At 45.4% G+C, this 56,242-nt stretch carries 59 protein-coding genes (1 of these 59 cut by a window edge); 24 read left to right on the plus strand and 35 right to left on the minus strand.

Translation table 11 applies throughout. The features are described from left to right. Positions 1–62 precede the first annotated feature (62 nt). Positions 63–1,220: a D-alanyl-D-alanine carboxypeptidase family protein gene (locus tag R7Q41_RS01280; RefSeq protein ID WP_005374901.1), complete on the plus strand. Its 1,158-nt coding sequence runs from the start codon at positions 63–65 to the stop codon at positions 1,218–1,220. 85 nt (positions 1,221–1,305) lie between these two features. Here R7Q41_RS01280 and R7Q41_RS01285 read toward each other — a convergent pair whose 3' ends face one another. Both R7Q41_RS01285 and R7Q41_RS01290 read right to left on the minus strand, forming a co-directional pair. Beyond that, complete coding sequence (locus R7Q41_RS01285) at positions 1,306–3,963, minus strand: alpha-amylase family glycosyl hydrolase (protein WP_162497036.1); 2,658 nt, start codon at positions 3,961–3,963, stop codon at positions 1,306–1,308. Positions 3,964–4,092: 129 nt separating this feature from the next. Continuing rightward, a complete protein-coding gene (locus tag R7Q41_RS01290; RefSeq protein ID WP_262659760.1) occupies positions 4,093–5,556 on the minus strand; it encodes a helix-turn-helix transcriptional regulator in 1,464 nt (487 codons plus the stop codon). Positions 5,557–5,723: 167 nt separating this feature from the next. Between R7Q41_RS01290 and R7Q41_RS01295 the strand changes: the two genes are divergently transcribed. Together R7Q41_RS01295 and R7Q41_RS01300 are read left to right on the plus strand one after the other, a co-directional pair. After that, positions 5,724–6,377 (plus strand): oxygen-insensitive NAD(P)H-dependent nitroreductase NfsB, encoded by a 654-nt coding sequence (locus R7Q41_RS01295; RefSeq protein ID WP_005480118.1) that lies wholly within the window; start codon positions 5,724–5,726, stop codon positions 6,375–6,377. Positions 6,378–6,446: 69 nt separating this feature from the next. Further along, positions 6,447–6,737, plus strand: a complete 291-nt coding sequence (locus R7Q41_RS01300) for a putative quinol monooxygenase (RefSeq protein WP_005374925.1) — start codon at positions 6,447–6,449, stop codon at positions 6,735–6,737. On the opposite strand, the gene R7Q41_RS01305 is transcribed toward R7Q41_RS01300, so the two are convergent. Next, positions 6,734–7,657, minus strand: coding sequence for a LysR family transcriptional regulator (locus R7Q41_RS01305; RefSeq protein WP_053303892.1), 924 nt, complete (start codon positions 7,655–7,657; stop codon positions 6,734–6,736). The two genes, R7Q41_RS01300 and R7Q41_RS01305, sit on opposite strands and share 4 nt — an antisense overlap. 132 nt (positions 7,658–7,789) lie before the next feature. Here R7Q41_RS01305 and R7Q41_RS01310 point away from each other — a divergent pair, with 132 nt between their 5' ends. Then, positions 7,790–8,008 (plus strand): VF530 family DNA-binding protein, encoded by a 219-nt coding sequence (locus R7Q41_RS01310; protein ID WP_005374929.1) that lies wholly within the window; start codon positions 7,790–7,792, stop codon positions 8,006–8,008. Between the two features lie 1,327 nt (positions 8,009–9,335). On the opposite strand, the gene R7Q41_RS01315 is transcribed toward R7Q41_RS01310, so the two are convergent. Beyond that, positions 9,336–9,788 (minus strand): acyl-CoA thioesterase, encoded by a 453-nt coding sequence (locus R7Q41_RS01315; RefSeq protein ID WP_005374933.1) that lies wholly within the window; start codon positions 9,786–9,788, stop codon positions 9,336–9,338. Positions 9,789–9,998: 210 nt separating this feature from the next. Here R7Q41_RS01315 and R7Q41_RS01320 point away from each other — a divergent pair, with 210 nt between their 5' ends. Both R7Q41_RS01320 and R7Q41_RS01325 read left to right on the plus strand, forming a co-directional pair. Continuing rightward, positions 9,999–10,763 carry a ferredoxin--NADP reductase gene (locus R7Q41_RS01320; protein WP_005374935.1) on the plus strand — a complete coding sequence of 255 codons (765 nt, stop codon included), beginning with the start codon at positions 9,999–10,001 and terminating at the stop codon, positions 10,761–10,763. 180 nt (positions 10,764–10,943) lie between these two features. Continuing rightward, positions 10,944–11,390 carry an RDD family protein gene (locus R7Q41_RS01325; protein ID WP_005374936.1) on the plus strand — a complete coding sequence of 149 codons (447 nt, stop codon included), beginning with the start codon at positions 10,944–10,946 and terminating at the stop codon, positions 11,388–11,390. Between the two features lie 59 nt (positions 11,391–11,449). Here the strand turns inward: R7Q41_RS01325 and R7Q41_RS01330 are convergent, their stop codons facing one another. The 10 genes from R7Q41_RS01330 to R7Q41_RS01375 form a co-directional block, all read right to left on the minus strand. Then, a complete protein-coding gene (locus tag R7Q41_RS01330; RefSeq protein WP_017634411.1) occupies positions 11,450–12,121 on the minus strand; it encodes a DUF2057 domain-containing protein in 672 nt (223 codons plus the stop codon). Positions 12,122–12,337: 216 nt separating this feature from the next. Then, on the minus strand, positions 12,338–13,486 hold the full coding sequence (locus R7Q41_RS01335) for an AI-2E family transporter (protein ID WP_017820553.1): 1,149 nt from the start codon (positions 13,484–13,486) through the stop codon (positions 12,338–12,340). Continuing rightward, the gene (locus tag R7Q41_RS01340; RefSeq protein ID WP_017634413.1) at positions 13,479–14,165 is read right to left on the minus strand and encodes a potassium channel family protein; all 687 of its coding nucleotides are present in this window, start codon (positions 14,163–14,165) and stop codon (positions 13,479–13,481) included. Before R7Q41_RS01340 ends, R7Q41_RS01335 begins: the two co-directional genes overlap by 8 nt. 16 nt (positions 14,166–14,181) lie before the next feature. Next, on the minus strand, positions 14,182–15,072 hold the full coding sequence (locus R7Q41_RS01345; protein WP_047102391.1) for an HlyD family secretion protein: 891 nt from the start codon (positions 15,070–15,072) through the stop codon (positions 14,182–14,184). A 12-nt stretch (positions 15,073–15,084) separates the two neighbouring features. Then, positions 15,085–15,288: a DUF1656 domain-containing protein gene (locus R7Q41_RS01350; protein WP_005374946.1), complete on the minus strand. Its 204-nt coding sequence runs from the start codon at positions 15,286–15,288 to the stop codon at positions 15,085–15,087. Beyond that, entirely contained in the window at positions 15,288–16,934 is a 1,647-nt protein-coding gene (locus R7Q41_RS01355; protein WP_191116022.1) for a TolC family protein, read from the minus strand. The genes R7Q41_RS01350 and R7Q41_RS01355 overlap by 1 nt, the downstream gene beginning before the upstream one ends. A gap of 10 nt (positions 16,935–16,944) precedes the next feature. Next, positions 16,945–19,119 carry an FUSC family protein gene (locus R7Q41_RS01360; protein ID WP_186585081.1) on the minus strand — a complete coding sequence of 725 codons (2,175 nt, stop codon included), beginning with the start codon at positions 19,117–19,119 and terminating at the stop codon, positions 16,945–16,947. 388 nt (positions 19,120–19,507) lie between these two features. After that, entirely contained in the window at positions 19,508–20,377 is an 870-nt protein-coding gene (locus R7Q41_RS01365) for a DMT family transporter (RefSeq protein WP_161440752.1), read from the minus strand. Positions 20,378–20,518: 141 nt separating this feature from the next. Then, the gene (gene yidZ, locus R7Q41_RS01370; RefSeq protein ID WP_042521700.1) at positions 20,519–21,487 is read right to left on the minus strand and encodes an HTH-type transcriptional regulator YidZ; all 969 of its coding nucleotides are present in this window, start codon (positions 21,485–21,487) and stop codon (positions 20,519–20,521) included. Next, positions 21,462–22,652 (minus strand): MFS transporter, encoded by a 1,191-nt coding sequence (locus R7Q41_RS01375; protein WP_138939454.1) that lies wholly within the window; start codon positions 22,650–22,652, stop codon positions 21,462–21,464. The genes yidZ and R7Q41_RS01375 overlap by 26 nt, the downstream gene beginning before the upstream one ends. 132 nt (positions 22,653–22,784) lie before the next feature. Between R7Q41_RS01375 and R7Q41_RS01380 the strand changes: the two genes are divergently transcribed. After that, entirely contained in the window at positions 22,785–23,255 is a 471-nt protein-coding gene (locus R7Q41_RS01380) for a GNAT family N-acetyltransferase (protein ID WP_017820545.1), read from the plus strand. A gap of 24 nt (positions 23,256–23,279) precedes the next feature. Beyond that, positions 23,280–23,738, plus strand: a complete 459-nt coding sequence (locus tag R7Q41_RS01385) for a GNAT family N-acetyltransferase (protein WP_005386911.1) — start codon at positions 23,280–23,282, stop codon at positions 23,736–23,738. 34 nt (positions 23,739–23,772) lie between these two features. On the opposite strand, the gene R7Q41_RS01390 is transcribed toward R7Q41_RS01385, so the two are convergent. Beyond that, on the minus strand, positions 23,773–24,285 hold the full coding sequence (locus tag R7Q41_RS01390) for a DUF2799 domain-containing protein (RefSeq protein ID WP_005374970.1): 513 nt from the start codon (positions 24,283–24,285) through the stop codon (positions 23,773–23,775). Positions 24,286–24,544: 259 nt separating this feature from the next. Between R7Q41_RS01390 and R7Q41_RS01395 the strand changes: the two genes are divergently transcribed. The 4 genes from R7Q41_RS01395 (at position 24,545) to R7Q41_RS01410 (ending at position 28,528) form a co-directional block, all read left to right on the plus strand. Then, positions 24,545–25,255 (plus strand): response regulator, encoded by a 711-nt coding sequence (locus tag R7Q41_RS01395; protein WP_191116026.1) that lies wholly within the window; start codon positions 24,545–24,547, stop codon positions 25,253–25,255. After that, the gene (gene creC, locus R7Q41_RS01400) at positions 25,255–26,697 is read left to right on the plus strand and encodes a two-component system sensor histidine kinase CreC (protein ID WP_104980176.1); all 1,443 of its coding nucleotides are present in this window, start codon (positions 25,255–25,257) and stop codon (positions 26,695–26,697) included. Before R7Q41_RS01395 ends, creC begins: the two co-directional genes overlap by 1 nt. A 75-nt stretch (positions 26,698–26,772) precedes the next feature. Next, positions 26,773–28,113, plus strand: coding sequence for a cell envelope integrity protein CreD (gene creD / locus R7Q41_RS01405; protein ID WP_025768605.1), 1,341 nt, complete (start codon positions 26,773–26,775; stop codon positions 28,111–28,113). Continuing rightward, positions 28,100–28,528, plus strand: a complete 429-nt coding sequence (locus R7Q41_RS01410; protein WP_025768604.1) for a DUF2809 domain-containing protein — start codon at positions 28,100–28,102, stop codon at positions 28,526–28,528. Before creD ends, R7Q41_RS01410 begins: the two co-directional genes overlap by 14 nt. A gap of 237 nt (positions 28,529–28,765) precedes the next feature. Here the strand turns inward: R7Q41_RS01410 and R7Q41_RS01415 are convergent, their stop codons facing one another. After that, on the minus strand, positions 28,766–29,440 hold the full coding sequence (locus R7Q41_RS01415; protein WP_068336989.1) for a fructose-6-phosphate aldolase: 675 nt from the start codon (positions 29,438–29,440) through the stop codon (positions 28,766–28,768). A gap of 256 nt (positions 29,441–29,696) precedes the next feature. On the opposite strand from R7Q41_RS01415, the gene R7Q41_RS01420 reads away from it, so the two are divergent. After that, positions 29,697–30,638 (plus strand): glycyl-radical enzyme activating protein, encoded by a 942-nt coding sequence (locus R7Q41_RS01420; RefSeq protein ID WP_318144317.1) that lies wholly within the window; start codon positions 29,697–29,699, stop codon positions 30,636–30,638. A gap of 2 nt (positions 30,639–30,640) precedes the next feature. Then, entirely contained in the window at positions 30,641–33,079 is a 2,439-nt protein-coding gene (locus R7Q41_RS01425; protein WP_318108660.1) for a formate C-acetyltransferase/glycerol dehydratase family glycyl radical enzyme, read from the plus strand. 84 nt (positions 33,080–33,163) lie between these two features. On the opposite strand, the gene R7Q41_RS01430 is transcribed toward R7Q41_RS01425, so the two are convergent. Further along, positions 33,164–33,709: a TetR/AcrR family transcriptional regulator gene (locus R7Q41_RS01430; protein ID WP_318108663.1), complete on the minus strand. Its 546-nt coding sequence runs from the start codon at positions 33,707–33,709 to the stop codon at positions 33,164–33,166. 98 nt (positions 33,710–33,807) lie between these two features. On the opposite strand from R7Q41_RS01430, the gene R7Q41_RS01435 reads away from it, so the two are divergent. From R7Q41_RS01435 to R7Q41_RS01450, 4 genes are all read left to right on the plus strand, one after another. Beyond that, positions 33,808–34,281 (plus strand): HPP family protein, encoded by a 474-nt coding sequence (locus R7Q41_RS01435; RefSeq protein ID WP_064369614.1) that lies wholly within the window; start codon positions 33,808–33,810, stop codon positions 34,279–34,281. Positions 34,282–34,419: 138 nt separating this feature from the next. Further along, positions 34,420–34,635 (plus strand): TIGR02450 family Trp-rich protein, encoded by a 216-nt coding sequence (locus R7Q41_RS01440; protein WP_005374999.1) that lies wholly within the window; start codon positions 34,420–34,422, stop codon positions 34,633–34,635. Between the two features lie 112 nt (positions 34,636–34,747). Beyond that, the gene (locus R7Q41_RS01445; protein ID WP_005386881.1) at positions 34,748–35,125 is read left to right on the plus strand and encodes a PH domain-containing protein; all 378 of its coding nucleotides are present in this window, start codon (positions 34,748–34,750) and stop codon (positions 35,123–35,125) included. Between the two features lie 10 nt (positions 35,126–35,135). Beyond that, complete coding sequence (locus R7Q41_RS01450) at positions 35,136–35,354, plus strand: DUF6500 family protein (RefSeq protein ID WP_005375001.1); 219 nt, start codon at positions 35,136–35,138, stop codon at positions 35,352–35,354. Here the strand turns inward: R7Q41_RS01450 and R7Q41_RS01455 are convergent. From R7Q41_RS01455 to fliD, 9 genes are all read right to left on the minus strand, one after another. Beyond that, a complete protein-coding gene (locus tag R7Q41_RS01455; protein WP_005375002.1) occupies positions 35,351–35,638 on the minus strand; it encodes a hypothetical protein in 288 nt (95 codons plus the stop codon). The two genes, R7Q41_RS01450 and R7Q41_RS01455, sit on opposite strands and share 4 nt — an antisense overlap. Positions 35,639–35,715: 77 nt before the next feature. After that, positions 35,716–36,711 carry a flagellar motor protein MotB gene (locus tag R7Q41_RS01460; protein WP_262674443.1) on the minus strand — a complete coding sequence of 332 codons (996 nt, stop codon included), beginning with the start codon at positions 36,709–36,711 and terminating at the stop codon, positions 35,716–35,718. Next, the gene (gene motA, locus R7Q41_RS01465; protein ID WP_005375006.1) at positions 36,711–37,568 is read right to left on the minus strand and encodes a flagellar motor stator protein MotA; all 858 of its coding nucleotides are present in this window, start codon (positions 37,566–37,568) and stop codon (positions 36,711–36,713) included. The genes R7Q41_RS01460 and motA overlap by 1 nt, the downstream gene beginning before the upstream one ends. 10 nt (positions 37,569–37,578) lie before the next feature. Next, positions 37,579–38,307 (minus strand): FliA/WhiG family RNA polymerase sigma factor, encoded by a 729-nt coding sequence (locus tag R7Q41_RS01470; RefSeq protein ID WP_005375008.1) that lies wholly within the window; start codon positions 38,305–38,307, stop codon positions 37,579–37,581. Between the two features lie 12 nt (positions 38,308–38,319). Continuing rightward, on the minus strand, positions 38,320–38,820 hold the full coding sequence (gene fliL, locus R7Q41_RS01475; RefSeq protein ID WP_005375011.1) for a flagellar basal body-associated protein FliL: 501 nt from the start codon (positions 38,818–38,820) through the stop codon (positions 38,320–38,322). A 22-nt stretch (positions 38,821–38,842) separates the two neighbouring features. Then, positions 38,843–39,916 carry a flagellar hook-length control protein FliK gene (locus tag R7Q41_RS01480; protein ID WP_213895268.1) on the minus strand — a complete coding sequence of 358 codons (1,074 nt, stop codon included), beginning with the start codon at positions 39,914–39,916 and terminating at the stop codon, positions 38,843–38,845. Next, positions 39,913–40,233, minus strand: a complete 321-nt coding sequence (locus R7Q41_RS01485) for a hypothetical protein (protein ID WP_005375013.1) — start codon at positions 40,231–40,233, stop codon at positions 39,913–39,915. Before R7Q41_RS01485 ends, R7Q41_RS01480 begins: the two co-directional genes overlap by 4 nt. After that, positions 40,217–40,603: a flagellar export chaperone FliS gene (gene fliS, locus R7Q41_RS01490; RefSeq protein WP_005375014.1), complete on the minus strand. Its 387-nt coding sequence runs from the start codon at positions 40,601–40,603 to the stop codon at positions 40,217–40,219. The genes R7Q41_RS01485 and fliS overlap by 17 nt, the downstream gene beginning before the upstream one ends. Positions 40,604–40,635: 32 nt before the next feature. Next, the gene (gene fliD, locus R7Q41_RS01495) at positions 40,636–41,982 is read right to left on the minus strand and encodes a flagellar filament capping protein FliD (protein WP_318144318.1); all 1,347 of its coding nucleotides are present in this window, start codon (positions 41,980–41,982) and stop codon (positions 40,636–40,638) included. Between the two features lie 416 nt (positions 41,983–42,398). On the opposite strand from fliD, the gene R7Q41_RS01500 reads away from it, so the two are divergent. Then, the gene (locus R7Q41_RS01500) at positions 42,399–42,686 is read left to right on the plus strand and encodes a hypothetical protein (RefSeq protein ID WP_005375016.1); all 288 of its coding nucleotides are present in this window, start codon (positions 42,399–42,401) and stop codon (positions 42,684–42,686) included. 70 nt (positions 42,687–42,756) lie between these two features. Here the strand turns inward: R7Q41_RS01500 and lafA are convergent, their stop codons facing one another. The 9 genes from lafA to R7Q41_RS01545 all read right to left on the minus strand — a co-directional run bounded on the left by lafA (position 42,757) and on the right by R7Q41_RS01545 (position 50,967). After that, positions 42,757–43,608, minus strand: a complete 852-nt coding sequence (lafA, locus tag R7Q41_RS01505; protein ID WP_005375019.1) for a lateral flagellin LafA — start codon at positions 43,606–43,608, stop codon at positions 42,757–42,759. Positions 43,609–43,909: 301 nt separating this feature from the next. Continuing rightward, positions 43,910–44,680, minus strand: coding sequence for an EAL domain-containing protein (locus tag R7Q41_RS01510; protein WP_005375023.1), 771 nt, complete (start codon positions 44,678–44,680; stop codon positions 43,910–43,912). 19 nt (positions 44,681–44,699) lie between these two features. Further along, entirely contained in the window at positions 44,700–46,790 is a 2,091-nt protein-coding gene (flhA, locus tag R7Q41_RS01515) for a flagellar biosynthesis protein FlhA (RefSeq protein WP_005375024.1), read from the minus strand. A 31-nt stretch (positions 46,791–46,821) separates the two neighbouring features. Next, positions 46,822–47,949, minus strand: a complete 1,128-nt coding sequence (gene flhB / locus R7Q41_RS01520) for a flagellar biosynthesis protein FlhB (protein WP_005375025.1) — start codon at positions 47,947–47,949, stop codon at positions 46,822–46,824. Further along, complete coding sequence (gene fliR, locus R7Q41_RS01525) at positions 47,946–48,722, minus strand: flagellar biosynthetic protein FliR (RefSeq protein ID WP_005375027.1); 777 nt, start codon at positions 48,720–48,722, stop codon at positions 47,946–47,948. The genes flhB and fliR overlap by 4 nt, the downstream gene beginning before the upstream one ends. Continuing rightward, on the minus strand, positions 48,722–48,991 hold the full coding sequence (gene fliQ, locus R7Q41_RS01530; protein ID WP_005375036.1) for a flagellar biosynthesis protein FliQ: 270 nt from the start codon (positions 48,989–48,991) through the stop codon (positions 48,722–48,724). The genes fliR and fliQ overlap by 1 nt, the downstream gene beginning before the upstream one ends. A gap of 12 nt (positions 48,992–49,003) precedes the next feature. Then, the gene (gene fliP, locus R7Q41_RS01535) at positions 49,004–49,762 is read right to left on the minus strand and encodes a flagellar type III secretion system pore protein FliP (RefSeq protein WP_005375037.1); all 759 of its coding nucleotides are present in this window, start codon (positions 49,760–49,762) and stop codon (positions 49,004–49,006) included. Positions 49,763–49,780: 18 nt separating this feature from the next. Continuing rightward, positions 49,781–50,152: a flagellar motor switch protein FliN gene (gene fliN, locus R7Q41_RS01540; RefSeq protein WP_005375038.1), complete on the minus strand. Its 372-nt coding sequence runs from the start codon at positions 50,150–50,152 to the stop codon at positions 49,781–49,783. Next, entirely contained in the window at positions 50,149–50,967 is an 819-nt protein-coding gene (locus tag R7Q41_RS01545) for a FliM/FliN family flagellar motor switch protein (protein WP_005375039.1), read from the minus strand. The genes fliN and R7Q41_RS01545 overlap by 4 nt, the downstream gene beginning before the upstream one ends. A gap of 379 nt (positions 50,968–51,346) precedes the next feature. On the opposite strand from R7Q41_RS01545, the gene R7Q41_RS01550 reads away from it, so the two are divergent. The 5 genes in view from R7Q41_RS01550 to R7Q41_RS01570 are tightly spaced (at most 15 nt apart) and all read left to right on the plus strand, a layout consistent with a single transcriptional unit that may run on beyond the window. Beyond that, complete coding sequence (locus tag R7Q41_RS01550; protein WP_021707593.1) at positions 51,347–52,366, plus strand: OmpA family protein; 1,020 nt, start codon at positions 51,347–51,349, stop codon at positions 52,364–52,366. Beyond that, positions 52,366–53,697: a sigma-54 interaction domain-containing protein gene (locus tag R7Q41_RS01555; protein ID WP_031778880.1), complete on the plus strand. Its 1,332-nt coding sequence runs from the start codon at positions 52,366–52,368 to the stop codon at positions 53,695–53,697. Before R7Q41_RS01550 ends, R7Q41_RS01555 begins: the two co-directional genes overlap by 1 nt. A gap of 15 nt (positions 53,698–53,712) precedes the next feature. Then, on the plus strand, positions 53,713–54,069 hold the full coding sequence (gene fliE, locus R7Q41_RS01560; protein WP_005375045.1) for a flagellar hook-basal body complex protein FliE: 357 nt from the start codon (positions 53,713–53,715) through the stop codon (positions 54,067–54,069). A 3-nt stretch (positions 54,070–54,072) separates the two neighbouring features. Beyond that, complete coding sequence (gene fliF / locus R7Q41_RS01565) at positions 54,073–55,824, plus strand: flagellar basal-body MS-ring/collar protein FliF (protein WP_005384024.1); 1,752 nt, start codon at positions 54,073–54,075, stop codon at positions 55,822–55,824. Continuing rightward, positions 55,793–56,242: the 5' portion of a flagellar motor switch protein FliG gene (locus R7Q41_RS01570; RefSeq protein WP_005375048.1), read on the plus strand. The gene runs 564 nt beyond the window's last position; only the first 450 of its 1,014 coding nucleotides appear in the window; it begins with the start codon at positions 55,793–55,795; the stop codon falls past the right edge of the window. Before fliF ends, R7Q41_RS01570 begins: the two co-directional genes overlap by 32 nt.

Raw genomic sequence — 56,242 nt, forward strand, 5'->3', positions numbered from 1 at the left:
AACTGGTTGAGTGAGCTATGCTCAATAGAGTTGCGACAAAGTAAGAGCATGGAGGAAGTCGGATGAAAGTGTCACTGGCTCGATGGACAATTGTGACTTGTTTAATAAGCGTACCTACTTTTGCCGTTGTTACGCCCAACCCACCTCAGTTACAGGCAAAAGGCTACGTATTAATGGACTTTCAATCCGGTGCCATTATTGCCGAGTATAACGGGCGAGCAGGCCTTGCTCCGGCGAGTTTAACCAAGTTGATGACCGCTTATGTAGTTGGACAAGAAATCAAAGCGGGGCGTTTGAAATGGGATGATGTTGTCACCGTGAGCGAAAACGCGTGGTCGGCCAAGTTTCCCGGTTCTTCTAAAATGTTCATCAAACCGAAAGATGAAATTAGTGTTGCGAACTTAATGCGCGGCGTGATCATCCAATCAGGAAATGACGCGTGCGTTGCACTGGCTGAGCATGTTGCAGGCAGTGAACGCGGCTTTGTTGCCTTGATGAATGGTTGGGCGGAGAAATTAGGACTGCAAGACACCTATTTTGTGAACTCCCATGGTCTTGATAGTGATGGCATCCAAACCTCACCAACCGATATGGCAAGACTCATGCAGTCGATCATCAGCGATGTTCCCGATGTGTATGCGCTATACAGCGAGAAAGTCTTCAAGTGGAACGACATTACGCAGTACAACCGCAATAAGTTGTTGTGGGACAATTCCATTGATGTCGACGGGGGAAAAACCGGCTACACCAGCAATGCCGGATACAGCTTGGTGAGCTCGGCCAAAGAAGGAAGAATGCGCCTTATCTCGGTGGTGATGGGCACGCCAAGTAAACAGGCTCGGATCAGCCAATCGAAGAATCTACTCAGCTATGGTTTTCGTTTTTATGACACCAAGCAAGTTGCTAAGCAGGGCCAAGTTGAGTCTAAAGTTCGCGTTTGGAAGGGTAATGCCAATCAAGTTGAGGCGATCTTCGCTAAAGATGCCTATCTCACTCTGCCTCGTTCAATGACGGCTGGGCTTGATAAGAGTGTGGTGTTAAATGAACCGTTGATTGCGCCGATAGCGCAAGGGGATGAGATTGGTAAGGTCGTTTGGAAAAGCGATGACAGTACCGTGGCGAGTTATCCCTTGGTCAGCAGCCAAGCGGTAGAAGAGGGCTCGTGGTTCGGTCAGCTTTGGGACAGTCTGGTGCTGTGGGTGAAATCGTTCTTTAACTAGAATAAAAACGAGCAGAAGTGTCTTTCTGCATTCTTTTGTTGATGACCGCCCTGCTATAACGCTGGGCGGTGTCTTATTTAACGGTTTATTCCGACAAGGTGATGATTGGTAAATCGTCCCAAATCTTACTTTCATCCGATGCGCCACCGGAGAAGTTCCAAGGGCCTTTGTCTTGCTCTAGCGGACGGTAAGTTGCTGAAAGACCGTCTAAGTCCCAAGTCGTGACATAGAAGCGGATACCATCGAGCGAATCTGGGCGGCCTAGTGCATCGCTAGCAAAGTCCATCGAAATGGTGTTGTTGGCTTTGTCTACCGTGACCATTGGTGCTGGTGTCACCGCTTCACCCCATGTTGTCGCGTTTGCGCCTTGAGTGTTGTAAATCGAACTTTGCCAGCCGAAGACCACGGCATTGCGACTCCATGTTCCGCTTGGCATAGAAGCGTTGATCTTAGGCAGTTCCGTTAGGTTGGTTGCCGCTTCTTCCGGTAAATCAATGAAGATGGTGAAACCAACGTGGTCAAAGCCGTTTGGTGGCAACCAAGTATCGGTGATCTTGTCCATAGTGAAGGTCAAGCGCACGTTACTGCCAACGGTAAATACCTCAGCTTTGTTGATTGCGAGTTGGCTGTTATCTTTATCGAACGTTGGATCCGTTGGTAGCGAGTAGTTACCGTTAGGACCGCCCATGCCATCTTGCGCATCGCCTGCGTCATCAATGGTGTCGTCCGGCGTGTTTGACCAGCTTAGGTTGGAGACAAAATTCACGTCCTCGATGCCTGCTTTTTTCTCGGTGGAATAAATCGCGAAGCGGTGCTGTTGCTCGCCAATCGCAAAATGACGAGTCGACAGCGTGACACTAAACTGACCATCAGCACCTACAGTAATGGTTTGCGCTGTTTCCAAGTTACCATCGACGACGAGGTTCAACTTCTCGTTGGCGTTCGCACTACCCGCGATAACAATATCACCAGTGATGGTTTGTCCTTCCCAATCCTGCGCCAGTTGGATGTTGAGGTCTGGGGTATCTACAGATTGATTGCTGCTTGTTTTTGAGTAAATCACTGCTGACTTGGCTGGCAACTCAAGGGTTACGTGACCGTTTTCATCGGCGATTAACTGCTCTGGAGCGTCCGCCCAATTCGACATGATTTGTTGTTGGAAGACGGTGCCGCCCGCTTGCTCTACATCGAGTTGGTTCATCAACATTGGGGAGTTAGATGTGTTCATTACCACTAAGACTTCGTCGTTATCCAAAGTGCGGGTAAAGGCGAACACACCTGCACCAGCTTTATCGCTGCCAATGACTTTCATTTCGCCGCGTGTCATGACTTTGTTTTCGGTACGTAACTTAGCAAGCTCTTGGATGAACAAGTACATCTCGCTGTTTTGGTCGAATGAGTCTACGTAGTTGCCATCTTCACGGTACCCTCCGGCGAACATCGCATCACGCGCCGCTGACATCGCTTGCTCTGTACCTTGGTAAATCACAGGGATGCCCGGTACCGCCATCATTGTGATCAGAGCTTGCTTCATATCGTTGACACTGCCTTGCGATAGAAAACGTGGCATATCGTGGTTATCAATGAAGTTCGGTATGATGTATGGATTCGGGAACATCGCCATCATTTTTTCAAGACGGAAGCGTAGGTAATCGGTCGGTTGTCCTGCTGCAAACACGCGAGTCATGGTTGCTTGCAATGGGAAGTTCAACACCGAGGTTAACTGCTCCGGCGAGCCGCTTTCGCCGATGTAAGTCAGCATCTTCTCTTCGCCTTCGGTGTGGTAAGGCGTAGATGTTTCGAAGACTTCACCAAAAGTGAGGAAGTTGTCACGACCGGTATCAACCGCTTGCGTCATCACACCATCGTCGGCGTGTAGGAAGTCATTCCAGAAATCATGTTCAACAAACTTCACCGTATCGATACGGAATCCGTCGACGCCGACTTCGCGAATCCATTTTCGGTAGCTCTCTTTTAGATAAGCGCGTACTTCAGGATCGGACGTATTAAGGTCATCCAAATCAGAGAGCTGCCAGGTTTTTTCTTGTACTGGATCGTTGTGGTCGGTGATGGTCGGCGTCCAGTGGTAGCTGCCTGTGCCGTCTGTTTTACACTCGTTCATGTTGAGTGGGTACGGCAGTTCTTGCCCGGCGGGTAGCGCATTTTTAATCAAACGGAAGCCTTGGCAAGGTAGGCTTGGATCATAACTGTAAGGATCATCGTAGGTGAAGAAGTTGCCTACATGGTTGGTCACGATGTCCTGAATTAAGAACATGTTACGCGCATGCACTTCGCGTGCTAACGCTTGGTAGCTTTCCATGTCACCAAAGTGTTCATCCACTTTTTGAAAATCGCGCGCCCAGTACCCGTGGTAGCCGCCGTAGTTTTGCTCTGCATCCCACCATTGGTTTGCCACTGGCGGTGTAATCCAGATAGAGGTAGCGCCTAGGTCTTCGATGTAGCCCAGTTTGTCACTGACACCAACCAGGTCTCCACCACTGAATTTCTTGTCTGAGGTAGGATCGTATTCATTCTGACCTTGATCGTTAAGCGTGTTGTCGCCGTCGTTAAAACGGTCGATCATCAAGAAGTAAATGATCTGGTCTTGCCAATCAGGAGATGCCACGTGGCTTCCTGTATCGGTTGGCGTAGTTTCATCGCTACCACAGCCAGAAAGAGCTAGGGCGATCGCTATAGGGAGTATTTTTATTTTATTCATAGGGTTAGGTAAGATTTCAAACACGGTTTTTGTCTCCGTTGTGCAGCAATGCGGAAACGATAAATCAAAGGTTTGAAATTGAGAGTGTCATTTCACGCCAAAAAAGACGTGAAATGATGTCACGAAGTGCTGAATTTGAACTGTGCTACATATTTAACTGAGTGGTTGCATAATTGGGTATTGAATCGGGTAATGGTCTTTGGCTAACTCATTACCAGAATGATCATAGAGTCGAAATCGACACTGTTTAGCCGTTTGGGTGAGGGGAAGTTGTAGCGCCCAGCATGTGTAATCTTCTGCATTCTGAGTTTGGCTCATTGTGTGCGGAGCTGGCGCATCACCCGCGTAGCAATCGATCTTCGCCACGTCTTTTAATCTACATGCGAGTTCCACAAACAAGGTGTACTGTGTACCGAGTTGGATAAGTTGTTTTGTCGGGACAATGTATTCCGTTGCGCCAATTAAAAGCCCCTTGGAGACCACGTAATCACGCTGGTGGTTGTTATCAATGTAGCGCTCACCATCGACTTCATAACACAGTCTAAAGGTCAGTGGATGTGCGACAGGAAGCTCTGTTGTCGCCCATAGTTCGGTGCCATGACTTAAAAAACGCTCGAAGAAGGCGGGGTAGCGCCGCCATGCGCCATCACGGTCACGGCATTCTACCGAGACCACTTTTTCAAACGCAATATTGTCCACTTCCATCCAGATTTTGCCGACAGGTTGGTCGGTGTGGTTATCGTCGAAGGTATTGGCTTTGGCGTAGTACAAGCGGATCGGTTGCTGATTTAGCTGAGTTCGGTTATCCAAACATTGTTGGCGATACTGCATAGGTGAAAACGGATACCAACGACGAAAAGTGCGGTGAAAGTTCGATGGTTCTTCGTAACCGAGTTGATAGGCGATTTGCTGCGTTGTGAGTTGGGTGTCGGCAAGCAAAGTGAGTGCTTGCTTTCTTTTAGCGAAATCAACGCATTGAGAGTAGCTCATTTGCTTTTCTTGCAGTCGACGTTGCAAGGTGCGTTTGGAGACGCCCAGTTGCCTTGCCGCTTGCTCTAACTTGAGCGCGTAATTGCTGTTTTTGATGAACAAGGCGTTCAAAACACTCAGTAATTCTGGTTGCTCAATTGGCTGGTGAGAAAGCAGCAAATAAACATGTTTCACCAAGTCAAACACGTTTGAACTCGTTTTAGAATCTTGCGTTTCCTCTAGAAAAATATCGGCCGCGAGTGGATTGTTGGCGTGAACTTGTACCTGTATTGATTCGCTCAGCTCAAGCATTTCCAATTGCATTTTGAGCAAGCCAAACACCGACTCCGCCCAATTTGGCATATCGGCCGTTCTACATTTGACTTGCAGATGGATTTGGGCATCACCATGTTGAAATGTGACGTACAAACGGCGGTCGAATAATGAAACACTTTTACTCCACCAAAGCAGCCCTTCCTGGAGGTCAGGCGCTTCTTTCAACATCATGCATTGCAAGGCCACCAACTTCTCAATGTGCCAATATTCGCCGGCAATTCTCAGGTGATTGTGACCGAGCTTTTTGCACAGAAAGGATGTAATAACGTTATCTTGAGGCAGCATGAGTTGAGTTTGGTTGCGAGCAAACATGCATTATTGCCGAAAAGATGAAGAAGTTCAGTGAGAACGCTCAAAGCCTTTCTTATCGTTTTATTTTCAAATTTATTTTGAAAATGTTTTTAATCGAAATCGGTTTTTCCCTTTATCTCATGAGTTTATGCTGTTACTCAGCTTAAACTCATTAACTGGAGAGCCTCATGGATATCGTACAAGCTGCAAAATCTCGTTACTCAACGAAAGTGTTTGACCCAACGCGCAAGCTACCTCAAGAAAAAATCGACGCAGTTAAAGAGCTGATTCGTTTTAGTCCATCGAGTGTGAACTCCCAGCCTTGGCATTTCATTCTGGCAAGCACAGAAGAAGGCAAACAGCGCATCGCTAAAGCGGCGCAAGAGAATTACGCGTTTAACGCGGCGAAGATTCTCAACGCATCTCACGTATTGGTGTTTTGTGCAAAAACAGGCATTGATAACGACTACATTGAAGCGCTAATGGCGCAAGAAGAAAAAGATGGCCGATTCCCAACCGAAGAAGCGAAAGCGGCTGTGCGCGGTGGTCGTAGCTACTTTGTGAACATGCACCGTTTTGATCTGAAAGATGCGAACCATTGGATGGAGAAACAAGTTTACCTTAACGTGGGTACGTTGCTGCTGGGTGCTTCGACGTTAGAAATCGATGCAGTGCCAATTGAAGGGTTTGATCCCAAAGTGCTGGATGAAGAATTTGGCTTGCGTGAAAAAGGTTACACCAGCGTTGTAATCGTGCCGCTTGGCTACCACGCGGAAGATGACTTCAACGCGAAAACGCCAAAGTCTCGCTGGGACGCAGAAACCGTATTCACCGAGATCTAATTCGAGCTTACTTGCAGGTGACGTAGAACCTTGTAATCAATATATAAATCGGAAAAGAGTGATAAAACGATGATCCACTTAGTCGCAGAAGTGAAAGCCTATCCAGACAGTAAGGATCAGGTGGTGAATTTGCTTGCTGGTTTACTAGAGCCAACTCGCAAAGAAGAAGGCTGTTGCCAATACGAGTTGTATCTCGACGAAAAAGTTGATGGCCTATTTATGTTCCAAGAAATCTGGGCATCGCAAGAGGCCTTGGATAAGCATTTGCAAAGCCCGCATATGGCGACGTTTCTTGAAACATTGGAAGAGAACGATTGGGTTGAATATACCCAGATTCGTCCTCTTCGATTTATCGCCTAATGACAGAAGGTTGCCAGCACGTTGGCGCGTTGCTGGCAGCATTTTTGTTGGATAAAGTCGCGGAAAGTCCGAATCGTTGGCGTCAATAATCGACGATCGGCACATACCATGTAGAGCGGCACTGGGCCGCAATCCCACTCTGGTAACACTCGCACCAATCTTCCCTCGATTAAGTCTCGGCTGATGTCCATCAATGATTTATTCGCAATGCCTTTGCCTTTGATCGCTAACCGGTGTGGCAAGTCACTATCGTTGCTCAACAAGTTACCGCTGACCACGATTTGTTCATTCTCGCTGCCACGCGTGAGCGTCCATTTGTTGTAGACCGAATCCGCGACCATGTAGCACAAGCAATTGTGTTGCGTTAAATCGGCAGGAGAGGTGAGTTCTGGATGTGTAGCTACGTACTCTGGCGATGCACATAATATCCGTTCGTTTGACCCACACAATGCCAATACGACCAGATTGGAGTCGGCCGGTTCGCCGTAGCGAATCGCAATATCGACAGGCTTGGTATACATATCCGTCAAGCTATCGGACAGCTCTAGTTTAATGGAAACATTTGGGTAGAGTTCGATGAACTCATCCACCCAATCGAGCAACATATTGCGACCAAAATCGGAGGGTGCAGTAATGTGCAGCTGACCAGACAACTCCCCGCGCGCACTTGAGATCTGATCCAACCCCTCTTGCAATGTTGCCAACGCTTGCGTGGTTTTGTCTAAAAACAGTTCGCCCTCTGAGGTTAAACGCAGGCTTCGGGTGGAACGCACAAACAACGGGAAACCGATTTGCCCTTCAAGACGCTTAATCGATGCGCTAATGGCGGCAGGTGTCATGTCCATGCTGTTAGCGGCTTTTGAAAAGCTGCCTTGGCGCGCGGTTTCGACAAAAATATTGAGGTCGTTGAGGGCTTTCATTGTGAAAAGGGCTTTTAAGAAGTTTGGGCTACTATAGGGGAGAGTCGTAGGCCAATTCAAGGTTAAAACATTAGGTTGCACGGCGAGTTTGAGTTAGATTAGCGCGCAACTTCACTTTACCGGATCAATAGCATGAGTCAACAGCAGCCGAATAACCCACTTCACGGGTTGAGTTTAGAGAAAATCGTCACCCGACTAGTTGAACACTTTGGTTGGAATGGCATGTATGAGCGCGTTCGTGTGAACTGTTTCAAGAAAGATCCTTCAATCAAATCGTCGCTGAAGTTCCTGCGTAAAACGCAATGGGCCAGAGATAAGGTGGAAGCGCTGTACATCGAGACATTCTGCTAACCGCTCTATGGTCTGCAGCAAGCGGCAAGCAGATTCTTAGTCTCGCTATGGCTCGCTAGAATGACGCAGCTTTTCTTATCGCGTAGGCTGGAAGAGTCGCGCTGCTGATGCGTCTCAAGCGAGATTTCGGATGGTCACTTAGGCTTATCTGGAATCGCTTTTTTAGATGGTTTTGTAGAGCTCAGAGCCAAACTCGAACCGTCATTCTGAACTGCGAGGAACGAGCGTGATTCAGAATCTACCCTCACGACTGTATTGAGTTTATTCATCGCTCTATGGTCTGCAGCAAGCGGCAAGTAGATTCTTAGTCTCGCTTTGGCTCGCTAGAATGACGCAGCTTTTCTTATCGCGTAGGTTGGAAGAGTCGCTCCACTGATACGTCCAAAGTGATTTTCCGGATGGTCACTTAGGCTTATCTGGAATCGCTTTTTTAGATGGTTTTGTAGAGGTCAGAGCCAAACTCGAACTGTTATTCTGAACCGAGAGGAACGAGCGTGATTCAGAATTTACCCTCAGATTGTATTGAGTTTATTCATGGCTCTATGGTCTGTAGCAAGCGGCAAGTAGATTCTTAGTCTCACTTTGGCTCGCTAGAATGACGCAGCTTTTCTTATCGCGTAGGCTGAAAGAGTCGCTCTGCTGATGCGTCTAAAGCGAGATTCCGGATGGTCACATAGGTTTATCTGGAATCGCTTTTTTAGATGGTTTTGTAGAGGTCAGAGCCAAACTCGAATCGTCATTCTGAACCGCGAGGAACGAGCGTGATTCAGAATCTACTCTCAGATTGTATTGAGTTTATTCATGGCTCTATGGTCTGTAGCAAGCGGCAAGTAGATTCTTAGTCTCGCTATGGCTCGCTAGAATGACGTAGCTTTTCTTATCGCGTAGGCTGGCAGAGTCGCGCTGCTGATGCGTCTCAAGCGAGATTCCGGATGGTCACTTAGGCTTGTCTGGAATCGCTTTTTTAGATGGTTTTGTAGAACTCAGAGCCAAACTCGAACTGTTATTCTGAACAGCGAGGAACGAGCGTGATTCAGAATCTACTCTCAGATTGTATTGAGTTTATTCATGGCTTTATGGTCTGCAGCAAGCGGTAAGTAGATTCTTAGTCTCGCTATGGCTCGCTAGAATGACGTAGCTTTCTTATCGCGTAGGCTGGAAGAGTCGCGCTGCTGTTACGTTTAGCGAGGTTTCGAATGATTCACTTAGGCTCATTAGAATGACGCTAGTTTTCTTATTGCGTAAGTTGGAATGGTACCTCAGCATCATTCCCGATAGCGATGAAGAAGCGCTGTCGGGAACCTCGCCTTTAATCTCTCGTTTCTTGCTACTCCAAATGATGCGTACTACCCACGGTTCCTTCCAAGTCTAAAATCGACTGGCGAACGTGATCTGGAATCGCAGCTTTAACGTTGTTCTTAAAATCAAACATCACACCAGTGGCGGTCGCGATGGTCGCAATTTTCCCCCACTTCTTACTCAGCACTTGGTACTCCATTGTGATGCGATCTTCTTGCATGTCGATTACGCGAGAACCGACTAATAGCGTGTCTGGGTAAGTAACAGGCAATTTGTAGCGGCATTGAGTCTCGCTCAGTACTGGCCCAATTTGCGAGGTCTGCAGGTCGACCAGCAGGTTAATTTTGTTGAAGTAATCTAAACGTGCGGTCTCGAAGTAGCGAAAATAGACCACGTTATTAACGTGTTGCAGAGCATCCATTTCACCCCATGCGACTTTTATCTCTGTGATAACGGGAAAGTCCTTTAACAGTGTGTCCATTTCTATTGCTCCTTTTTCATCTGCTTTGCCACAAATTGCGACGCGACTTATCACTTTGAGCATTTATTCTAGATGTAATCATTTAATATGTAATAAAATTGTTTTTAAAATGTGAAATGAAATAGTGGTTTGATTATGTAAACTAGAAACTTTACATAATCGAGTTGAAGGCGTAAGTTTAACTAAGAGTAACCAGATAGGAGGTGTCTCATGATTGAACTCAAAGGTTTCAACCTCGCAAGAGTTGAGAAACGCATTGATTGGACAGGTGAGCTGTTCAGTTTGAGAATATCTGGCGCGCCTCTTTCATTTAAAGCTGGCCAATTCACCAAGCTTGCTTTGCTTGATGATGAAGGTAAGCCGATCAGCCGTGCTTACTCTGTGGTTAATGCGCCAAGCGAGCAATTCGATTGGTTGGAATTTCTAATAGTAGCCGACCCTCAAGGACAACTTTCTCCACGGCTCCAAAAGCTTAAATCTGGTGATAGCATTTATGTCGGTGCCACCGCACATGGCGATTTAATCCATGACTCTATTCCTAAACAGGCTCATGACCTGTGGCTGCTATCTACAGGTACGGGGATTGGACCGTTTTTGTCGCTGCTGGATGATATAAACCTACCGCCTCACAATGAGCGCATTGTGCTGGTTCATGCCGTTCGTTTCGAAAAAGATCTGGTTTATAAATACCTTATTGAACAGCTTCAGCAACGATATGAAGGCAGATTAAAGTATATACCGATAGTCAGCAGGGAAGTGGTTGACGGTAAATTACAAGGCCGAATTCCTGAACTCATCGAATCGGGTTTACTGTCCAACGCCGCTGATGCGCCATTCTCAGCTCAGCGTAGCTTTGTCATGATGTGTGGGAATCCACAAATGATCAAAGATACCGTGCCCGTTTTACAAGAGCTAGGCTTGGAAAAGTATCGCCATCAAACTGGGGGAAATATCATTTACGAACGTTACTGGTAGCGTTTTGTTAAATTGATACGGTTATGCTCAAGATGTAATGATTACTTTTGAGATACGATCGCGATTTAGTATGTTCTTAGTTGAATATTATGTTGGCAATACCTAAACTGCGCTCACCATTGCGCGTCTGTACACTCAGTCATTCTCGCTTAACCAATTACATTGAGGTGACTGAAGTCCATGTATGCTTTTATCGCGAGCAAGCAACAGAGAATCATTGCTGGTTTTATCGACCTGCTCTTTGCGATGGTGGTCGTGTTAATCATCGCATTGAGTATTAACTCTTTTCTTAACGACTTTCAGCTCTCTTTAGCAGATAACCTCACGCTTGTTCGTGAAACTCAGGCGTTTTACTTGCTTTCTTTACCAACGGTTTTAATGATCAACTGGAATGCATTGAGTCATGGGCAAACCATTGGTATGCGCATGATTGGTATTAAAGTTGTAATGAAAAATGATAGTAAGGCAACGAAAGTTACAGCAGGGTTAAGGCTTGTTATTAGCTACTTGCTGGAGATGCTCATTCCGGGGATCCCGTTGGTAAATTTGGCATTGTTGTTCTTTCATCCGGAGCGACGATTGTTGCATGACTTGATCGCCAATACTAAAGTTGTCCAAGCTTCCTAATTTTTGATCAAAAAAGCCACGTGAAGTGGCTTTTTTAATATCGATAAAGTTAACCAGATTTACTGTTGATTAACATATTTCTTAAAGCGAGCTTTGGTTTCTGCGTCTGCTTTTTGGTACCAGAAGTGCAGCATCTCTTCAGCTGTCGAATCCGCTTTAACCGCAGTTGCTCTCACTTGCTTCATATCCGCAGGAACCTTTGCAGGAAGCGTGACTGGCTGCATGGTTGCTGCGCCAGCAAAAGCCACGGCTGCTGCACCGCCAGCTTGGTTATAATCTTCGATTTCACGCACGTAATCACGACCGATTTGCATACCCGGTTTGAGCAACTTGTCCTGGTCAACCGCGATTGCGTTGCCAGAATCATCAACCAGTTTCCAATCTAAGTCTTTGATCTTCTCTTCCGCATCACGTAGGTTGCGGTATTCTGGCATTTGTAGAGTGAGTTCGGCATTGGTCGCGTCAAATCGTGTAACGATAACATCGCTTTCAACACTTAAACGGTCATTACCTTGGTTGAAGTAAGGGGCGAAACGAAATACGACTTGGTTAAGGCCATCAGGTAACGTCAGTGTTCTTTCAGAGGCGAAAAAACCACCCGAAAGATCTGCTTTTTCACCGTTAGCCGCTAATACTGAAACGTTGTCAGGAACACTCACGGTTACATCTGCGAATGCCATGCCACTCATTGCGAGAGCAAGCGCACAAGTTAAAGGCTTGATCAATTTCATTGTTTTTATCCTAAGCAAATTAGTGGTCATCGAGAGTGCATCGTTCATTGCCCGATTGCAACTCCCAAGTGTAATAAGTATGAAAATTTAACAAGAACGTCATTTTTATCGCATTTATTACGACGAAACTGTGATCCAAATAGAATCAAACCGCTGAAATGCAGCGGTTTGATATCATAAGTTATAGATTAAATTTATTTCTAACTTATTGATTTATTATATGCCTGCACCGTGTCCAGGTTCTGATTGGTCATTAGAAGCGTCTTGTTGTTCTGCCATTTCTTCTTGCTGTTGTGCTTTCTCAATGCTTAACCACCAAACAAATAACTCATACCAAATTGCTAGGATAACGGCACCTAAGAACAGACCAACGATGCCGTAGAAAAGCATACCACCGATGGCACCGAGCAGAATCACAGGCATTGGCACGTCGACGCCACGTCCCATTAACATTGGTTTGAACAGGTTTTCAGAAAGAGCCGCAACTACGACCCAAACAGTAAACATGGTTGCTGTTGAGGTGTCTTGGGTCATGTACATGAAGCCAATCACAGGTAGCACAGCGAGCAACGCCGGGAGCTGAGCGATACATAAAATCATTAGAAGCAGTGTGAGTAAACCTGCTGCCGGAACGCCAAATACGAAGAAACCAGCACCGATCAACAGTGCTTGAATCGCCGCTACACCGACTACGCCAAGCAGTACGCTTTTAATTGTCGCTGCGATAAGCGTGGTCCAGCTTTTTGCGTTTTCACCTGCGGTTCGAATCGCGATGGTTCTTAGGCCTGATGCCGCAGATTCAGAGTACGTCATGAAACCTGCTGCAATCGCAAGTGACAAGATTGAAAGCAGTAAACTTCCCAATACGCCCCCAAGTGTACCCAGTAAAGATGTGAGCCCTGCCTTTATTTGTGGCATAAAGGTTTGAATAGCTTGTTCAAGATTAGTAGCGAATAGGGTCCACACTTCGTAGAGCTTATCACCCACGATAGGCCAATCCGCTACGGAAGCTTTTGGCCCTGGTATTTTCACTTGTCCATTTTGTAGTACTTCAAGCGCGTGCGTTGCACCATCCACAATGGAGCCTGATACCATAACAAGTGGCGTGACAAGGAGGGCAATACCAAGTAAAGCAATGGTTGTGGCTGCCAGGCCTCTGCGACCACCATATACACGCTGCAATTTTTGGGTAAGCGGCATTAAAGCGACGGCTATAATAGCGCCCCAAATAACCGGAAGTATGAAGGGTTTGATGATGTCGTACGTAAACATCAGCAAGACAAAGATCAAGCCAATGCGTATTGCTGATTCCACCATATTACTGATGAAAAGCTTACTGTCGATTTTTACCGATTGTTTATCCATTTTTGTTTACCTGATGATCAATGTTAGAACTGACGAGACTTGAAACAACAATCGCCATATAAAAAACACCTGTGATGGCCTCTAAATACACCACGACTTGAGCCAGTGGTGTTAGAGGACTAATGTCGCCATAACCGAGCGTGGTTAAGGTAACGAAACTGAAATACGCTGCATTGGAGAAGTTCTGCCCCCAAGAAATCGCTTCCATACCGGTAAAGGCTTCAGGCGAAAACTCAAGCAGAATGAGGTAGGCAATCGCCCACATCAGACCAAGCAGCAAGAAAAGCGCTACCGAGCCAATGACTTTGTTGCTGTTGACATGGCCGGTGAAAAGAATCTGTCTTGCGATGGATTTAAAAGTGCCGAAAAAGAACGCAAAGGTGAGGGCAAGCATCACCACATTCATCTCTCTGATGTCGAAAACGGTCTTGATCACAATCACAAGAACCCAAACACCAAACAGGCTGTAGAGGAAACGAGACCAGGTTTTGTCAAAGCGAAGGCTCGCAAAACAGACGATAAACGTCAGAACCGTGAAAGCCTGAAGTATGTGTTCAATCGTCCCTTCACCTACTACTTGTGCCATCGCACTCCCTAGCAACAAAATCACTAGCGCTAAGGTTAGATAGAAGAAGTTGTTTTCTTCATTAATGTTTTTGAGGTTTTTACCAATGACCATGGCTCTTCTCACTTAGTTATTGTTCACTGTCTGCGGATGACTCTTTCATCACCATGATGGACGCAGAAAGCCCGAATCGAAGATCAACATCTTCAGGAAGTTCTTGTAGGGAGATTCGCACCGGAATACGTTGTGCTAAGCGAATCCACTGAAAAACAGGGTTTACGTTTGGCAGAAGGTTGTAGCCGACCGTGCCGTCTTTGGGCGCAATACCCCAACCAATCGAGTCAACCGTCGCGTCAATTGGCGTGTCTGGGTGAGACATCAAAGTGACACGCGCTTGGCTGCCAGGTTCGATTTGCGCAAGTTGGTTTTCACGGAAGAAACCAAATACCCAAAAGCTGTTTTTGTCGATCAGTGCGAGCAGTGGTTGGTTTGCGACCGCTTGCGTACCGTTTCTAATATCGAGGTTAGATACAAAACCATCGACGGTCGCATAAACTTTGGTAAAGCTGAGATTAAGGCGTGCTGATTTTAGTTGCTCTTCTGCAGATTTGATTTGCAGTAGCGACTCTTCGTAAGCGATTTCACGACGAATCAGATCCTTATGAGAAACTGCGCCACGGTCTTTGGCACGAATGTCTTTTAAGCGGTCATATTCGATTTTTTTACCGCGAGAGCTAACAATGGAGCGCTCCAGTGCTACTTCGGCTTGAGATAACGCAACCTGGTAAGTCGCAGGGTCGATTTCAAACAGTAAATCCCCCGTTTTTACTTCTTGGTTGTCTTGCACCGCGACATTTACAATTGGGCCTGATACGCGAGGAGCCACTTTGATGACGTTAGCACGCACTTGCCCATCTCGTGTCCATGGGTTATTAAAGTATTCCTCAAACTTTTGATAGCCGAGCCAAGCTGCGCCACCAAGAATGACAAGATTGAGTGCGATTACGAATAGTTTTTTCATCTTGTTTGGCACCTAAAATTGAATATAAAAGCTGTCGATGGCCACCACATAACCGACCATGATGGCAATAAACGTCAGAGACGGAAAAGCGATGAAGCGAGACAAACGTGTCTTGTTCAATATCATCACCGTTATCCACGTGGCCGTGACGGCGAGAAAGAGCACGAGTAGCGTAGGAGAAAAGTAAACGTCTCCCCAAGAGAGTTCATGAGGCATTACCGATCCTCCGTTTTGTTTTCATCACTGGTCTCAGCCGGAGTTTCGAGGCGCAAAGGCGGCAATACGCGGTTTTCTTCATTTAAATAACCATCCCAGTCAGTTCGTTCTGTCATTTGCTTGGCAATAGATTCACTGAGGAAGGGTTTGCCTGTTTGGGTTTGCCAGCCTCCACCGAGGGCTTTGTAGAGCGCGACAACTTGGTTCGCAACATTACCTTTGATCGTTGCGTAGCTGTCCTCTGCGCGGGTCATTTTCTCTACCGAGTTGAGCAGACGTTCGAATGAAATTTGTCCGTTTTCGTACTGTGTCATGGATATGTTGAACGCACGAATGGAAGAGTTGACCGATTGCAAGCGTAAATCTTTTTGTTGCAAATACAGGTCATACGCTTCGATTGCATTGGTGACTTCATTAACGGCTTGCAGTACCTTTTTGTTGTAGTTCGTCAGCGTTTCTTGGAAGCGAGCATCTTCGAAACGAATGTTATTTTTCACGCGTCCGTATTGGAAAATGTTCCAACTGAACGTTGGGCCAACCACCATGGTGAGCGAATCGCTAAAACTGAAACTGCTGCCATCGGGAACCGTACTGTCGATACCGATGGAACCGAACAACGAAAAGCTTGGGTACAGAGCGGTTTCTGCCACGCCAATCTGCGCACTTTGCGCGCGAGCTTGCATCTCAGAGACTTGCAAATCCGGACGTCGCATCACTAAGTTAGCATCCACTTGCGTATCCAAAAGCGGTGGACGTGGCACAATGGAGCGCTCGTCGGTGCCTGATAGCGCCGATTTTCTGCCCGTCGATTTGAACTGGGCTTCGTACTCAGCGATTTGCTTGTGCATCCCATCCGACTGTAGCAGTCGATCTACTTCTTCTGGTAACAGACCCAGTAGCAAAGCCAACACAGTACGTGACTGCTTCATTGCCACTTCGAGGCTCGGTAACGCTGCTTTGGTGGTGTAGAGTTGGTTTTTAGCTTGTTGAACGTCCAATTCTGTAACGTTGCCAGAGTCGAACTGCACCTGAGTAATACGTACGACACGCTCTTGAATCTCGATATTGCGGCGAGACAGCAAAATACGTTCTTGGAATGTGCGATAGTTGATGTAATTGCGCGCCACTTCGGCGGTTATAGTGACCATGATGTCGTGATACGATGCGATGGATGCGTAGTAACCCGCTTCTGCCGACTCAATACCGCGAGCATACTTGCCCCAAACATCCATTTCCCAAGCAGCATCAAACGACAAAGTGGCGTTATTCACGCCCTGATCATTTACGTAGGCACGCGCTAGGTTTCCTGACACGGTTTGAACTTGTGGGTATTGCAAGCCCGTCGAAATACCAAGCAATGAACGTGCTTGTACAATTCGTAGCCCTGCGGCTTCTAAATCGAGGTTTTGTTTGCTCGCCAACTCAACCAGCTGATTAAGAGTCGAGTCATTAAATTGCTGCCACCATTGTTGTAGCTGTTGCTCTGATTGCTGCGTATCTTTGGCTGCTGCTTTTTGCACCGACCAGTCACTTGGCAGTGGCGCCTGCTTTGGATGAACATAATCTGGTCCTACCGTGGTACACGCACTGAGTCCGAGCAAAGAAAGTATGGCGAGGCTTGGTTTGGTTAGTTTTGGAAGCATCATATCCCCACCTTTAAAAACGCTTCTGTTGTAAGTTCACCCAATCGATATCCTCGTAGGTTTGCTTGCAATGCTTGATTGCTTCGAACACGTTCCGTTTTAAATTCAGCAAGATATAAAAACCGGCTATCTCTGAATAAGCGTAGTCAGATAAATCCAACTCACTAAAAAAATCTTCCAGTTTATCTTCGAATGTTTGGTAATCTTGACTGTATTGGTCGAATACGGAGTCGAGTTCTTGTGTTGCTTGATGGCTGGCTAAAGCGCCCGCCATCAAAGGAATGATGGAATCGCGGTGCTGTTGGCGAAGCTGAGTAATTAGTGGATTGGTCATCAACTTTTTCTCGGCGGCCATTAAGATGTTGATGTGATTACTGAGTACATCACACGCTTTGCTAAACGCGCCGATCGCTTCTGGCGTGGTTTTATCAAAGTGTTTGTGGTTGATTTTCGAACCCCACACTTTGAGCTTTTTCGATGAGACATTGAGCGTCACCAAGTGCAAGGCCCGTTTGAGCGGCGTAACAACCGAGCTGGACTGCTGTTGATAGGTAGTGAAGAGCTCTCGGGTATGTCGGAAGTAGCGTTCTTTTATGGTCAAAAAGAGGTGTTCTGGTCGTGAGCTAAACGGGAAGTAGTGCGCGAAAATAATCATGAACACCACCATGTAAAACAACAGCATGATCGTCATGAGGATCCCGAAGTGATAGAACATGTTGTTATCTAAACCGAGAACAAACAAGCCAATCATATAGAAAATCGTCACTGGCCCGTTAAACAGATAAAAACCGATAAAGGTGTAGATAAAGATAAACAGGCCAAGTTCTAATCCGAGATCCAATTGCGGAAGGATGAAGACGTAAGAAGGTACCGCGAACAAGAAGCCGAAAGTGAACAGCACAAGCAACAAAATTGGGTGCACAGGCACGAACGACAGCAAAGACATAAACATGGTCGAGAAGACCACGAATGAGTAGCCGCCTGGTGGATTGAAGTAAATCCAAATCAGTCCTGCAACCCAATAGGTAACAAAGGTTTTGACCGCAGTTTTAAAGTTTTCTGCGTCCCACCATAGAAACTTGCCTTTCGGTTTCGGCAGTGGCACGTCAAAGGAGACATTATTCGTCACAGAGTCAATACAGCTAATGCTCTCAGCTAAACGTGACAAGTTTTGATGCATCAGTTCCAATAGGTGACCAAGCGTAAGCGCAGAGCCTTTCTCTAGGTGAGCTGCGTCCTCAAGCAACGCTTGGTTGTATTTGACTTTGAATTCCTGAGCACGATAAGCGGGTTCTTTTTCGTCCCAGACTTGTTGGCAGGTATCAAATAGCGCGTCAATTTCCGCCACGGCTTGATCAAAGTTGCTGATGCTTTCACGGTCTTGCTGGTGGCTAAAGTGGCTGTGCGCCGCGACGGTCAATTGTTGCGTTACCTGTTTGTTCAAATGAACTGCCAAGCGCCACTCTTTCATGTAGGCGGACACGTCGCTGCATTCCACACTGACCGTGGCAAAGCGCTGTTCGAGCGCATTTTGAGCGGCAAACATCTGTTCGATGAGAGTGTCCACGCTAGGTTGTGGCTCTTCCGCTTCTGGATTTTCTTCTCCGCCTTCTTGAGGAGAGATTCGCCCTGCCGATTTTTGCTCGAAATTTTGCAAGATAGTGGTGAACAACGCGCGTTGTGCTTGGTTGAGTTGTTCGATGAGCTGTCTTAGGTTTTGTTCTGTTTTGGTCGGGAATAAGAAAGTTCCCACGAGTGTGTAAACCACCACCCCAAACACCGTCATATAGGCGCGGTCAACGCCATAAAGGAACGCACCTTCTGCGTCACCGCCATTGGACATCATCAACGTCATCACACCGGTCAGCATGAGTAGCGTAGGATCTTTTTGATAGGCATTACGGAAGTAAAAAATGAATGAGACCACAACCGACACGCTCAGCATGTACAGCAAGCGGTCTTGAGCAAACAACCCCACCAGTAACAAGCCAACCACGGCACCAACCAATGTACCTAACACGCGTAAGGTACCTTTGGCGAGGGATTCACGACGACTGCCTGTGGATGCAATCAGCATCACTGTGGTTGCGGCCGTCGATGCTTGCGGCCAACCCATGGCAAACGGGATCAGATAAGCCAGAGTTAGGCTAAGCGATACTTTAATAGCGAATTTTATTTTGTCGTTCATAGTGTCAAAGTTTGCTCAGGCTTATCGTTATAAGTTGATGAATTTCTTATATGAATAATCAGAATCTTGTTCTGAATAAATTCGGGGGGCGGAATATAGCGGGTGAAAAAGTGTGCTTTGTAAACCCTTTGTCAAAACAAAAAGTGCGTATTTGGCTTGATCTCGTGCTAGCCCTTGGCGTTATTGGTGAAACGCCTAAAACGAGCAAATTCGCGATCTGTGATGATTCTCACTTTTGAAACAAAATCGCTGCATTGTGTGAGCCAATTCTCACCTTATATTCTTCGCCTGGTACCAAAGCAGACCACTTGTACCATCTGCAATGAGCTTTACTGCTTTAAAAAGCATAGATGATGAATGGGTATTTGAGAGGGAAAGTTATTACTTTTTATCGGCTTGCCGATTGTTCGTTTGTTTTTTTGGATCGAGATAAAAAAACCAAAGCGATCCCACCAAGAATGATGCCGCTGGTTAAAAGAGTATGCAGTGAAAGAGGCTCGTGGAGTACGATGCTGCCGAGTAGTAAAGCAATGGCTGGCACGGAAAGTTGGCTGACGGCGGCTTGAAGTAAAGAGAGCTTACGTACGACTTGGTACCAAAGTGTATAACCAAGGCCAGAGGCAATGGCACCAGATGCGATAGCGAGCAACACTCCGCTCAAAGAAAGGTGGATTGAGGACAAGATTAATGGCGAAAGGAGCACGCCAATTATTGATGCTGCGATGAATCCCCACGTGATTCCACTACTTGGAGAAGGCGCTTGTTTACCGAGCGCAGTAAACGCAGCCCAACAAACGCCAGAAATCAACATGAGAAGTGCAGAGCTAATATCGGGGCGCGTGGCAGATGGCAACATCAACCAAACAAATCCAACAATTGAAAGGCCGATACCGATGATTTCGAGAAACTGAAAGCGCTCACCTTGCCACCAATAGATTGCCAGTAACGTAAGTTGCACGGCACCAAACAAAAGCAAAGCACCTGTTCCTGTCGCCAGTTGTAAGTACGCGAAAGAGAAAAGGGCAGCGTAACCAAATAACGCCACGCCAGCAAAAAAGCGAAAGCGAGACGTTGGCCGATCGGTTTTCCACTGACCTCTCACGACAAGCAATGCGATTAAGATAACAGCGCCAGATATCAATCGAACGAGAGTGAAGCTTCCTGCATCAATTAACCCTTCGGCCAATGCAAGTCGGCACAATAATGAATTGGCAGCGAACGCCAGCATTGCAATGGCAGTGAGTAAAAAGGTCGACATCCTTGATCCTTAGCGTGTAAATGAACAGCTAGTGTAGATCCAAAAGAACATTTTTATTAGTTGATAAAGTGATTAGTTATAGCTATCAGAGCAAGAAAGTCATTAAAAATAACCAGAGAAAACCTGACCTTAGCCTGAGTCTTATTGTGGTTGGGAAGGTTGTTTGTACAATGACTTAATGGTGTTTTTCAACCATAGCAATTTGGGATTGTACGCATTGCGTTTATGCCAAATCATGGTAAATGGAATCAGTAACTTGTCTTGTTGAGCTTGGTCTAATGGAATTGGCAAGCACACCAAATCGAGATGCAGCTTTTCTGTGTAACTTTTGCAATAGTGCGGCGCGGTGGTGATCATGTCATGCGTCGGCTGCGCTGCCATAAAAAGGGATTGCTCAAAGTTGGACATCGTCAGCCCGATAGAGCGCTGTAGCCCTAGTTCCGTTAATACTTCATCCAACGCCCAAGTTTCACTTTTTTCCCAAACAATATTGATGTGTTGGTAGCTCAGAAAGGTCTCGAGATTCCACTCTTGCTGTAATGCCGGATGATCTTTATGTAAATACACCATCGGCAGGTCAAAAAATAGAATCTCAAAATCCAAGAAATACGGCAGAAGATCCAACGACTCTTTCGATCTCGGGTGACTTTCTCGGCCGGTAAAACCGATATCCGCCTCGCCTCGAATGATGGCGTCGAGTGAATCGTAATCCCAGTTACTGGTTTTTACTTTCGCTTCAGGGTATCGCTGGTGGATAGCGACGATGAGTCTGTCCAGCACTGTGAGCACTAATGGCGACTCAATCGTGATATCAAAACGCACTCCTTTAGGCGTAATATCGCTGCGTTTTTCTGCAATCTGGCTGCCAATTTGCAGCCATTCTGCAAGATCTTGCTCCATGCTTTGCGCCAAAGACGTTGGCGCAAGACCTTTAGGTGTTTTGACAAACAAAGGATCATCGAACCAATGACGAAGTTTGTTGAGCGACTTACTTACGGTAGAGGGCGTAACGTTCAGCTTTTTCGAGGTTTTCGAGACGCTTTGCTCTTGCAACAATAATTGCAGAGTGAACAGTAAGTTTAAATCAAGTCGCGCTAGGGATTTCTTCATAATGGGTATCGTGAACAGGCTTTGGAATCAATAGTATTAGAGCAAGGCTGATTACGCTACCTAGCACTAAGATAAACACCAACATATTCAGTGCAGTAACGCCGATGAAACCCATAAACCAAATATAGAACGCGGAACTACAAACTTGAGCAATGCCCAGTAACGAGCTTGCCACGCCAGCTTGTTGAGAGAATGGGCTGAGCGCTTGGCTCATGGCCACGCCAAAGCCACAAGCGAAGCCTGCGCAAATCAGCCCAAGTCCGAACACATAGTAAAAAGGTTGTCCATCATGGAAATGGGCTGCACTGAGCACGATGGCTGAACAAACGAGCAATACTTGAGAGCTCATCATTAAGGTTCGCTGCTTGAAAATCCCCAATGCCAATGGCGCCGAGAACGAAATCAACATACTGATCGTCGCAGTCCCCGCCATGATGGAAGAATAGCCACCGCGATCAAAACCAAGCATACTCATCACAACAATTGGTGAAGCGTTAACAAAGGTCAGGATGGTGGTCACTCCAAGTGCAGTAATGATCAGCCTACTGATAAAAAATCGCTCGAAGAAAGTCTCTTGATGGCTCTCTGGCGTTGTCTGTTCTTCACCTTGTTGGCTGGGTAGTGATTCCTTGAGAACAAAAATGGCCAATACACTGACGAGAATGCCCATTCCTGCCATCGTGGTAAACAAACTCGGCCAAGGAAATTTCAGCATAATCAAGTGACCAATCACGGGTGCGATCACTGGAATGATACAGGTGATGCCATTGAGCATCGACAATACTTTCGCGCGGCGTTCATCGTCTAATGTGTCGCGTAAAATCGCGAACGCGACGACATAGCAAGATCCAGCCCCGATGCCTTGGCAAAAGCGAGCAATCAAGAAAGTGTTTGGTTGCTCAGCCATCCCGCCGAGAAAAGACGCGAGCACGAAGATCATCGCGCCGACGACGGCAACAGGCTTTCGTCCCACAGAGTCTGCAATTTTCCCCGCGAATAACATGGTGGTAGCCATGCCAGCTAAATAGATCGAAAACGCAATATGCAACTGAGACTCACTGGCGTTGAGATCTGACGCAATTTGAGGCAAACCAACAAGATACAAATCAATGGCAGTAGGGTAGAGTAAAACGAGTGCAAAACTACAAAGTAAAAAACGGGACATGGAAACCTCTCTATCGAATGGCGAGGATAATAGAGTGCTAAACGTTTGCCTGCGAGTGGGAAATACGACACTAGGTATTTCTATTTACGACATACCCTGTATGAATCGAGCATAAAAACAACAAGGAAGATTATGATTACTATTGAAAAGTATTCGCCTGAGCGACATGAACACACTTGCGAACTTAGCGTTCTAGAAGAGCAATCGCAGTTTACGGTCGCGGATGTGGGTGAAATGCTTACACGTCTTGAACCCACAGAGCTTCCGCATCTGATTTTGGCAGACGATGACGTGGTTGGCTTTTTTCTATTTGATGCAGCTTACAGCGAGAAATACGATTTTTGCCCGAAAAACAGTTTAGGCGTACGTGCTTTGCTGGTGGATCACCGTCATCAAGGCAAAGGCATCGCCAAGCAAGCCATTCAACAGTTTGCCGATTTCGCCAAACGCCATTATCCCGAGTTTGATGCGCTTTATCTCACTGTGAATTGCCGTAACATACCCGCTTATCAGTGCTATTTAAAATCAGGGTTTGAAGATACCAATGAGCTTTACCACGGGGGCCCCGTTGGACCGCAACATATTATGAGACAGCCGCTTTAGCTAGGAAAAACCAAGGATGGAAAGATGAGGATTGAAATCGACAATTTAGAACGGCCGCAAGTGATAGCGCTGTTGGAAGGACATTTACAGGACATGTACGCCACGTCACCACCAGAAAGCGTGCATGCGTTAGATTTAGATAAGCTCAAAGCGCCAGAAGTGACATTTTGGACAGGATGGAAAGGTGAGCAACTGCTTGGGTGTGCGGCGATTAAAGAGTTGGATGACCAACACGCGGAGCTGAAATCCATGCGCACCACGCCTACGGCAAGAAACCAAGGTGTGGCATCTCAATTATTGATTCATGTGATTGAGCAAGCGAAGCAAAAAGGTTTGCAGCGCTTGAGTTTAGAAACGGGCTCGATGGAGTTTTTTAAACCAGCGCGCCTGTTGTATGAAAAGCATGGCTTTGTGTACTGCGAGCCGTTCGGGGATTACGAACTCGATCCGAACAGTCAATTCATGACCCTAGAACTGAGCTAGGGCCATGAATTTTTAGAAGCTAAATCCAATCGATTTAGAAATTCAGATTCAAGTTGATGGTTGGCGACAAGAGGCTTGAACGCTCGTCAGCCAATCGCTTTCTCTTCTCTTTCAGTCTCTTGGCATTATCTTTGTCTGGATTGCCATCAAGCTGATTATCGATGACCGAGATTTCAGTATCGATTTGTTGGATGCGTTGCTGGCGTTGATATTCTTGATGACCTAACTGGTAGTTCTCAATAAACTCTTTGCTGCTGCATACACCGTAATATTCTTTGCCTTCGATACCGACAGTGTACCCATTGTCTGGTGAGCAATATTGGATAGTGCCTTTATCAAAGCCTTCTTTCCATTTCGCTCGGTCGGGTGTCACACCCGCTTCACCACAGTCTTCGGTATAGCTATTGATAATGTTTGGATCGTTGCCATCTCGGCCATCTTGATAACCTACGTTGTACCAGTTCGCCGTTTTGCACTCATCCGGAGACATGCTGGCGCAACCTGAGAGCAAAGTCAGTAAAGCCAGGGGGATTAGCGCTCTTTTCATCAGTGACTGTCCTTTAAATAAAATCGAATTGATAACTTGAGTTTAAAATGAACACTGTTCATATCAATGGTTGAAATCATTGTATTCACAATTGTGGTGACTCATTAATCTAAGTGATAAATTTATTATGCTGAATAGAAGTGTGTTTGATTAGTATTATCCACGAACTGCGCCTTTGCTGCATCAATCCACTAGCCTTGGCCCCAAATTAAGTGATAATACCAACATAAAGATAAACACCGTCAATGAGGCTAAGACATTGAGCGAACAACCCACCGTCCTTATTATCGAGGATGAATCTGCTATCGCAGAGAACCTGATTCATGTATTAGAGATGGATGGCTACCACGCAGAGTGGTTTGCAACAGCAGGAGAGGGCTTAGCTTTTTTGCAGCACAACTCCGCAGCGTTACTTGTGTTAGACGTAGGCTTACCGGATGGCAATGGTTTTGAATTATGCAAAACCATCCGTGAGTTTTCTGATATTCCCATAATCTTTCTCACCGCAAGAAGCGATGAAATTGACCGCGTAGTCGGTTTGGAAATTGGCGCGGATGATTACGTGACTAAGCCATTTAGCCCGCGCGAAATGTTGGCTCGCATTAAACTTCGAATCAAAGCTAAAGCGCCAATGATGGAGGACAAACCAGAGCCTGTAGCTGTTCCAGAACAACCTCCATTGAACCATGATTTAGTTGCGCAGAACTTCGACTACGGTGTTGGCGGGCAAATGCTTGGGCTGACCGCGGTGGAGTTCAAAATCCTCGATAAACTGATTTCTGTCTCTTCCAATGTATTGAGCCGAGAGCAACTTATGGTCGCTGCTGACATGGCGCCGGAAGCTGCGTACGAGCGCAATATTGATACCCACATCAAAGCCATTCGCCATAAGTTGAAGCCGTTTGAGATGTCTGAACGCATCTGTACCAAGCGTGGCTTTGGTTACTTTTACTGCATTAAAGGTGAATGATGAATCGCTGGCCGAAGATCCCTCTTGGACTCAGACTGTTTTTTCTCTACTTCATCTTAGTCGGAATGACGGCTTACATGGTGAGCAAAACGGTCGTCCAAGAACTTAAGCCAACCGTGCGTCAAACCACCGAAGAGACGCTGGTGGATATGGCGAACTTGCTTGCAGTATTGGCAGAAGAAGATGTTGCGAACGGAAAGTTGTCTGAAAGTCGCTTCTCCAAACTACTAGCGGCTTATGGGCAGCGAGAGCCTCAAGCGCGCATTTGGGAAATTGGCAAAAAAGCGATTAACCATCGAATTTACATTACCGATAAACAAGGCATTGTGATTGCGGATTCTTGGCAGCAAGACGTAGGCAAAGACTACTCGCAATGGAACGATGTATATCTCACGTTGCGTGGTCAATACGGCGCGCGCAGTACCATCGAAGACCCGAAAGATCCGCTCTCAACCGTTATGCACGTGGCTGCGCCCATTTACCACAAAGGTGAAATCATTGGCAGCGTGACGGTGGCAAAATCCAATCGCTCAGTACAACCCTTCATCGATCTTTCTAAACGCAATGTGCTGTTTTGGATGGTGTGGATGAGTGGTTTAGTGCTATTGGCAGGGGCATTGTTTGCTTGGCGAATTCACTCAGCACTGAACAAGCTAGAAGACTACGCGACCAAAATGGGTGAAGGTGAAAAGGTCTCTAAGCCGACATTTCGTATCTTTTATGAGTACGGCACGCTAAGCGACGCATTAGAGAAGATGCGCAATCAACTCGATGGTAAACAATATGTGGAAGAGTACGTACAGACGCTGACTCATGAGCTGAAAAGCCCGTTATCAGCGATTAAAGGCGCGAGTGAAATATTGCAAATGCCGTTGCCTGCAGAAAAGGTCACGCGCTTTGCTGGCAACATTGAGCGAGAAAGCGACCGCATGCAGTCATTGATTGATAAGTTGCTCGAACTGGCTCGTCTTGAAAAGCGCCCCGAGCTAGAGCAAGTCGAAGCTATCTCGCTAAAACAAATGGTCAATGAAGTGGTTGAATCGGCGGATGCGCGCTTGAGTGCAAAGTCGGTGATTGCCAACATCCAAATTGATGACCATCTCGCCGTGCTTGGTGATGCCTTCTTACTGAAACAAGCCGTTTTTAACTTGATGGACAATGCGCTGGATTTTGTTGATTCGGAGGGATGCATTGAATGGAAAGCTGAGGTCGCGAAAGAGAAAATGTGCCTGTCGATTTTCAATTCAGGTCCTCACATTCCCGACTACGCGATGTCGCGTTTGACGGAACGCTTCTACTCCCTCGCTCGGGAAAATGGCGTTAAGAGCACTGGGCTCGGGCTGAATTTTGTTGAGCAAGTGATCAAGCTGCACAAAGGTCAGTTACAAGTCGAAAACGTCGATTCTGGCGTGAAAGTGACCCTGATTTTACCAACTCCATAGAAACTCCACATTAGCTCTATTCGTTCTCCAAATTGCTGATTTAGATTACTTCCATCAGCAAATGGAGAATGAAACATGAAAAAGATCCTCAATAACCAACTCGGCACGAAGTTCGCCTTCGTGCTGTTTTTGTTTGTCTTACTGCAAATCCCGCTTTCAATGGTCACAGGGCTGATCTCAGAACGCTCATATCGCCAAGATGAAGTCAGAAACGACATCGCACGCAGCAGCAGCGGCGAACAGCGCATCATTGGCCCATTCATCATGGTTAACTACACCGAAACCAGTTACCGAGATGACAAAGTACAGATTAAAGAGCGTCGTAAATTCCTCCTACCTAGCACTTTTGATATGAGCGCGAATCTGGACAGTTTTGAAAAGTACCGAGGCATTTACCGCGCGCGTTTATACAAAGCACAAGTGGCACTGAAAGGCACTTTCGATGCAGACGATCTCACGGCATTGCAGGGGCTTGATATTGACAACATGAGCCTAGTCGTTGGCATTGAAGACAGCCGTGGATTGATTCGTTTGGATGACATGACCATGGCGAGCTCTGATATCGAAGTCGCACCGGGAACGGGGTTAAATCAGTTACCACAAGGCTTCCACAGTGATCTGACACTTGCAGACCTAAACCCAGCACAACCTTTGGCATTCGATCTTAACTTCTTGCTACAAGGGATGGGGCAGCTTCAAGTCACACCAATCGGCAGTCAAACAACGGTTGAACTCTCTTCAACTTGGGCACATCCAAGCTTTATCGGTGATTACTTACCGGTGTCATCAGAAGTCTCTGAGGATGGATTTAATGCACAATGGGCGAGCAATAACTTCTCTACCAATATCGCGCAGCTGTTCCAAAGCTGTTTGTCATCGAATCACGCTTGTCACGAGCTTGAACAGCGACAAATGGGCGTAGATTTGATTGATCCCGTGGACCACTATTTGAAATCCCACCGAGCTGTGAACTATTCACTATTGGTTATCACATTAGTGTTTGCGAGTTTCTTCTTACTGGAGCTGTTCCAAGCGCGTCCGGTTCACCCTGTGCAATACGGTTTTATTGGTCTGGCTTTAGCGCTTTTCTATCTGTTGTTGATTTCGATGAGTGAACATCTGGGCTTTAACTGGGCATATGTGGTGTCGGCAGTCGCATCGACGGGGCTTTTAAGTGTGTACGTGAGCGGTATGTTGAGCAACACCAAACACGGCGCGATATTCGGAGTGTGTTTGCTCACTCTCTACGGATTACTGTTTGGCTTGCTACAAGCAGAAAGCTACGCATTGGTTATGGGGACATTACTGTGTTTCGCAATTTTGAGCTTCACTATGGTCATTACACGCAACATCGATTGGTACGCACGAAATAAGAAAGAAGAAGAAAGTGCAAAGGCGAATCATGAAGATATTTAAGCGAGCAACTCTCACTGGTCAGCCAAGCGATATGGTGGAAGAAACGTGCGCTATCCACCTGCGATTTTCTGCAAAAAATGGACTGAAAAGCTTGGTGTGTTTTATCGTATTGGTCGTTATTGCGCTCTATATTCGAGACAGCTTTATTCGTCCGACATTTGGTGATGTTCTGGTTGTGGTTTGGCTCTACTACTTTCTTGCAAGCTTGTTCTCCATGCCCGTTAACTGGCTGGTTTCACTGGTGGTGTTGATTGCGTTTGCTGTCGAGTTGGGGCAATTGCTTCAGGTCGTAGCTTGGCTTGGTATCGAACCTTCATCGCCTCTGGCTGTAATTTTGGGCGCCACATTTGATTGGAAAGATCTGCTGGCTTATAGCATCGGAGGTCTACTGTGTTGTTGGATGGAAAAGCAATGAAAACCGAGATGAAAGCCATTGCGCTACCAAACCGACTCCGCCATTCCAAACGAGGTATTCGTAAAAGGATCAAAATCAGTTTACTCAAGCGCGTGTACCTTTGGTCACTGACCAATAGAGAACTACTGTAGCGCTACTTCTCTATCTGAAATACAAAAGGGAATCTTAACTCACCGGCGCACAGGTGAGTTAAGACTCCCTTTATTATTCATTGAGACGTCTAACTGCTACTTTTAATTAGCTTTCAAATGAAAGTTTCTCGCCGAACGTCTCTTTCCAGTCTTTATCGAACTGCTCAACCGCCGGTTTTACTGCTGGGTGAGCGAACATTTGTGCTGCTACATCGGTCGGTAGCGTAATCGCTTCGATGCCCAGTTTCATCACTTCCATCGCCTGTTGAGTGTTCTTGAAGCTGGCTGCCAAAATCTTCGCTGGTAGTTGGTTTTGATCGAGCAACAATTGAAGATCCGCGACCACTTCAACACCGTTGCCGTTCATCGCATCAATGCGGTTTACGTAAGGTGCTAGGTAGTCTGCACCGCACAGTGCTGCGAGGAAACCTTGTTGAGCTGAATAGATAGCGGTAGCAAGAACCTGAATTCCCTCTTTTTTCATTAGCTTAATTGCAGCTAAGCCGGTTTCTGTTGCTGGCACTTTTACCACCATATCGTAAGGCAATTCATTCAGTTGGCGCGCTTCTGCCACCATACCTTCGACAGTTGAACTCACGACTTGCGCGTGGAAACGAGGTGTACCACCAAGTGCTTCTTGCATGCCTGTTAGGGTTTCATTCAGTCCCTGTTTTGACTTTGCCAAAATGCTTGGGTTTGTTGTCACGCCTTTTAGCGGTAGGCACTGGTTAAAGCGTTTTACTTCTGCCACATCAGCAGTATCTAAATAAAGTTCAATCATGGTTTCTACCTTAAACAAAATCTTGGTTTTGATGATGGGATCACTATAGATCTGACAATCGAACGAGATCTTGATTTTGATCAATTGAAATTTCATTTGAAACTATAATAATTTCACTAAATGAAAGTTGAGTGAAATTTATGAACGCTCAAATGAAGCTTTCAATTCGAACAAACAAAAGCCGTTCATAAGACTTAACCAGCAAAAAGAAACGAATTAAGTACACAGCGAAAGCGAAACCAAGAGGCAAGCAGAGATGTATTTCAATATCCAACGATTCTCTACCCATGATGGCGATGGCATTCGTTCCATTCTTTTTCTTAAAGGATGCAGCTTGTCTTGCCCTTGGTGTCAAAACCCAGAAAGCCGCAGCGAAAAGCTTTCACTGCTGTTTGATCAGCGAAGCTGTATGGAAGATTGCCAGCTGTGCGTTTCTGCTTATCAAGCCACAACTCAATCCACAGCGGGTAGTGAAACGGTAAGTGATGGTATTCAACGTATCGACAACCAGATCATCATCAATCGCAAAGCCATCAAAGAAGACCAACTGATCGCGCTGCGCAATGTCTGCCCGACGCAAGCACTGACAGTCTGCGGTGAAGAGGCGAAATCAGACATGCTGTTCGACATCTTAATGAAGGACAAACCTTTCTATGACCAAAGCCAAGGTGGCGTGACCTTCTCCGGTGGTGAGCCACTTATGCAAGCCGATTTGGTGGCGGAACTCGCGCAGCGTCTGCATGACAACCAAGTATCGACTGCGATTGAATCGTGCATGCATGTGCCGTGGAAGAATGTCGAAAAAGCCGCGCCGCATATTGATTGCTGGTTGGCGGATTTAAAACACACCGATGAAGAAAAGTTTCTTAGCTGGGCGAAAGGTTCACTAAAACGCATCAAAGACAATTTCCGAAAACTGGCACCTATCGCGAAGCGCATTGTGATTCGCGTTCCAGTGGTGCCGGGGTTCAATGACACCATCGAAGAGTTGAAAGACATCATCGATTTTGCGGCTTCACTAGAAAGCTGCCAAGAACTTCACTTGCTGCCGTACCACACGCTCGGCATCAATAAATACCGTTTGCTCGATATGCCTTACGAGTGTTCTGACAAGCCATTAAACAAACCAGAACTGCTAGAAAGCGCCATGCAATACGCAAGCGAAAACACCCAACTTAACGTGATTGTAAGAGGTTAACTATGGACCTGAATTACCTTCCTGAGCGTATCAAAGCGCACAAATCGGCACTGGTAAATATCGTAACGCCACCTGTCTGTACCGAGCGTGCAGAGGCATACACTCGTGCTTATCAAGCAAACGAAGACAAACCTGTGATTGTCCAACGTGCGTTAGCACTGCAAGAGCACTTACGCACTCGTACGATTTGGATTAAACACGATGAGCTAATCGTCGGTAACCAAGCGAGCAAAGTACGTGCTGCGCCTATTTTCCCAGAATACACTGTACGTTGGATTGAAGCGGAAATTGATGAGCTAGCCGACCGCCCTGGTGCAGGCTTTGCGGTCACTGAAGAAGATAAGCAAAGCATTCACAGCATCACACCGTACTGGCGCGGTAAAACTGTTCAAGACCGTTGTTATGGCTTGTTTACTGATGAGCAGCAAGAAATCTTAGCCAGCACCATCATTAAAGCCGAAGGCAACATGACTTCGGGTGACGCACACCTAGCGGTGGATAACGAGAAAATCCTTAAGCTAGGCATGAACGGTTTGCTAGAGGATGTTCGTCAGCACCGTGCTAACAATGATGTTTCGACCTTTGAAGGCTTGAAGAAAGAGCAGTTCTACAAATCGGTCGAAATTGTACTGCTTGCCATTCAAGACCACATGGTGAGCTATGCTGAATTGGCGGCAAAAATGGCGCTAGAAGAGACGCGTCCGCTGCGCAAAGCTGAGTTAGAAAGCATTGCGGCAAACTGTCGTCATGTAGCAAACCACGCACCAGAAAACTTCTGGCAAGCACTGCAATTGAGCTACTTCGTTCAGTTGATGTTACAAATCGAATCGAATGGTCACTCGGTTTCTTTCGGTCGTATGGACCAATTCCTAAACGAATTTTATGTTCGCGATATCGAAAACGGCGCGATTGAAAAAGACTTTGCACTAGAGCTTTTACAAAGCTGCTGGTTGAAGCTGCTTGAAGTAAACAAGATTCGCTCTGGCGCGCACTCAAAAGCATCGGCAGGTTCTCCGCTGTACCAAAACGTGTGTATCGGCGGTCAGAAGTTGAATGAAAAGGGTGAGCCTGAAGACGCAGTGAATCCACTTTCTTGGGCGATTCTGGAATCTTGCGGTCAGTTACGTTCGACGCAACCTAACTTGAGTGTGCGCTACCACGAAGGTTTGAACCAAGAGTTCTTAATGGGTTGTATCGAAGTGATTAAATGTGGCTTCGGTATGCCAGCGTTCAACAACGATGAGATTGTTATTCCTGAATTCATCAAGCTTGGCGTAGAGAAAGAAGACGCGTACAACTACGCATCTATCGGTTGTATCGAGACGGCGGTTCCGGGCAAATGGGGTTACCGTTGTACGGGTATGAGCTTCATTAACTTCGCTCGTATCCTGCTCGCTTCATTGAACGAAGGTGTGGATGCAACAACGGGTAAAGCTTTCTTGCCGCACGATAAGTCATTAGCAAAAGGCAACTTTGAGAGCTTTGAGCAAGTGACGGCTTCTTGGGCAGAGCAAATCCGCTACTACACCCGTAAATCGATTGAGATTGATACGGTAGTCGACAGCGTACTTGAACAGCAAGCTCAAGACATCTTCTGTTCAACGCTGGTGGATGACTGTTTGGCTCGCGGTAAAACCGTGAAAGAAGGTGGCGCGAAATACGATTGGGTATCTGGCTTGCAAGTCGGTATCGCGAACTTGGGTAACAGCCTAGCAGCAATCAAACATCTTGTTTTCGATGATGCGCAAATCACCCAGCCCCTTATCTCACAACAACAGCTAGCAAAAGCATTGGCTGAAGATTTCGACGGCATGGAGAACGAACAGCTTCGCCAACGTCTTATCAACTTTGCACCAAAATACGGTAACGATGATGATGCAGTAGACCAACTACTGGCAGACGCTTACCAAGTGTACATTGATGAGCTAGAGCAGTTCGTTAATACGCGTCATGGGCGTGGTCCAATTGGCGGAGGTTACTACGCAGGTACATCAAGTATCTCGGCAAACGTCCCATTTGGCGCTTCAACTATGGCAACGCCAGACGGTCGTAAAGCGAAAACGCCATTGGCAGAAGGTGCAAGCCCATCCTCTGGCTCAGACCGTTTAGGTCCAACAGCGGTATACAACTCGGTCGGTAAGATCCAAGCGAATAAGATCCTTGGTGGCGTGCTGCTTAACCAGAAGTTAAGCCCGGCAGCGGTTGAGTCTGAAGGGGATAAGCTCAAGCTTTCTATGTTGATTCGTACCTTCTTCAACCACCACAAAGGTTGGCACGTGCAGTACAACATCGTCTCTCGTGAGACCTTGCTAGCTGCGAAGAAGAACCCAGAGCAATATCGTGATCTTGTCGTGCGAGTTGCAGGCTACTCAGCGTTTTTCACCGCGCTATCACCAGATGCTCAAGACGATATCATTGCTCGTACCGAGCACGAGCTGTAAGTACACTCACTAACTAAAACGAAAGGCACCGATTGGTGCCTTTGGTTTGAATACTTAATTCGCAAATGACTATACCTGAACGCATTAAAGCGTGTGCAAAATGGTCACGCATTTCTTCGTGACGTTGTCGTACTCTTTCGTCATGTAAGCGGTAGTGATCGCGCCCTCTTTCATGATGCAAATGGCATCAAGTAATGCAGCGTTGTCTGATTTGAGATAGCGTTGAATTAGCTCTCTGACTTGCTGCTTATGGTAGCGGCAATACGTTGCGATCTCGCCACTGTCGTCACTGAACTCCGCGGACGTATTGATGAAAAAGCAACCGCGAAACTCGCCCAACTTTTCTTCAGAGCCATGAAACCAGCCGTTGAGTGCTGTAAATAACTGATCGATCACCTCCGCGCACGTTTGTGCTGAAGAAAGCTTTTCCTCCAACCATTCCATAAATACTTGGTGGCGTTGTTCTAATGCGGCGATGATAAGCGCTTCTTTGCTCTCAAAATGGTTATATAGCGTGCGTTTAGCCACGCCGGAAACATTGAGGACTTCATTGATGCCAATAGAGTTGATGCCTTGTTTATAAAACAGTGACAAAGCTGTGTCGATCAATAACTGTTTCTTTTTGTTCATAACTATGTCCTCAAAAAGTTCCATAAACACATATTGACAAAGGTAGACAGATTTGTCTATTTTATTTTGTAGACAATTCGGTCTACTTTGAGGTGTTTATGAATAATTTAATTTTATCGTTGGTTGCCGGGCTTGGCGCTACGTTGGCTATTGGCGTATTGTCCTACGCTGAGGTATCACTGACGGAGGTTGTACTCCTGATGGCACCATTTGGTGCTACCGCAGTACTGGTGTTTGGGGTGCCAGGCAGCCCTCTTGCTCAACCCAAAAACGTGATCATTGGTCACTTCATCACGGCCTCTATCGGTATTGCGTTTAGCCAGTATGTTGATGTCACGCCGGTCACGCTCGCGATTGCGACGGGGCTGGGTGTGTCTGCGATGCTGATTACGAAGACCACTCATCCACCTGCGGGTGCAAATCCAATTTTGATCATGGCGTCTGGGCAGGGATGGAGTTTTCTCTTCACGCCTGTCCTGATTGGCGCGATAGTGATTGTTCTGGTCGGTAAAGGGTTACAGTTGCTACAAAGTCAGTACTTAAACCCTCGACTGAATGGTCAGAAGACCTAGTCGGATTGTAGTTAGAGCCGCGAAAGGGAGTGATCTCTTTTGCGGTTTTATCTTTTGTCGGTTTGCAAAAACAAAATCTGATTCTCTCTTGGTATTCAGTCGTATACATCAACATGGTAGTTAAATTGGTACAATGCGATGAACAGAATCCACCCTAAGAAACTATTGCACAGTAAATGGACGGCAATTTCACCTAAAAACAAAGAGAAGCATTTTGTCGTGACGGAAATGGAACTAGATGAAGATGGTAACGTTGTGAGATGTGTCATCGAGGCAGTCATGAGTAAACGCGACCGAGAGATGAACTGGCAAGACCTAAAAGACTCTGAGCAATGGATGCAAGGGTGGAAGTGAGTGACGCTTCGTTGTTGGGCGAATCAAGCAGAAACGTGCGTTGCGAGTAGGCAAAAGTGGTGCTATCTGATACGTTGATAATTCGTTCTAACGCCCACTCAAAGGATTAATTATGATTGATTTCGACAATTCCTCTGTATTTAAGCTTAAGCCGATTGACGTTTCTAATGCCAGAGAAGACTTCCTTAAGTTCTTGATTGATGGTGAGACTATTTTCGCTGCTTTTAAAACAGTTCGTGACCAAGTGGTGTTTACGAACAAGCGAGTGATAGCGGCAAATGTGCAAGGGATTACCGGCTCAAAAGTGGATTACACTTCTTTGCCTTACAGTAAGATCAATGCATTTTCTATCGAGACCTCTGGTACTTTTGATTTGGATTGTGAAATCGAGTTCTTCATGAGTGAGGTGGGAAGAGTGCGTTTTGAAATTAAAGGCTCGTTTGATTTGATTTCTTTCAACCGTATGGTTAGTGAGTATGTACTAGGTTAAGGGATTAGAAATGAGAGCTTCGCTGAGAGACAAAATTATAGAGGTCTGTGACAAAAAGATCGCGAGTAAAGGTGAATTGGTTGGTCTCTCATTTTATGCGTTTTTCGCTAATAAAAATGACGACCCAGAGCTGTTGATGGAAGCGGCTACGTGGTGGATTCAGACTCATCAGCTCGACCACTTCGAAAAAGCAGTAAAAGTAAAATCAATGGTCGAGTCGGGGAGCTAAATTAAAAAAAAGAAGTAAAGAAAGCAGACAAATGCTAATAACGTTGCGGACAAAACAGGGTAGATAATGTAAGAGTCCTGCTTGTTGGTTCGTTGAAAACATAGCGAAACAAGTAAGACGTTATAAACTACAAGTAACAAGCTGATCATGGTTCCGCTGTTTAATGTCATACTTGATAGCTGAGTTAAGAAAAACGCCAATAAAAGGTAATCGAAGACAATGAGCCATAAAAAGGCTTTCTTTAGTAAGTCGCTTTTTCTTTTTTCGGATGATGTTATGTGCATATAGAACTCAACTAAAAAGTCACAGTAACAGAGGCTTTGGTTAGAGAGGTCACCATCAGAGTGGTGACCTTTTAAGATTATAATTCTTGAATTTTTACTTCGCTGGTGGCGGTATCGCCGGAGTAATTGATGACTTCTTGACGAATGACTGGTTGGTTGAATTCAGCCTTCTCTTTCGCTTTTTGCAGTTCGCTTTCTTGGTGGTTGCCAAAAAGGGTCTCAAGCACTTTAGCGGCAGGAGTCGTTAAAACAAACAGCTCAATACGACGGTTTTCGCTAGAATCTGGCTCATCAGGATTAAGCAGCGCTCTATCTGACATACCCGTTACCTGCATTACTCTATCATCCGGCATACCGCCTTCAACTAACGTATTTCTTGCTATGTCTGCTCGAGAGGCTGATAACGCCCAGTTAGATTGACGACCAAAACGCTTTTTAAATGGAATTGCATCTGTGTGTCCGCTGATGATCAGAGGGTTGTTAACACGATGAAATACAGGTGCTAGTGCGAGCAGTAAATCTTCAAAAAAAGGAGTAAGTTCTGCACCACCACGGCTGAACATGTGCTGTTTGTAATCATCTTGAAGGACGATACGCAAACCTTGTGGTGTCACCGTGACGTTTACATTTCCCTGCGCATTAATTTGGGCAGTCATTTGCTCAATTACTTTCGCTAGTGCGGCAAGTTGCTCTTGAGTATCGAAGTTACCAGGAATCAAAGAATCAATTTCTGGTCCATCCCCATCACCTTTGAAGTAAGAGCTTACCACATGGTTGGAGTTGTGTTTACTTGGCACAGAAGAGTCCTGTGCCAAGTCGATAGGAGAAATACTTTGTGATGTATCAAATGGGTTGCCGTAACTCTTGTCGAATACGCTTGAACTATGCAAGTGGGCAACAATCGCTTTACGCTCTTCTTTGTCTACCACCTGCATAACCCAAAGTACAAGAAACAGCGCCATTAGGGCGATCATGAAGTCAGCAAACGCGACTTTCCACGCGCCGCCATGAGACGACTCATCATGGCTGTATACTTTGGCACGTTTGAACACTACATGCTCTTGTTTTTGCATTATCCCTCCTGTTCAGCTAACCACTTCTCCATTTGGTTGAATGTTGGTTTGATGTCTAGCTGAATATGTTTACGACCAGCGTCAATGGCGAGCAATGTCGGCTTTTTCGCTACGTAGGCAACCAAGGTTGCACGAACGCACTCAAAAGCAGTCATATTACGTTTTACTCGCTGAGCCATGGCGTTACTTAGTGGATCTAAGCCACAGTAACAACCGAAAATACCAATGAATGTACCAACGAGAGCTGCCGCAACGTGATAACCAATCATAGCGATTGAGCCATCAATAGCTTGCATGGTGATAATGATGCCACCAACTGCTGCAAGAATACCGAAGCCAGGTAGTGCTTCTGCTGTACGCTGTAGTGAGCGTGAAGGTAAAAGCATTTCGTTCTGTATTGCTTCGATTTCTTGCTCTAGCAGTCCCTCTAATTCATGAGGCGACATCTGTCCCATTGCCATTAAACGTAAATTGTCAGTAATGAAAGAAATTAGGCGATGATCTTCTGCGATCGTCGGGTAAGCGAGGAACATAGAGCTTTGCTCCGGAGCCTCAATATGAGAATCCAGAAACTTGTATCCGCGGTTTCTCGCTGTCTCTAGCAAGTTGTTGAGTAGTGCCATTAATTCCATGTAGTACTCATGCTCTTCTGTTGGACCTTTAATGGTCGCTGGCACTTGGCGACGCATTTCTTTCAGTACATGAGGCGGATTACCGATGATCAAAGAACCAGCAGCGGCGCCAATAATGATAAGGAATTCGGCTGGCTGCCAGATAGCACCTAAGCTACCACCGGCCCACATATATCCACCGAAGACGCACACCAGGATAGTGAGCACTCCAAAAAACTTTTGCATCTTGTGACTCCTAAGAGGACATTAATTGGTTGAGTTGTTTCAGCGCTTGTTTGTGAAGCTGACATATACGAGGTGGTGTCAGATCCAATACCAGAGCTATTTCGTGTAAGTTGAGTTCATGTTGATAGAACAGAGTCAGGAGCAGTTGATCGCGCTTAGGTAATTTACCCAAAGCACTGTCTAAACTACGACGAATATGTTCATGTTCCATGCCATCGTATTGCCCGCCAATGTAGCTATCACCGCTGCTCTCCATCAGTTGGTCAAGGCTTTGCATCTCGCCTGCGAGAGCGGCATTTTGGCGGTTGTAATAATCTTGCTCATTCGTCCCTAAAGCCTGGATGATTTCGGCATCCGTTGGCATTCGACCTAACGTTCGAGTGAGATCTCGAGTCACGTCGTTGAGCTCGTGGGCTTGTTGACGAGTCTTACGTGAACGCCAATCTAGTCGGCGTAATTCGTCTAAAATAGCTCCCCGAACTCGACAAACGGCGAAAGCAGGAAAGTGAGGATCGTCAACATCGCCATATCGGCGTCCAGCCTCGACTAGAGCGATAAGGCCTATCTGCTGCATATCTTCAATACTACAGTGAGAAGTGGCATGAACGCGCAGCTGGTTAACTACGCGTTTTACCATGACCTGATGACGTTGTAGCAATGCGTTTTCATCAATTGGTCGTGACGGTGTTGTCACTTCCTCTTCTGTGGTGTAAGTGTCTTGTACATTCATGTCTAACATGGTTGTGCTCCGTTATTGCACAACATATTTAGTCAACAAAACATCGTCGATTTCTCGGACGATGTCTGTTTTAGCAAAAGCGAGTAGAAGCGTTTGCTTCACTTCGTCTTGCAGAATATCGATGGCACCCGCTTGCTGTAACTGATCAAACGTTTTGTCGCTAAACAGTTTTAATAGAGAGTTTTGTACCATAGGCATGTATTCATCGATCTCTTTGATACGCTCTGGACGGCGTGTCTCAATTGCCAGTTCTAGCATCACAAAGTGAGTCTGTTTCTTGCCTTTAACGGTCAAAACGACTTTGTCCAAAGGATGGAAGCTAGGACCTTTACTTGTCGGTTGTTCTGTGACCAAAAAAGACAGTGGAGAGTCTTCGATCAGTGAACCAGAGTCAGGTGACTCTTGAGCGTGTTTGTTTAAGTACCAGATTCCGCCCATAATTGTGACGGCCGAAACGAGGGCACTGGTGATGATCATGGCGATAAACAGGGCGATCATTTGTTGTTTGGTCATAACCTTTTTCCTCGAAGATTCACTAAGCTTGAGTGCTTAGCCAGTGTTCTGAATAGTTAGTTGTTGTCGTGGTTTGGAATGCACCAGATTCTCGTGCGGCGAAAATATTGGCGTCTTCTTCGTTTGCATGTGGGTCATTTCGACCTTGGTTTTGATCAGAGCCAACATTGACATCGACATGAACGAAGTTTTGCTCTTGTAACTCAGTACGCAATCGTTCCGAAACTTGCATTAAAGCTTCTCGTGTTGCTGCGGCATTGGCGTTGATGTGGACACTTAATCGGTCACCTTCAACACGTACAAGTAAATCCAGTTTCCCCAAGTCTGGTGGGTCTAGGCGGATTTTTGCTTCTTGTACATTTTGTTGAGCTTGGAGCGTCACGCGATCATGTAATACTTGCATCATTTGCTCCCCCCACTTTCCGGCAGTGGTATCAACACGCACTGCTGCCCACTCAGAGCCTTGAGCTTGAACATGACTCGTCGCAACCGGTGAATGTGCAGGTTGTGTTGTAGGAGCTTGTGCTTGAAGTAGAGAGGCGGTTGGTTGCCCTTGAACAGGTTGATTCAAAAGAGTTTGAAACTCAGCACCGGAAATAGGCAAACGCGAACTCGATGAAGTCGGCAGACTTTGCTTCACATCTTGTTTTGATGATGTGTTTAACATAGCGTTAGACGAATCTTGAGTAACAGACTTAACTTCGCTCGCAGCCATTAAAGATGACGCTTTTCCTAGTTTCTCAGCCTGCTTCTCTGCCATGGTAATCATACCCTGGGTTAAAGCTTGAGCTTGCGCTGCAAGATCAGTCGATTCTGTTAACCCTGGTGTACTGGTCAAGTTGGCATCCGGATCTGAAGCTGAGCGGTCATCAGTATCAAAACCATGACTTTGTACTTTGTTTGCGTTGTTCAAAGTAGAGGCCGTAAGGTGAAAACTCGGTACCGCTGACGCAGAGTTAAAGTCTTGCTCACCATTCTGCTTGTTCCCTGATTTAAAACCATGAGAAAAGCCGTGTACCGAGTTCGCTTGCTTGATGTGACCCTCATTGTTAGCTGGCGAATTACCCGAGTGCTGAGTTGAAGAAGGTATGATCATTGAGTTAGCTCCATGGTCATTGCTAATTGATAGGCCATAGCGCGTTCTTGATGGTCATTGACCATGTTCATCTCTTTTTTCAACTCGTTGGTCGACTTCTCTAATACTGCGAAGGCATTAGCGTGCACTGTTTTCGCTCGCTGGATTTCAGGTGCAAGCTTAGGATCTTTCAAAAAAGGCTTGTGACTGATCAAAAGCTCTCGCAACTGCAAGTCGTACCGCTTGAGCGCATGCCAATCGGCCGTTTTTGCGGCGAACTGGATGAGCTGAGATAAATGACGGAATCGCTCTGGCGATACTTTATGCTTGTTGTCCAAAATTCATCCAACCTTCACGAATGTTACCCATTACACGCTCAACGTTAACCAAGCGATTTGCATCGTTTTGCACGCTAGCGTAATAAAGTTCGACTTGGCAGAAGTCATAAAGCTGGCGTAGGTTTTCCGCAATTTCACCGCCGTTTTCATCATCTAGAGCACTTGTTAGTCCAATCAAGATGTTCATGCATTTGTTGATTCCATTCCCTTTCTCGGCCAAACGATTTGCGGCTAGGTGGCCGCGAATACGTTCAACTTCATCGAGTAGGCCATCGATTAACATGATGACTAATTGGTGTGGATTTGCTGCTGCCGCTTGAGCGTCGAGATCGACTTGTTGGTACGAATCGTAACCAGAATCCATAAGCATGAATATTTCTCCTAAATTTGGAACCAAATGTCTTATTTTTGAGCATTAAACATGGACATGGTTTGGTTCATTTGGGTCATAATTGAATTCATTTGAGTGAATTGTTTGAGATAGCGGTTGTACGACATTTCGTACTTACGCTCTAAATTGGTTTGTTTATCTTTGATTCGGTCTAAGCTTGACTCTATTGCGTCTTTACGCGTGCTGAAGGTACCTGATGAGAACTTCAAGAAAGGCTCTACCATCGCGTCAAGAGAATCTAGCAAAGCGTCATCCCCATTAAACAACGCCTCTAAGCCTGCGCTATTTGTTTGTTGAGCTTCTTTGAACTTTTCTTGATCAACTTTCATTTTACCGTTGCGGTCTAGGCTCACGCCGATTTCGCTTAGGCGCATACCATTGTGTTCACCTCGGATTAACCCCGTTAACTGACTCTCAATAGAACGCAATGTCGAGTCGCTAGCGAGCACGCCGCGTTTCTGATCTTCACCGCCAATTTGGGTGTACTGATCGATAGTCGAAACAAGGGCATTGTAGGTTTCCACAAACTTATCTAGTTGTTCTTTAGTGCCTTCGCTATCAGCTCCGATTTTTAAACCGATTGGCGAATCTCCCGCGGCTTGCGGTTTAGATACGGTAATGTCAACACCGTCGATGACACCTTCAAAAGTATTACTTGCGTTGGTTAGTTTCAGGCCTGAGTCTTTTGCACCTAGCCACATAACCGCATCTTGCGGAGCGTTAATTTGCTTGAGGTTGGTGAAGGCGTCTTCAAACCACGCTTGGCCAGTACCCGTTGCAGATACGTTGATCTTATTTTCGACACCAGTCTCAGTGCTCGATAGCATAAAGTGTGTTTGACCATTCGAGCGAACTAGAGTGGCGTTAACGCCAGGGTTATCCGTGTGATTGTTAATCGCACTGGCTAAATCACTGATCGTTGCAGTGCCGTCACCATTAACATCAACGGAGGACAAGTCTAGAGTCATTGTTTCACCGTTGATGGTGAATTCTAAAGATCCAGTTGTTGGTACTTCTGTCGTCGCCTCAAGGTCTGCAGGCATTCCTGTAGATACTTGATGCGCCGTTGCCACTTTTTCTACAAAAATCTGATAGTTACCCGTTAGCGCTTTAGCATCCGCGTTTGCAGTAAAGTTACCTTCTTGAGAGAGTGTCGCACTGTTTTTGATGATGCTGTTTGTGCTGTTATTCATCTCTTTCATTGCAGTACGAAAATCACGTAGTGCGCTTTCAACTTTATTAAAAGCTGACAGTTGTGACTGGTACACATTAGCTTGCGCTTGGTAACGGTTTTTGAATGGGTTTGTGTCCAATTGTGCGAATTGGGTTGCCATTTTTACTGGGTCTAAAGAACTCATGAGGTGTGCTCCTCTCATCTCTTATTGGCTTGAATACTTTGAATGCTACGCCTTAGTTTAATTATCAGTGGCAAGATGCGTGCCGTATATTAAATTCAATTAAAACAAAGGTTTAAAGCTATTTTGTTTTCTTGGGAGGAAGTGGTGTTTCCACCTTGTTTGTTCCGCCTTCCTCCATGGAAAAAGTAATTTCCTTATAAGAAAAGGCGACCTAAACAAAGAAAATATTTAATTGTATTGACGGTTCTAATTAGGAGAGATGTTTTAATTAGACGTTATATTCAGCCTTTACTTCAGCTTGATTCAGATAATTCTTACAGAGTGCATTAATTGCGTTCTGATATTATTTTTGATAGTGCGATGTGCAAGTGTTCTCACTAAAAATTAAATTTTTTACGTTTCAAAGAATGTCAGTTATGAATGAATTTGCGTTACGATTGATGAAATGTGCTCGTGCATATGAAGAGTTCATTAACAAAAAACTATTAAGTAAACAGAGCATCAATTCTGATGAGATAGCTAGTATCTTAAAGGAAGCTAAGTTCAATTTTCCTGAACTTAGAGATAGTAAAATAGGAAGTAAATTAGAGACGATAGAATTAGAACTGTTTAATAAGGTTTTATTCAATATTATGTTGAAGTTCGGATTCAGAGTGCCTGAATCTCATAAAGATAATACGAGCTCTATTTATATTCGTAGATAAAAATAAAGCCTTCCATAGGAAGGCTTTATAATTAAGACGATTTAAATTAAGCGCACTATTAACTAAGTAATTAGCGTAGTAGTGACATTGCCATGCTTGGAAGCTGGTTAGTTTGAGACAGAACAGTTGTACCTGCTTGCATCAACATTTGGTTCTTAGTCATGTTTGAAGACTCTACTGCAAAGTCTGTATCCATGATACGACCTTTAGATGCTGTAACGTTTTCTACCATGTTACCAAGGTTAGCCATAGTGTGCTCAAGACGGTTGATGTTCGCACCGAAGTCTGCACGAGAGCTACCAATTTTTTCTACTAGACCGTCAGCGCCGCTGATTTTGTCTAGTGCTGCTTTTGCTTTAGTCGCGTCATCGATACCATCTGTAATTGCTGCATCAGCAAGAATAGTAGTGATTTCACCGATACCTGCGCTTGCGCTTACAGTCAATGTTTCAGCAGAAGATGCACCGATTTGGAATGTTACGTCACCTGCACCGAAGCCGCCGCCTTTAAGAAGGTTTTGACCACCGAACTTAGTGTTGTCTACGATGTTGTTTAGTTCTGCAGTAAGCTGTGTGAACTCTTTGTTAAGAGACGCACGGTCTGTTGCACTGTTTGAACCGTTCAACGATTGTGTAGCAAGGTCGTTCATACGGTAAACGATGTTTGTCATTTCATCCATCGCACCTTCAGCAGTTTGCATCATAGAGATGCCGTCTTGTGCGTTACGCATTGCTACTGACATGCCGCGTGTTTGCGCTTCTAGACGGTTAGCAATTTGAAGACCAGCAGCGTCATCAGCAGCTGAGTTCACACGGTAGCCTGTGCTTAGACGTTCCATTGCTGTGTTTAGAAGTCCGCTTGTTGTGTTCATTGTGTTTTGAGTTACAAGCGAAGCGTAGTTAGTGTGCATTGATAAAGCCATCTTAGTCTCCTTAGTTAGTCACTATATCTTTCAGGCCTCGGGATATTCCCTTGTCACTAACTAGAGGCGGTCGGTCGGCTTTAATGATTAATTTGAAAATTAAAAAATTTCTAAAAAAGATAAAAATTGATGATTTTTAGTGATTTGTATTCCATGAAAACCGGGAAAATCATCATATAAGCCTAAATTTTTTAGTTAAGTTAAAGAAACTATTGCCCAATGATCTTGTGGTTATCCGTTATAAATAAAAAAACAGCACGAATAAATCGTGCTGTTTTAAATATAAATGGTTGAGTTTCAACTATTCCTCATCAAAAGACTGAAAGGAGAGAGAGGTTGGGATATCGCTGAAATAACCAAAATAATAACTGGCACCCAATAAACGATAGCGGTTAAGTTCCGTTTGACTCGCTACACGTCCGGCAACCCAAGTATATTTATGCTTTCTTAAGAACTTAGCAATAGGTAGGAAAGCGTGTCTTTCTTCTTTATCTTCTAGTGTGACTGACAATTTGATCATATCGGGACTAAAGTCTGCGACGCGCTCGAAGTTCACTTGCGATGTCGCGACTTCAAACCAAAGTGAATATGCATTCTCTTTTAACTTTTTGGTGAGTGTGGCGACTTTATCACGATCACATAACGTTTCATCAGCTTGAAGAGAAGGAATCACATGTTGAAAAGCAGAAGAGTGGAACTGAATCGTCTGTTCGAGAAAATAAACCCCAGGCTCCCAAAGTAATGCATCCACGCGAATTGGCACGACAACATTACTAATCAAGTCGTGATGAAAGGCTTCTAACTGAAATTGTGTTTGTCTTAGTGCAAGGTAAAGACTGAACAAATCCAGGCAGTACTGCATTTGTTCAGAGAGTTTGAATTGATAGACACTTTGTTCTCCACGCATACCAAATCTCAACGTCAGGTGTTGGAATTCTACTTCCCCTGATTGAGCTTCCCTAATTGCTTGGCATGCGTGTTGGACATCATTGTGTTTTAAAGCATCAAAGACTAATTGATCGTCATCCGTGACGATGTGTTGTACTGCGAGACCAACCAAATGTTCGTACATCGCATGTGTTGAAATAAGATTAACCAAGGTTTCCTACCACATTGATTTGTTTGTTTTCTGGGATTTCGTTGTAAGACAATACTGCCAGCCCTTGTGTAAATGTGCGAGCGTAACGCGCTAGAAGAGGGCGCAGCTGTGGCATAACGAGAAGGATCGGAGGTAGCCCCTGTTGTTTAAGCTGTTGTCTGATCAATGGCAAGTTTTGTTGGAACTGACCAAGAATGTTTGGCTCAATTGGGAAGCTATCTAGTGTTACCGTACCAGAAGATTGTGCTTGTTGCAGTGAAGTTAGTAGCATTTGTTCTAACTCATCAGACAGTGCGTAGACATTTAATTCGTTCTTTTGTCCTGCAATTAAGTTAACAAGCGTACGCTTTAGTGCACAGCGTACATCAGATGCAAGTAGGATCGGGTCCTTTGTATTTTCCGCGGATTCCAACATTGTGTTGGCAATCGTGCGAATATCTTTTAGTGGCACTTGGTCCAATAAAAGCTGACGATATACTTTCAGCTGCTGCGCTGGATTAAGTGCTGCTGCTAATGCTTCTGCTAGTTTCGGGGCTTGTTGTGTCAAACGCTGGGTTATTGCTTCCACATCGTCGTGCGTAAACAATTCTGCAAGGTTTGTCTTCATGATTTTACTAATATGAGTGGCAATAACAGTGCCATCATCGACAACTTGGTAACCCATATTAAGTGCTTTTGCTTTATCTTGATGCTCAATCCACACAGCTGGCAACTGATACGCAGGATCGCTACCCAAAATGCCATCTACCTCACCGTAAGTTTCGCCAACCGCTATCGCCATTAAACGCTCTGGTTCAATAAAGCCTTGCTCAATGACTTCGCCATTTAGAGAAATTGTGTATTGGTTTGGCTTGAGGCTTAGGTTGTCACGAATACGAACTTCAGGTAATAAAAAGCCAACTTGTTCAGAAAGGTTTCGACGCACACCGCGGATACGTTGTGATAAAGGAGCCCCTTGTTCTTTGTTGACTAGATGGACGAGTCGGTAACCAAGCGCAAGTGATAATGTTTGGACGTGAGGAATATCATCCCATGTCAGCGGTGTATCATCGTCTTGCATCGCTTGTGAAAGTGCTTCGACCTCTTCAATCTGGGAGTCTTGCACTGGCTTCTTGGTTTGACGCCACCCTGCGAACGCTAATGCGCCAGCAAACGCAAAAAAGGCTAGGTGTGGCATACCCGGTACCATACCGATTACCGCCATAATACCTGCGACAGTAAATAGCGTTGCAGGAGTTGCCAGTAATTGCTTTTGCATGGTTTCCGACATGCCATTATCGCTATCATTAATTCGCGTAACGATAATCGCGGCAGCCGTTGCCAATAGTAGTGAAGGAATTTGAGCAACTAGACCGTCACCGATTGTGAGTAGGGCATAAGTTTTAAAGGCGTCAGACGCAGCGAGTCCATGCTCGAAGACACCAATACTAATACCACCAATGATATTGATAAACAGAATCAACAAACCTGCGATGGCATCGCCACGCACAAACTTTGATGCACCATCCATCGAACCATGAAAATCGGCTTCGTTGGCGACTTCTTTACGGCGTAAGCGAGCCGTTTCCTGATCGATAAGGCCAGCGTTTAAGTCGGCATCAATTGCCATTTGTTTGCCTGGTAAAGCATCCAACGTAAAGCGGGCTGAAACCTCAGAAATACGTTCACCACCTTTGGTGATTACGACGAAGTTGATGATCATCAAGATGACGAACACCACCATACCAACGACGTAGTTACCGCCAATGACGACTTCACCGAATGCTTGAATGACCTTACCCGCTGCGTCACCACCATTATGTCCTTCTAGGAGTACAATTCGCGTAGAAGCCACGTTCAATGTGAGACGTAATAATGTTGCGACCAGCAAAATAGTTGGAAAAACAGAGAAATCTAATGGTCGCTTTGCGGTTGTGCTGACGAGCAATACTAGAATTGCTAAGACGATATTAAAGGTAAACAGCGCATCCAGTAGCAGAGGAGGCAAAGGAAGAATCACCATTGCTAATATCATTAGCAAGACGATTGGAATGCCAACGTAGCCTTTGGTTGATGTTTGAAGTTGTTTTAACCGGTTAAGCATACTTTCGTGTCCTTGGATAAACGCGGGTTAATCAGTGCTGCAAATGTTTTGGAATCGAAAAATGAGGTAAAGGAATTGGCTCTTTTCCCTCACCTTTACGAAAGGCTTTCAATTGCAAAACGTAAGTAAGAATATGTGCCACTGCGATGTACAGTTGGCTTGGGATTGCTTGTTCAATCGCCGTCGTGTGATAAATCGAACGGGTAAGTGGCGGGGAGTTAATGATTTCCACTTTGTTTTCTCGGGCGATACGTTGAATGTGCATAGCAGTTTCGTCTACGCCTTTTGCGACGACAAAGGGCGCGTCAGAAAGCGAAGGCTCGTACTTCAGTGCGACTGCGTAGTGCGTTGGGTTTGTGATGATCACGTCAGCCGTCGGCACCATTTTATCGATCTTACGGCGCGCAAACTGTTGCTGTATTTGACGAATACGTTGTTTTACTTCCGGACGACCTTCATTATTTTTAAATTCCTCTTTCAATTCTTGTTTCGTCATGCGGAGTTCTTTTAGGTGTTCCCAACGCTGATAAGGAATGTCGATAACCCCAAATAACAACAATGCAAAGCCCATTAAGAGTAAGCCTTCAAACAGAATTGACATTACTAGAGAAAAACCTTGGCTGAGTGGGAGGTTTTGCATGCCAAGTAATGGCTGTAAGTGGTTGTCTAAATAGCCATATAAGATGCCGAAGATCACGGCTACTTTGAACGTCGACTTTAAGAGCTCAACCACTGAGCGGGTCGAAAAAATGCGCTTTATCCCGCTCAAAGGATTAATTTTGCTGAGCTTTGGCATCACGTTCGCGGGACGGAACATCCAGCCGCCTAGCACAAGGCTACTACCACAGGTCACGATAATAATGACGGTAAACAATGGTAATAGCATGTCGATGATGACTGCTAAACTTTGTCCCAATTGCTCGACAAGTTGTTTAGGATTTTCTAGGTCGGCTCGCGTCAGCATCATGTTGTAGCGAAAGATCCCCGACATGCTTTCCCAAATACTATTAAGCTGAGAGTAAAAGTAGAGCGCCACCGCTAGAAATATTACTGCAGTAGTAAACTCTTTCGCGCGAGGAATTTGTCCTTCCTGGCGGGCTTTCTTTACCTTCTGCGGTGAGGCTTTTTCAGTTTTGTCTTGAGAAGATTGATCGCTCATGCTCCCCCCAACATAAAGTTACTCAAGTGTCTAATGGTGTCGTGAACGAGCGCCGTGTAGCGACCAGGAACACCAGAAACTGAGATTAATACGCTGAATAGACCCAGCAGCATCGTCATAGGAAAACCTAACGCATAGACATTAAGTGATGGTGCGGCTCGGTTCATTACACCAAAACTGATGTTGGCTAGAAGCATGGAAACAATAGCGGGTAAAGCCAAAGCTAGTGAAGAGGCAAACATCCAACCGAAAATATTGACAACACCTTGCAGAGAAAGCGATGTGATACCAGATCCGACTGGCCAAACAACAAAGCTTTGAATCACGATATCTATGACGAGTAAGTGTCCTTCTAGCGCAAGAAACAACAAGGTTGAGAAAATCAGAAATATGCGTCCCAAAATGGCGACAGAAAGCCCGTTAATAGGATCATTCATCATCGCCATACCTAAGCCCATTTGCAGAGAAATCACCTGACCAAGCATGGTGAAAACGTTAAAGAGCATGTGCAAAATTAACCCAAACATTACCCCCCAAATAGCTTGCTCAAAAGCAAGGAACAGGGAAGTCATAGAGAATAATTCGACTTGTGGCATGGGTGGCATTAACGGTCCAGTAATGACAACGATCGAGAGGGCCAGTAAAGTACGAACCCAAACAGGAATAATTGCATCACCAAAGAAAGGCATTGAAATAAATACGGCTCCTACACGAAAAAACGGCCACCAGAGTTGACCGAGTATCGCCGAGAGCTCTGCAAATGTGATGGCCATTAGCCAATCATCCCTGGTATGTTGTGGAACAAGAAATCAAACAGTTCCATGATCTTACGTAGCATCCAGTGACCTGCAAAAATCACCATTAATAAGGTAACGAGCAAACGTGGCAAAAAGCTGAGTGTTTGCTCGTTGATTTGTGTGGCAGCCTGAAATACGGCGATACACAAACCGACAATTAAGCCTGGAACAACCAATACGGCAACCATCAAAATGATCAGCCATACTGCATCGGAAAATAACGTTACGGTTAGTTCTGGGGTCATAACTGCTCCTAGTTAACCGAAGCTGGCAGATAAGGTGCCAACTGTCATTGCCCAACCATCCACGAGTACAAATACCACCAACTTAAAGGGAAGTGAGACAATCAAAGGTGATAGCATCATCATACCCATTGCCATCAGGACACTGGCGACAACCAAGTCGATGACCAAAAAAGGGATGAAAAGCATAAAACCAATTTGGAAGGCGGTTTTTAGTTCACTAATGACAAATGCAGGCAAGACAACGGCAAATGAAATATCCTCAACGTTTTGGTCGAGAGGCTCATTGGCAATACGTAACATTTGTTCAAGAGAGCTTTGGTGCGTCTGTGCCAACATGAACTCTCTCACTGGTTTCTCTGCAACAGAAAAAGCCTGTATTAGCGTGATTTCGCCGTTGTCGTATGGCTGAAACGCATTTTCATAAATATCGCTCCAGACAGGGCGCATAATCAGTAACGTCAATGCGAGAGCGATCCCGACCAACACTCTGTTAGGTGGGCTTTGTTGAAGACCAAGAGCTTGGCGCAAAATCGCAAGGACAACGACAATTCGAGTAAAGCTCGTCGCCATCAAAATAAATGCTGGAAGAAAACTGAGCGCCGTCATCAACAACAGAATTTGCAGTTTAACGCTGTATTCTTGTTGTGTGTCGCCATCAGAAACGGACAAGATAGTTAAGCCGTTGTCAGCCGCCATTGTTGGGAAAGCAAACAAAAGTGACACCAATACCAAAAGAGGTAACCAACGGTGCCAAGCGCTCAGATTTTTCATTGTGATGCCTACCTAAGATTATTGACCAACGCCACTCAATGCAGAGTCATGTACATCGATCAGACGAAGTCCATACTTATCATTGACAACGACAACTTCAGCGTGGCCCATAAGAGAACCGTTTACTTTCACGTCTAAAGGCTCGCCATTGAGCTTTTCCAACTCGATAACCGTGCCTTCACCCGCTTTCATTAAGTCCCCAAGTGGGATCTCCTTACTCGCAACTTCCAGCGTGACTGTGACAGGAATGCTTTTGAAAAAGCTAAGGTCACGTTCCGCAGTGGCTGGTTCTTGTTGGAGCGTATCTTCGGCTTCAAAGTCTTCTAATTGAAAATCATCAAAGTTCAGTTCTTCTGCGTCGAATGCATTAGTTTCTAGCGCTTCGCTCATCGCTGCGGTTCCTTATCAGGGTTAAAGATCAAAACAAGTTGGCCGTCTTGCTCGGCAATACGACCTGTAAATAGAGATTGGTTGCCAATGCTTACTGGAACCGTGTTAAGAAGCTCAATAGGTAAAATATCGTTGGGTTGTAAGCCAACCACATCACTTAAAGGCATCTTCTTTTTACTTAGAACAACGTTCAGTCGAACGGGGGTCGTCTCTAAAGAACGACAGAAAGGTTGAAACAAATCGGTATCAGGCTGCAGTTCAAGCTGCTCGATTAGCGTTTGAATAAGATGACCATCTAGCTTGAGATGAATTGAGCCTTGATGATCGTCAAACGCAATGTTTAATTGAACGTTAATGCCAATACCTCTAGGGGTCTCATACTCACCCGTGTCCCACATTTCACCAGGAGCAAGCCAACCGATGATGATTCGACTGATGCGCTCTTGTAAACGTAAGTCACTGGCCGTCAGAGTAGCGGCTGAGCGCTCTGCACTTGCACCATAAAATCTATCAGCCAACTTTATTAGCGTGTGGGGGTTACCATGGATGAATACCATGCCGCCTTCCTGATGTTGATAGGTCGACGTTTGCTCTTTGTCCATCTCAACCGATGTAAAGCGGTGCAAGTCTACTGAGGTTAAGCTAGCTTCCACTTTTCCTGTGCTGAGCCAATTTTGTAATTCAGTCGTAAGGTTTGAGCAAGATTCTGAAATTAAATTATCGAGCTTCTCACGAATGATATGAATAGGTTTGCCTAATAATTCTACATCAAGTAGTTGACTATCAGAAATAGGCTCGCTAACTCTATTTTCCATTTATATTTTACCGTGCGTTAACAATCGAAAGTGTTTTAACTTAATGGCGTGTAGTCTACACAGAAATTTTAATGATCTTTTAGCTCCAAACTCTAAGATTGTGACTTTAGTTCACATGTTGCTTTGTTCATATAGTCATAATCTTTTAATGAAATTTAAAAAGAGTTAGTTTTCTTTATAAATCGCTTAATAAATAAAATAACAATGTTGAGCGGTTTAGTTGTTATAGATTTTTTAAATTGCCTTTATGGCGTAACAACAACTTCAAATAAATAAATTATAAGATACTGTTTTTTATGCTTAAAGCTTCCGTTGGAGGCTAAGCGTGCTCTCTTGAGCGTTTTGTAACCAATTTTAATATTCAGAATAGGTAATTAAAATGATTAGCTATGCCAGTTCTCTCGGCTTGGTGGCATATTTAATTAAACGGTTTAAGTCATGGGAATGTAAGATATACATGAATCATGTCCGTTTGATAATTTGTAACACAATTATTGTTATCAGTTTTATTTTTTCAAAAGTGTCATATTCAGAAGAAGTCTTAACAATCCCTATGGACCTCTCTAAATGGACATATGAGGGAAATAAATTCAAATGCAACTTGTTGCAATCAAATAAAGACTATGGGAAGTTTTATTTCCTAGCGGAACCTAATAATAAATTCTATTTTATTTCCGATATAGAATATGAAAACAATAAATGGAAAACGATTGCTTTAACAACTCAAAATGCTCCTTGGGGTGATGAGCTTTATAGAAAAGAATTTGGTTCCCTTGAATTTACTAAGCCGTCTCAGCGTTTCATCTTTAATAAAGGCGCTGAAGAATTCATGGATTCAATTGCTTCGGGTAGTTGGGTGACGCTGTCACTTAAAGGAAGTAATGCTTCCTCTGTTTCAGAGATTGTGATTCCTACTCTTCAAATTCAAAACGCATTGAAATCATTTAATGCGTGTCGCGCGCGATTGCCTAAATTGTCTTTTTCAGAGGCAAGGGATATGGCGCTCTCATTTGAGTTTGGTCAGAAGACGTTAAGTCGTGGACAGAAAGCAACACTAGAAGCGCTGTATAGCTATGTATCTGTGGATGATCGAGTGACCAAAATCCTCATCGACGGTCACACCGATAACGTTGGTTCAAGTTTAACGAACCTTTCTGTGTCACGTACTCGAGCAGAGCAAGTCACCAATGCTTTGATTGAGCTTGGGGTCGACGAGTCGATGATCGAAACACGAGCTCATGGTTCACGTTACCCAATTGCCAGCAATAACTCGGTTAATGGCCAAGCAAAAAACCGACGTGTCACCCTGCGTTTAGTGAGGGACAACGAGTATACGGCTACGAAACACCACCCAGATCTACAATCACAAAATCAACAAACGAAAGTTAAGGTTCAATGATGACGAAAACGAAAATTTTGTTGGTTGAGCCAAATGAAGCTCTTGCTCAACCAGTATTGGATGTGTTGCAAAATGCAGGTTACACCGCGAAACACACTCGTACTGGTCGAGGCGCTTTGCTTGAAGAGCGAGCAGAAATCACTTTAGTGAGCTCTACGCTGCCGGATATGTGTGTTCGTGAGTTTGTCGCGTGTCACCAAAAGCAGCGAAATTCGGGTGTTGTTATTGCGATTGTCGATCAAGAACAAGGCATCTTGGCTGCTGAGACGATGAAAGCGGGCGCTACTGATTATCTATTACGCCCATTTGAATCTAATCAGTTGGTTAATCTGCTTAAACGTGTTGAAGCGTTAGGTAAGCCAATGGCCAACATTGTTGCGGAGTCTTGGAGAAGCAAACAAGTTCTGCAATTAGCGCATCGTGCAGCATGTACTAACGCGAGTGTGCTTATTACAGGTGAATCGGGAACGGGTAAAGAAGTGCTGGCGCGATATGTGCATGAGCACTCTCCGCGTATCAATGGTCCATTTGTGGCGGTTAACTGCGCCGCCATTCCAGAGTCAATGTTAGAGGCTGTGCTATTCGGTCATGTAAAAGGCGCGTTCACCGGAGCGACAAATTCTCAAAGCGGTAAGTTTGAAGAAGCAAATGGCGGGACGATTCTGCTTGACGAGATTGGTGAAATGTCACCTGCGGTTCAAGCTAAATTGTTACGCGTCCTTCAAGAGCGTGAAGTAGAACGTGTTGGTAGCCATAAAGCCGTTCAGCTCGATATTCGTGTTATTGCGGCAACCAACAAAGACTTACGTGAGGAAGTTCAAAAAGGCACGTTCCGTGAAGATCTTTATTATCGATTAGATGTGCTGCCTCTGCACTGGCCGCCTTTGCGTGAAAGAAAAGAGGACATTCTACCGATTAGCCAATTCTTTATTGAAAAGTATCAAGATAGCAGCCGCTGTCACTTATCCCAAGATGCGATTAGTGCGCTGAGTCAGTATCACTGGCCGGGCAATATTCGTGAGTTGGAAAATGTCATTCAACGCGCTTTGGTCATGCGTCATGGTGATTACATTACAGCCCATGACCTGATGCTGCCTATTGAGCTTGTCGCGTCAGTTCCTACAGCAGAGCCAACTTCAAGTTTTGGTCATGTAGAAGCGAAGAAGCAAGCTGAATATCAGTTTATTTTGGAAAAGTTACGTCAGTTTGGTGGAAACCGAACGAAAACCGCAAACGCGCTTGGAGTCTCTACTCGAGCGCTACGCTACAAGCTCGCAGCAATGCGAGAACATGGTATTGATTTACAGTCGGCACTAGGCTCGGCTGCCTAATAGGAGAAAAAATAGATGGCAAGTCAACCTACTCATGCGGTCTCGGCAGAGCAACTTATGTTGTCAAAAATGCAGGCGATGCAGGCACAAGTGCAGCCGCCAGAGTTTATCGTGAGTGCAAATCCTTTAGATCAACAATCACTAAACGCACCTTTATCGTTCTCACAAGCGATGACAAATGTGTTGGATACAGTGAATCAACATCAATCAGTGGCTAGTCAAAAAATGACGGCCGTAGAAACAGGAAAAAGTGATGACCTAGTTGGTGCAATGGTCGCGAGCCAAAAAGCCAGCTTGTCCTTTAATGCTTTGATGCAAGTGCGCAACAAAGTCGTGACCTCATTTGAAGATATTATGAAGATGCCGGTGTAATTCATGTCAGAACTAACCCCCCAAGTCGCCGGAAACACAGCTATGGCTACCGGCACAGCACAGACATTTTCTACTGCCAACGGCATGGACGATGTGACAACGAAGCTGAAGCAAATCTGGTCTAGCAGTCAGAGAAACTTAGTGCTATCTGCGGTGTTAGCTGCGATTGTTGCAGCGATTATTGTGGTTGCACTATGGAGTTCCTCGCAGAGCTTTCGTCCGCTCTATAGCCAGCAAGAGCGTTTTGATATCGGCGAAATTGTGTCGGTATTAGAAAGCGAAGGCGTAAGCTACCGCATGCAAGAGCAAAATGGACAAGTTCTTGTACCAGAAGGTGAGGTTGCGAAGGTGCGCATGTTGCTTGCATCAAAAGGTGTTAAAGCTAAGCTGCCGACAGGTTTGGATTCGCTCAAGGAAGATAGCTCTCTTGGTACGAGCCAATTTATGGAAACAGCGCGTTATCGTCATGGTTTAGAAGGTGAGTTAGTACGTACTATCATGTCTTTGAACTCAGTAGCGAACGCGCGTGTTCATTTAGCAATACCTCGTCAAACTCTATTCGTCCGCCAAAACAGTGAGAATCCTTCAGCATCTGTCATGCTTGAGCTCAAACCTGGTGAAGACTTAAAGCCTGAACAAGTTGAAGCGATCATTAACCTAGTGGTCGGCAGTGTCACGGCAATGAAGCCAGAATTTGTTTCTGTCATTGACCAGTATGGCCGTCTTCTTAGTGCGGATGTCGCTTCTGCGGAAGCCGGCAAAGTAAACGCGAAATATCTTGAATACCAGAAGAGTGTTGAAAAACAGATCATCCAACGCGCAGCAGATATGCTTACGCCGATTGTGGGGCCGAGTAACTTCCGAGTACAAGTCGCTGCCGATCTGGACTTTAGCCAAGTTGAAGAAACACAAGAAATTTTGGATAACGCACCGGTTGTGCGTAATGAGCACACCATTCATAACAACTCGGTTGATCAAATTGCGTTGGGTGTTCCTGGTTCTCTAAGTAACCAACCGCCAGTGACAGGATCTGGTGAAGTGGAAACGAACGATAGCCAAAACACGAATGCGCGATCTGAAGTGAATCGTCAATATGCTGTAGGGAGCAGTGTTCGTCGTACTCAATACCAACAAGGCCAAATAGAAAAGCTTAGTGTATCGGTTCTGTTGAACTCCAAAGCTTCGCCAGATGGTGTGGCGTGGAGTGAAGCCGATAAAGAGCAAATCTCAAACATGATCATGGATGCTGTTGGTATCTCTGCCACACGTGGTGACAGCTTAAGTTTAATGAGTTTCAACTTCACCCCAATTGAAATTGATGCTCCTCCTGCACTGCCGTGGTGGCAAGACCCTACAGTACAGCAGCCAATACGCTACGTTATTGGTGGCTTGTTAGGCTTGGCGATGATCTTCTTCGTACTGCGTCCATTAATCATGCACCTAACTGGCGTTGATAAACCTGTGCCTGAGCTAAATTTTGCTGAGCCTCAGGAAGAACCTGACTACGAAAACTTGCAAACGCGTGAAGAACGCGAGCATGAAGAAGTACTTGATCGCCGCCTATCTGAAAAAGGCATCTCAGCCTCTTCAGGTTTAGATGTAAACAGCGACATGCTACCACCAGCAGGTTCGCCATTAGAAATTCAATTGAAACACCTACAGCTTATTGCTAATGAAGAGCCAGAGCGCGTAGCCGAAATACTGAAACAATGGGTAAACATCAATGAACACAGTTCTATCAAAGCAGACGCTTAGTTATGTTGAACAAACCGCGCTCGTGCTATTAGGCATGGGCGAGGATGCCGCAGCGAAGGTTTTGCAACACTTTAGCCGTGATGAAACCCAGCGTGTGACTCGTGCAATGGCGAAGTTAAATGGCATTAAGAGCGATTCTGCTCGTGGTGTTATTCAAACTTTCTTTGAAGATTTTCGTGAGCACAGCGGTATTCGAGGAGCCTCGAAGGAATACCTATCTAATACATTGCGTAAAGCATTGGGTAACGATTTGGCAAAAGGGTTATTAAATACCTTATATGGCGATGAAATTCGCAACAATATGCAGCGCTTACAGTGGGTGGAAGCAGAAACTCTCGCTCGTTTCATTGTGAACGAGCACCCACAAATGCAAGCAATTTTTCTAGCGTATTTGCCAGCAGACAGCTCTTCAGCGGTA

The organism is Vibrio sp. 2096 (genome assembly GCF_033339595.1).
Lineage (GTDB): Bacteria > Pseudomonadota > Gammaproteobacteria > Enterobacterales > Vibrionaceae > Vibrio > Vibrio alginolyticus.

What these genes read in the sequence shown, in the direction of transcription:
- R7Q41_RS01280 (WP_005374901.1), top strand. Translation starts at nt 63, where the DNA reads ATGAAAGTGTCACTGGCTCGATGGACAATTGTGACTTGTTTAATAAGC.
- R7Q41_RS01290 (WP_262659760.1), bottom strand. Translation starts at nt 5,556, where the DNA reads ATGTTTGCTCGCAACCAAACTCAACTCATGCTGCCTCAAGATAACGTT.
- R7Q41_RS01295 (WP_005480118.1), top strand. Translation starts at nt 5,724, where the DNA reads ATGGATATCGTACAAGCTGCAAAATCTCGTTACTCAACGAAAGTGTTT.
- R7Q41_RS01300 (WP_005374925.1), top strand. Translation starts at nt 6,447, where the DNA reads ATGATCCACTTAGTCGCAGAAGTGAAAGCCTATCCAGACAGTAAGGAT.
- R7Q41_RS01305 (WP_053303892.1), bottom strand. Translation starts at nt 7,657, where the DNA reads ATGAAAGCCCTCAACGACCTCAATATTTTTGTCGAAACCGCGCGCCAA.
- R7Q41_RS01310 (WP_005374929.1), top strand. Translation starts at nt 7,790, where the DNA reads ATGAGTCAACAGCAGCCGAATAACCCACTTCACGGGTTGAGTTTAGAG.
- R7Q41_RS01315 (WP_005374933.1), bottom strand. Translation starts at nt 9,788, where the DNA reads ATGGACACACTGTTAAAGGACTTTCCCGTTATCACAGAGATAAAAGTC.
- R7Q41_RS01320 (WP_005374935.1), top strand. Translation starts at nt 9,999, where the DNA reads ATGATTGAACTCAAAGGTTTCAACCTCGCAAGAGTTGAGAAACGCATT.
- R7Q41_RS01325 (WP_005374936.1), top strand. Translation starts at nt 10,944, where the DNA reads ATGTATGCTTTTATCGCGAGCAAGCAACAGAGAATCATTGCTGGTTTT.
- R7Q41_RS01330 (WP_017634411.1), bottom strand. Translation starts at nt 12,121, where the DNA reads ATGAAATTGATCAAGCCTTTAACTTGTGCGCTTGCTCTCGCAATGAGT.
- R7Q41_RS01335 (WP_017820553.1), bottom strand. Translation starts at nt 13,486, where the DNA reads ATGGATAAACAATCGGTAAAAATCGACAGTAAGCTTTTCATCAGTAAT.
- R7Q41_RS01340 (WP_017634413.1), bottom strand. Translation starts at nt 14,165, where the DNA reads ATGGTCATTGGTAAAAACCTCAAAAACATTAATGAAGAAAACAACTTC.
- R7Q41_RS01345 (WP_047102391.1), bottom strand. Translation starts at nt 15,072, where the DNA reads ATGAAAAAACTATTCGTAATCGCACTCAATCTTGTCATTCTTGGTGGC.
- R7Q41_RS01350 (WP_005374946.1), bottom strand. Translation starts at nt 15,288, where the DNA reads ATGCCTCATGAACTCTCTTGGGGAGACGTTTACTTTTCTCCTACGCTA.
- R7Q41_RS01355 (WP_191116022.1), bottom strand. Translation starts at nt 16,934, where the DNA reads ATGATGCTTCCAAAACTAACCAAACCAAGCCTCGCCATACTTTCTTTG.
- R7Q41_RS01360 (WP_186585081.1), bottom strand. Translation starts at nt 19,119, where the DNA reads ATGAACGACAAAATAAAATTCGCTATTAAAGTATCGCTTAGCCTAACT.
- R7Q41_RS01365 (WP_161440752.1), bottom strand. Translation starts at nt 20,377, where the DNA reads ATGTCGACCTTTTTACTCACTGCCATTGCAATGCTGGCGTTCGCTGCC.
- yidZ (WP_042521700.1), bottom strand. Translation starts at nt 21,487, where the DNA reads ATGAAGAAATCCCTAGCGCGACTTGATTTAAACTTACTGTTCACTCTG.
- R7Q41_RS01375 (WP_138939454.1), bottom strand. Translation starts at nt 22,652, where the DNA reads ATGTCCCGTTTTTTACTTTGTAGTTTTGCACTCGTTTTACTCTACCCT.
- R7Q41_RS01380 (WP_017820545.1), top strand. Translation starts at nt 22,785, where the DNA reads ATGATTACTATTGAAAAGTATTCGCCTGAGCGACATGAACACACTTGC.
- R7Q41_RS01385 (WP_005386911.1), top strand. Translation starts at nt 23,280, where the DNA reads ATGAGGATTGAAATCGACAATTTAGAACGGCCGCAAGTGATAGCGCTG.
- R7Q41_RS01390 (WP_005374970.1), bottom strand. Translation starts at nt 24,285, where the DNA reads ATGAAAAGAGCGCTAATCCCCCTGGCTTTACTGACTTTGCTCTCAGGT.
- creC (WP_104980176.1), top strand. Translation starts at nt 25,255, where the DNA reads ATGAATCGCTGGCCGAAGATCCCTCTTGGACTCAGACTGTTTTTTCTC.
- creD (WP_025768605.1), top strand. Translation starts at nt 26,773, where the DNA reads ATGAAAAAGATCCTCAATAACCAACTCGGCACGAAGTTCGCCTTCGTG.
- R7Q41_RS01410 (WP_025768604.1), top strand. Translation starts at nt 28,100, where the DNA reads ATGAAGATATTTAAGCGAGCAACTCTCACTGGTCAGCCAAGCGATATG.
- R7Q41_RS01415 (WP_068336989.1), bottom strand. Translation starts at nt 29,440, where the DNA reads ATGATTGAACTTTATTTAGATACTGCTGATGTGGCAGAAGTAAAACGC.
- R7Q41_RS01420 (WP_318144317.1), top strand. Translation starts at nt 29,697, where the DNA reads ATGTATTTCAATATCCAACGATTCTCTACCCATGATGGCGATGGCATT.
- R7Q41_RS01425 (WP_318108660.1), top strand. Translation starts at nt 30,641, where the DNA reads ATGGACCTGAATTACCTTCCTGAGCGTATCAAAGCGCACAAATCGGCA.
- R7Q41_RS01430 (WP_318108663.1), bottom strand. Translation starts at nt 33,709, where the DNA reads ATGAACAAAAAGAAACAGTTATTGATCGACACAGCTTTGTCACTGTTT.
- R7Q41_RS01435 (WP_064369614.1), top strand. Translation starts at nt 33,808, where the DNA reads ATGAATAATTTAATTTTATCGTTGGTTGCCGGGCTTGGCGCTACGTTG.
- R7Q41_RS01440 (WP_005374999.1), top strand. Translation starts at nt 34,420, where the DNA reads ATGAACAGAATCCACCCTAAGAAACTATTGCACAGTAAATGGACGGCA.
- R7Q41_RS01445 (WP_005386881.1), top strand. Translation starts at nt 34,748, where the DNA reads ATGATTGATTTCGACAATTCCTCTGTATTTAAGCTTAAGCCGATTGAC.
- R7Q41_RS01450 (WP_005375001.1), top strand. Translation starts at nt 35,136, where the DNA reads ATGAGAGCTTCGCTGAGAGACAAAATTATAGAGGTCTGTGACAAAAAG.
- R7Q41_RS01455 (WP_005375002.1), bottom strand. Translation starts at nt 35,638, where the DNA reads ATGCACATAACATCATCCGAAAAAAGAAAAAGCGACTTACTAAAGAAA.
- R7Q41_RS01460 (WP_262674443.1), bottom strand. Translation starts at nt 36,711, where the DNA reads ATGCAAAAACAAGAGCATGTAGTGTTCAAACGTGCCAAAGTATACAGC.
- motA (WP_005375006.1), bottom strand. Translation starts at nt 37,568, where the DNA reads ATGCAAAAGTTTTTTGGAGTGCTCACTATCCTGGTGTGCGTCTTCGGT.
- R7Q41_RS01470 (WP_005375008.1), bottom strand. Translation starts at nt 38,307, where the DNA reads ATGTTAGACATGAATGTACAAGACACTTACACCACAGAAGAGGAAGTG.
- fliL (WP_005375011.1), bottom strand. Translation starts at nt 38,820, where the DNA reads ATGACCAAACAACAAATGATCGCCCTGTTTATCGCCATGATCATCACC.
- R7Q41_RS01480 (WP_213895268.1), bottom strand. Translation starts at nt 39,916, where the DNA reads ATGATCATACCTTCTTCAACTCAGCACTCGGGTAATTCGCCAGCTAAC.
- fliS (WP_005375014.1), bottom strand. Translation starts at nt 40,603, where the DNA reads ATGCTTATGGATTCTGGTTACGATTCGTACCAACAAGTCGATCTCGAC.
- fliD (WP_318144318.1), bottom strand. Translation starts at nt 41,982, where the DNA reads ATGAGTTCTTTAGACCCAGTAAAAATGGCAACCCAATTCGCACAATTG.
- R7Q41_RS01500 (WP_005375016.1), top strand. Translation starts at nt 42,399, where the DNA reads ATGAATGAATTTGCGTTACGATTGATGAAATGTGCTCGTGCATATGAA.
- lafA (WP_005375019.1), bottom strand. Translation starts at nt 43,608, where the DNA reads ATGGCTTTATCAATGCACACTAACTACGCTTCGCTTGTAACTCAAAAC.
- R7Q41_RS01510 (WP_005375023.1), bottom strand. Translation starts at nt 44,680, where the DNA reads ATGTACGAACATTTGGTTGGTCTCGCAGTACAACACATCGTCACGGAT.
- flhA (WP_005375024.1), bottom strand. Translation starts at nt 46,790, where the DNA reads ATGCTTAACCGGTTAAAACAACTTCAAACATCAACCAAAGGCTACGTT.
- flhB (WP_005375025.1), bottom strand. Translation starts at nt 47,949, where the DNA reads ATGAGCGATCAATCTTCTCAAGACAAAACTGAAAAAGCCTCACCGCAG.
- fliR (WP_005375027.1), bottom strand. Translation starts at nt 48,722, where the DNA reads ATGGCCATCACATTTGCAGAGCTCTCGGCGATACTCGGTCAACTCTGG.
- fliQ (WP_005375036.1), bottom strand. Translation starts at nt 48,991, where the DNA reads ATGACCCCAGAACTAACCGTAACGTTATTTTCCGATGCAGTATGGCTG.
- fliP (WP_005375037.1), bottom strand. Translation starts at nt 49,762, where the DNA reads ATGAAAAATCTGAGCGCTTGGCACCGTTGGTTACCTCTTTTGGTATTG.
- fliN (WP_005375038.1), bottom strand. Translation starts at nt 50,152, where the DNA reads ATGAGCGAAGCGCTAGAAACTAATGCATTCGACGCAGAAGAACTGAAC.
- R7Q41_RS01545 (WP_005375039.1), bottom strand. Translation starts at nt 50,967, where the DNA reads ATGGAAAATAGAGTTAGCGAGCCTATTTCTGATAGTCAACTACTTGAT.
- R7Q41_RS01550 (WP_021707593.1), top strand. Translation starts at nt 51,347, where the DNA reads ATGATTAGCTATGCCAGTTCTCTCGGCTTGGTGGCATATTTAATTAAA.
- R7Q41_RS01555 (WP_031778880.1), top strand. Translation starts at nt 52,366, where the DNA reads ATGACGAAAACGAAAATTTTGTTGGTTGAGCCAAATGAAGCTCTTGCT.
- fliE (WP_005375045.1), top strand. Translation starts at nt 53,713, where the DNA reads ATGGCAAGTCAACCTACTCATGCGGTCTCGGCAGAGCAACTTATGTTG.
- fliF (WP_005384024.1), top strand. Translation starts at nt 54,073, where the DNA reads ATGTCAGAACTAACCCCCCAAGTCGCCGGAAACACAGCTATGGCTACC.